We start from the raw sequence: 56026 nt of genomic DNA on the forward strand, positions 1-56026 counted from the left end.
CCCGCCGGTGCCGGCGCGAGACCGCAATCGAAGCGGCGTCGACTACATGGCTGGTGACCCAAACCGACTCTGAGCTCCCTCAGACCGCTATCCAACTCTCATCATGGAATCTTTTTGAAGTCCTCCATCGCATATTCGTTCTGGGCATGGTGACGTGGGCGTGCCGTCAATTTGACATAGCCCAGCTTTTTCAATTCTCGCCCTACGGTCGTTTCCGTCAGAGAAACCCCAAATTCGTCATGAAGCCACCGCGCCAGGTCGATCAGCCGCCAACGCACAACTCCATGGATCGCTGGTATCGGTCCACTTTCAACGACCTCCGCGAGCGCTTGGCGCTGGGTATCATTCAGCAAGGGCGGCTTGCCTGGGGCCTTGCCGTCAAGGAGASCCGCTGGACCTCGGGCGTTGAACCGCACCACCCAATCCCGCACGATCTGCAGGGTCACTCCGCCGATGCGCGCGGCATCGCTGCGGTTCGCGCCATCATAGATTTCCGCCAAAGCTAGCAGTCGGCGTCCCTGGTTCGCGCTCTTTGTCGTCCGCGCCAGTCGCCTCAAGCCCGCTGCATCAAAGTCGTCTCGCAATCCAATCGCTGCACCCATGACAATGCCCTCCAACCCGAAGACATAGATTCATAGTTTCGCCGCTTTGGGAATCCCCCACGTGAGTCAGCATCACGGACGGATGGTATTACTTCGCGCGCACATGGGCGAAGCAAGCAGCTTTCGCCGCACATTCAATTCGCTATCGATGCTGAATATCGCCTCGCGCGTTTGCGCTTGGGAGATTTTCGGGCGTCCGTCCCCCGGACGGCCGCAATTTCCGAAAATCTTGGTCGGGACGAGAGGATTCGAACCTCCGACCCCCACACCCCCAGTGTGATGCGCTACCAGGCTGCGCTACGTCCCGACCGGAGGAGCGCCTTTAGAAGGCGTTGCGGCAAGTTGCAAGGGATTCGATGCAGGCTTTTGCGCCCATGTGCGATTCCCTAATCATATTGCCTCCGCCATCGCATCTGTGGTAGCCGCCCGGCCTTGATCCGCCGGTGCCCCATGCGTCGCGCGGCCGACAGACATATAGGCGAAAGTCCCACCCATGTTCATATCGACAGCCTTTGCCCAGACCGCCGGCGGTGAAGCCTCCGGTGCCGGAATCCTGGTGCAGATGGCACCGCTGGTCCTGATCTTCGTCGTTTTCTATTTCCTGCTGATCCGTCCGCAGCAAAAGAAGATGAAAGAGCATAAGGCCAAGATCGACGCAGTGAAGAAGGGCGACCAGGTCGTCACCGGCGGCGGTTTGATCGGCAAGGTCGTGCGCGTCGATGACATCTATGCCGATGTCGAACTGGCACCGGGCATGAAGGTCAAGGCGGTCAAGTCGACCCTGACCGACGTGATCGACCCGACGACTGCCAAGCCCGCGAACGACTGACCCCAACGATGCTCAATTTCTCGCGTGCGGCGGTGATCGCGATCATCCTGCCCCTGTTGATCGGCGTGCTGTGCGCGGTGCCGAGCTTCCTGCCCGACGCCACCGTGGCCCGGCTGCCCGGTTTCATGCAGACGCGGGTCAACCTTGGCCTCGACCTGTCGGGCGGCAGCCATTTGCTGCTCGAAGCCTCGACGCAGGATGTCGCCAGGCAGCGGCTCGTCAATATGGAGGAGCAGGTTCGGACCGAATTGCGCCGGGGTGACCCGCGCATCGCGATCGGCGATATCTCCAGCCGCGACGGGAAGCTGAGCTTCATGGTGCGCGATCCTGCCCAAGTGGATGCCGCCGTCGAGCGTATCCGCCCGCTGACGCAGGGCGCGGGACTGACCGGCCAGCGCGATTTCGACGTGGCGGTTGTGAACAGCCAGACCGTGACGATCACCCCGACCAATGCGGGCATCGACAATGCCGTCAAGAGTACGATGGAAGTCGCGACCGAGGTGATCCGCAAGCGCATCGACGAAATGGGCACGCGCGAACCGACGATCCAGCAGCAGGGCAGCAATCGCATCGTCGTGCAGGTGCCGGGGCTGCAAGACCCCAAGGCGCTCAAGGATCTGCTGGGCCAGACCGCCAAGCTGGAATTCAAGCTGGTCGATACGACCGCCAATCCGTCCGAAGTGGCGCAGGGCCGTGCCCCGGTGGGCAGCGAAGTATTGCCTTATCTCGATAATCCGTCGGGCGTGCCGTTGATCGCGGTCAAGCGTCAGGTGATGGTGTCGGGCGACGAATTGACCGACGCGACGCAGGGCTATGACCAGAATAACCAGGCGATCGTCAACATCCGCTTCAACAGTTCGGGCGGCCGCAAATTCGGGCAGGTGACGTCGCAGAATGTCAATCGTCCGTTCGCGATCATCCTCGACGGCAAGGTGCTGTCAGCACCCAATATCAACGAACCGATCCTGGGCGGCAGCGCGCAGATCAGTGGCAATTTCACGGTCGAGAGCGCCAACCAGTTGGCGATCGCGTTGCGCTCGGGCAAGCTGCCGGTCACTTTCGCAGTAGTTGAGGAACGCACGGTCGGACCGGGCTTGGGGGCGGATTCGATTCGCGCCGGCCTGATCGCGTCGATCATCGCGGTGGTCGCGGTCGCGATCTTCATGTTCTTAAGCTATGGCCGCTTTGGCATGTATGCCAATCTGGCCGTCGCCATCAACGTCGCGGTTATCCTGGGCGTGATGGGCATATTGGGCGCGACGCTGACGCTGCCGGGCATTGCCGGTTTCGTGCTGACGATCGGCACTGCGGTCGACGCCAACGTGCTGATCTATGAACGGATTCGCGAAGAGCGGCGGCGCGGGCGCAATGTCGTTCAGGCGATCGAACATGGCTATAAGGAAGCCAGCCGCACCATTTTCGAGGCGAACGTGACCCATGCCATTGCGGGCGGGATCATGCTGGCGCTGGGGTCGGGGCCAGTCAAGGGCTTCGCCATCGTGCTGCTGATCGGCATCGCGACCAGCGTGTTCACCGCTGTTACCTTCACCCGCGTGATCGTCGCCAACTGGGTGCGCCGCACCCGGCCGACGGACATCCATATTTAAGAGGGGCGGGAGGACACACCCATGAAACTTCTAAAGCTCGTCCCCGACAATACGAACATTGGCTTCGTCGCTATACGGAAGTGGGCGTTTGCGCTCACTGCCCTGCTGACGGTGCTCGCCGTCGGCGCTACGGCCTATAAAGGCCTCAATATGGGCGTCGATTTCGTCGGCGGCCTCATGATCGAAGCGAAATTCCCGCAAAATGTCGAAACCGACAAGGTGCGCACGACCATCGCCTCGCTCGATGTCGGTGAAAGCTCGCTGCAGCAGTTCGGTGATCCCAAGACGGTGCAGATCCGCCTGCCATTGCCCGCGCAGGGCGGGGCCGGAGCGGCCAATGCGGTCGTGGAAAAGACCCGCAATGCGATGACCGCGCAATTCCCCGGCGTCACCTTCTCCCGCTACGACACGGTGTCGGGCAAGGTGTCGGGCGAGCTGATCCAGAATGGCATCCTGGCAGTCGTGCTCGCGATCCTGGGCATCGCGGTGTTCAGCTGGTTCCGCTATGAATGGCAGTTCGGCGTGTCGACCTTCGTCGCAATCGTCCACGACGTTCTCATGACGCTCGGCTTCTTTGCGGTGACGCAGTTGGAGTTTGACCTCAATATCGTGGCCGCCGTGCTGACGATCGTGGGTTATTCGATCAACGACAAGATGGTGATCGACGACCGTATCCGCGAGAATATGCGCAAATATCGCAAGATGGACATGAAGGCGCTGATCGACCTGTCCGTCAATGAAACGCTGCCGCGCACGGTGATGACGTCGGTGACGATCATGTTGGCGCTCGGTGCGTTGCTGCTGTTCGGCGGCCATGTGCTGCGCGGCTTCACTGCGGCGATGATGCTGGGCATCATCGTTGGCACCTATTCGTCGGTCTATGTGTCGTCCTCGCTGCTGATCTCGCTGGGCCTTTCCCCGATGTCGTCGGAAAAGAAGGCCGCCAAGGCGAACCTCGCGTCGCAGGCCGAGCGGGTCGGGCCGCGCGATGATGGGGCCAAGCCCTGAGCGAGGAACGGCGTACCGGCATGGAATCGCGCCGCGACGATAGCGGGCAGGGGCCGATCGTCACCGGTTTTGCCGGGCGCGGTTTCCGGGTGCGCGACGATCTGTTTCCCAACGGCCTGTTGCTCAGCCCCGTGCGGGCGATGGCCTGGGACGATGCACCGACAGTCGACGCGCTGACGCTGGCGGCACTGGGCGACCTGCTGGACGGCGATCCGCGTCCTGAATTTCTGTTACTGGGCACAGGGGCCGGACTGCGCCAGCCACCGCGGGCCTTTGTGCGCGATCTGGAGGCCAAGGGGATCGGCCTGGAGGCGATGGACAGCCGGGCCGCCGCGCGTGCCTGGGGTGTATTACGGGCCGAGGAACGGTCGATCGTCGCGGCGCTGCTGCCGCTCTGAACGGCGGGTTGAGGGATACAAAAAGGGCCGCCCGGTGGGGCGGCCCTTTTTGTTGGCGGATGGAGCGGATCAGAAGTGGATCTTCACGCCCGCACGATAGCTTTGATAGCTGATGTCCTTGCGCCAGACCGTCGTATCGGCGGTCAGGTTGAGGTCGACAGAGCCAGCCCGGATGGTCAGGCCACCGCCGATCTCACCCCAATTCTTGTCGGAGCCACCCAAGGCGAAGGGCGCGAGGCTGCCCGTACCCCCGACCAGATTGGCGAGGAAGAAAGCCGGTTGGTCGTTGAACTCATGGACATAATTGGCGGTGAGATAGGGTTTGAACCCGCCCGTATTCGCCTTGACCGTCGCGCCCAGGCGACCCTGCGCGCTGCGGATCGCGTGGCGCTTGATCACCAGCGCGGCGTCGCCGCCATATTCCGCGAGGTTGCCCGAGCTGATATAGGCCCCGCGCAGCGCCGCGCGAGGAACGATGCTGAACGCATCGCTGCCCAATGCCTTGCTGAGGCCGAGTTCGCTCGACAGCGCCAGTTCCTGGTCGCTGCCATAGAGGGTGTAGGGGGTAATGCCGACCGCGAAGGACCGGCGCGAACGGGTTGCCATGGTGCCCGCGCTGCCGACCGCATCCAGCTTGATGCCGCCAAGATCGAACGCGCCATAGACGGTGCCCTGATAGAGGCGTGCCCGGCTCCAATCATTGGCCCCAGTATTGCCCTTCAACTCGCTGAAAGAGGCAGACAGGCCGATGACGCCGGTGTCGCCGAACGCCTTTTCGATGCCAGCGGCCATATACCAGCCGTCGAACTGGTCGCGGCCAAGCGGCGTGGCGGTCCGCATCGGCGCGCTGTCGCCGTCGATATAGCCACCCGCCAGGAAGGCGCTGACGTCATCGGGCAATACGCCTTCGCGCGTCATCATATCGTTGCTGCCGCCCTGCGCCATGCCCAGGTCGATATTGTTGAGGCTGGCGGCGGCCAGTTGCAGCGGCTGGCCGGTCATGGTCAGCGTGCCGCCCATCGCCCCGCCATCGAGCTTCGTCAGGCGGTCGCGATAGAAGCGCGCCATATTGTCGTTCAGCACTTCGGACATCGACGTCTTGAGCGTCTCGGTGCGCGGCGCCATCGCTTCGAAGTTCGCCTGGACCCCGGCCACGCTCAGCAAATCCGCCTCGCCATAGAGATTGGCATAGGTGGCGGAGCGCGACCGGTTCTGGTCGAGCAGCTGGGCAAAGCTGGTCTGGTTCGGCGCAGCGCGATTGACGACATCGGCATAAAGACCCGCATCGATCCGCACGCTGACGCTGTTGGGGCCATAGAATAGAACCGGCTTCAACACGGCCGACAGATTGGTCGGCGCGGCAAAGCTGCCATCCACGCCGCCCTCTGCTGTCAGGAAGGTATAGCTGTTGCCGGCGCGGATCCGGGCACCGGTCGCGGCACCAAAGGCCACGCGGCCGCCCAATGCGGCGATGCCGTTGAGGGGGTCGCCGACCGCGAGCGGCGCTAGGTCGCCATCGGCTTCCACGAACTGCGTCGCCCGAACCGCCAGCACGTCCGATACGCCATTGGCACCCAGATCGATCTGCAATGTGCTGCCCGACGAGAGCAGCGCATTGCCTTCGATGCCGAGCGTTCCGATCGTACCGACCCCGCCGGGCGCGATCGTGCCCAGCACGTTGGTGAAATAGGGTGCGCGCACTATTCCCTTGCCCGACAACAGGCCGGTCATGAGGAAATAGTCGCCCGGCGTCTCGACCGTGCCATCGACATTCATCACACCGGACAGATGGGCAATGTCCATCAGGCTGGTCAGCGATCCGCTGGCGGTGACGTCAAGCGCGGCACCCGTGCCTGCGATCGTGAAACGATCGACGGTGGCGACCGTGTTGAGCGTGGTCTTGCCCGCTGCGCTGAGCGTCACGTCATAATAGCGGCCGATCACCCCCTGAGCGGCAAGCGGGTCGATATTGTTCGGCACGAAGCTCGTCGCGCCGGGCAAGCCGTTCGCCAAGGTGGGCGTGGGTAGAGCCGCAACACTGACATCTTCCGCCTGCGCCTCCTGCACCGCGCCGGTGGGCAGGGTGACATTCTCAGCATTGGGGCTGCGTTCGGCGATCTCCACCTTGCCCTTATTGTTGCTGACCACGGTAGAGCCGGTGGTGGTGCCAGCCGCGTCCGCAACAACGGGTTCGCCATCGATGATCAGCGTGTCGGTGCCGACATCATAGCATAGATCGTCCGGCCCATCATTGGGCTGGTAGCAGATCTGACCGAATTTCTGCGTGCTGTCCTGCCCGAACGCGCCGGCGCCCGGCGTCGTGGGCACGCCGTTCACCAGCGCGCCATTGCTGTCGATCACGCGATAATTGGGGTCGAGCGCGGTCACCCAATGGTCAGGATCGCTCCACAGGCCGTCCCCTGCCTTCGCGGTGGCATAGCGATAGGGGTTGTTCTGGGCGATCCAGTCCCAGAACAGATAGAGCGGCTGGTAGAAGGACGAGCCTCCATAGGAGCTTTGCGGCTGTTCGAGGAAATAGCGGCTGCCGCCGGAAAGAACGCCGATGATCGTCTTTTCGTTGAAGGCCTGATCCAGGATCAGCGGGCCGCCCGAATCGCCGCCTGCGGTGCTGCCTTCATTGGGCAGCGCATCATCCTTGAACAGGTTGAAGTCGAACGGATTTTCCCGGGTCGGATCATCGAAATCGGTGTGATAGAGATTTTGGGTATAGCCGCCCGGTGCGCCAAACAGGAACGCATCGATATCATCGAGCGAGCCGAGCAACCCAAGGAAGTTTTCCGCCGTCTTGCGACGGAAGTCGATGCCTGCACTGGACCCGGTCGTCCCGCTGCCGGTGCGACCATAGCCCGTGATCGTCACATGATAGCCGGTGCCCGACGTCTCGCTGATCGCCGAAGGCGCGGACAAGGCGGAAAAGAGCATCGTCCAGGTCGGCACGTCCGACGCAGGCGTGTCGAGCGTCGCCATCGCCACGTCGCCATAGAGGAAGCTCAACGCCGGCGGATCCAGCGAGTCGGGATGATAGGCGATATTGTTGACGTTATAGACGCTCAACGCCGTGTTGGTCTGGAAGCCATTGCTCAGCCAGTCGATCAGGCCCGGACGGGCGTTGTTCTGGAAGGCGAAGGCGACCGGCACACCGTCATTGACGGTGCTATAGTCAGGGGTGTCGAGGTCGTTGACGCAGTGGGCGGCAAAGATGACGGTGCGCGGATTGACCAGTGTACCGGTGCACACGAAGCCGTCGGCCCGATACATGATGCCGACGCCGTTGACGTCGCTACCATCGACGATATCCGACGGGCTTTTGCTGTCGTTCGGTACGACGGCGTGGGCCAGTGGCGCAAAGCCCAGAGCGGCCACAGCTGCCGACGCCAAAAGGCCGGTACGACCGGCGCGCGCAAGTAAGCGCGCACCATTCTTGCGAATGTGCATGACGATAACTCCCCAAAGACCTGATCTCAAGCTATGTCAGCAACAGGACGAACACAATGTAGCAAATTTGAAACTTCTCCTCTGTTTCAAAAAGGTCACATGTTGATCCCTGCCCCGGGAGATTCTGTTGTAGAATGACGCAAATCTGGGTCTTGGGCGCTACGCTACTCGGCCGCCCGTGTACGCTACTTCATGACAATGGCCGTTAACTTTAACATGGCTCAGTTTTTCGTCGGTCGAGGGCGTCCCTTGCGCAACCGCGCCGATCCGCTTAAGCATAGCATCAAGTTCCGGCTTCCCCATGAAGCTGGCGAAAAACAGAAGTGAGTTTCGGCATGGTGCAGCAGAGCCGCCCATCGCCGCAGAGTTCCGGTCCGACCGGTGGTTTTTCGGGCAAGCGTGTCCGATCCGGTCAGGGCAATGGGAGCAAGGCTGCGGCCATTCCTCCCCCGTCACCATCGCGGGGTTCTGCGCCCCATGGCGTGCGTGAGCGGCGATCCTATGCCGCGATCGACCTTGGCACCAATAATTGCCGCTTGCTCATCGCCAAGCCATCGGCCGACGGCTTCATCGTCGTCGATGCCTTTTCGCGCATCGTGCGACTGGGCGAAGGGCTGGCATCGACCGGGCGGATCAGCGACGCCGCGATCGATCGCGCCATTGCCGCGCTGTCCGTCTGCGCCGACAAGTTGCGCCGCCGTCATGTGACGCTGGCCCGATCGGTCGCGACCGAAGCCTGTCGCCGCGCGTCCAATGGCACGGACTTCATCCAGCGCGTCTATCGCGAAACCGGCATCGCCCTCGACATCATCAGCGCGCAGGAAGAGGCGAGGCTGGCGGTGTTGGGTTGCCATGCGCTGTTGGAACCCGGCAACGGTCCGGCCTTGATCTTCGACATTGGTGGAGGATCGACCGAACTGGTACTAGTCGATTCAAATGGATCGGCAGGCGCCCCCCGTATCGTCGACTGGGTGAGCGCGCCTTGGGGCGTGGTGTCACTGACCGAAAGCGAAGCCTTCGACCATGGCGATCGGGACGAGCGTCTGGCTGCCTATGGCCGGATGCGCGCGCGGGTGAGCGAGGCCTTTGCCCCACTGGCCCGCCGCCTGCCGCAGGAACTGGACGACATCCGCCTGCTTGGTACGTCGGGCACGGTGACGACGCTCGCCAGCCTGCACCTCAACCTGCCGCGCTATGATCGCCAGGCGATCGACGGGCTGATTGTGCCATGCCAATCCATGCGGGCGATTTCCGAACGGCTCTCCACCATGGCGCTCGCCGAGCGGCAGAAGCTTCCCTGCATCGGCACCGAACGCGCTGATCTGGTGGTGGCAGCTGCGCCATATTGGAAGCGATCCTCGACATCTGGCCTGCCGAGCGGTTGGGCGTGGCCGATCGGGGGATTCGCGAAGGCATATTGCGCGGGCTGATGGACCGCGACGGGAGAGTGATGTGAGGGGCGCGGGCGCAGGGAAGGTGCGGGTCAAGACCGCCAAGGGGCGCACGGCGCAATCGGTGCGTTGGCTCGAACGGCATCTGAACGACCCTTATGTCCGCAAGGCGAAAGCGGAAGGCTGGCGCAGCCGCGCCGCGTTCAAGCTGATCGAACTGGATGAAAAATTCCATTTCGTGAAGGGATCGCGCGCGGTTGTCGATCTCGGCGTGGCACCAGGTGGCTGGTCGCAGGTGGTGCGCAAGCTGGCACCCAAAGCCGCCGTCGTCGGCATCGACCTGCTGCCGGTCGACGCGATCGAGGGCGTGACCCTGTTCGAAATGGACTTCATGGACGACAAGGCGCCTGACGTGCTGCGTGAGGCGCTGGGCGATGCGCCGGACCTCATCATTTCCGACATGGCGGCCAATACGGTCGGCCATGCCCAGACTGACCATCTGCGCACGATGGGGCTGGTCGAAGCGGCGGCCTGGTTCGCGGTCGAAAATCTGCGCAAGGGCGGGACATTCGTCGCCAAGGTGTTCGCCGGGGGCACCGATGGGGAGTTGCTAGTGCTGCTCAAGAAGAATTTTACGACGATCAAACATGCCAAGCCGCCTGCCAGCCGCAAGGGCAGCGTGGAATGGTATGTCGTGGCGCAGGGGTTCAAGGGGCGGCCCGATGAACCAGCGCGTGACCGGGCGGGCGATCCTGTAGAAGAATAGCCGCCGACAGGCTGGCGGGCGCGGAATAGGAATTGGGGGTCACTTGGTCGCAACGGTATCGACGGTCGCCTATCTGGGGCTGGAGGCGCGGGCCGTCGAGGTGCAGTGCCAACTGGTGCCAGGTCTCCCCAATTTCATCGTCGTAGGATTGCCCGACAAGGCGGTGGCCGAAAGCCGCGAGCGGGTGCGCAATGCGATTGCCGCCATCGGCCTGTCGCTGCCGCCCAAGCGGATTACCGTCAACCTGTCGCCCGCCGACCTGCCCAAGGAAGGATCGCATTTCGACCTGCCGATCGCGCTCGCCTTGCTCGGCGCGATGGGGGTGATCGATGCCGAAACGCTGTCGGGCTATGTCGTGGTCGGCGAACTGGGTCTGGACGGGCGCACCGCGCCGTCGCCCGGTGTGTTGCTGGCGGCGCTGCATGCGGGTGGGCAGGATATGGGGCTGGTCTGCCCGGTTGCGCAGGGGGCGGAAGCCGCCTGGGCGGGGCAGGTCGAGGTGATCGCCGCGCCCGACCTTTTGAGCCTGCTCAATCATTTCAAGGGGACATCGGCGCTCTCGCCGCCCCAACCCGGCGCGGTCGAGCCACCGGTGCGGACCTTGGACCTGAAACAGGTAAAGGGTCAGGAAGTCGCCAAGCGTGCGATCGAGATCGCGGCGGCGGGCGGGCATAATCTGCTGATGGTCGGGCCACCGGGCGCGGGTAAATCGCTGATGGCCGGGTGTCTTCCCGGAATATTGCCTGAGCTTACCCCGTCCGAGGCGCTGGAAACCTCGATGGTGGCGAGCGTGGCCGGGACGCTGGATGGCGGGCGGATCAGCCGGGCGCGGCCCTTCCGCCATCCCCATCATAGCGCATCGATGGCAGCGTTGGTGGGTGGCGGGCTCAAGGCGCGGCCGGGCGAGGTCAGCATGGCGCATCTGGGGGTCTTGTTCCTCGACGAATTGCCGGAATTTCAACGGGCGGTGCTCGATTCGCTGCGCCAGCCGCTGGAGACGGGCGAAGTGACGGTTGCGCGGGCGAATGCGCATGTGACTTTCCCGGCGCGGGTGCAGTTGATCGCGGCGATGAATCCGTGCCGGTGCGGGCATCTGGGTGATCCTGCGCTGGCCTGCTCACGCGCGCCGCGCTGCGCTGCCGACTATCAGGCCAAAGTGTCTGGCCCGCTGCTCGATCGTATCGACTTGCATGTCGAGGTGCAGGCAGTGAGCGCCGCCGATCTGGTCCTGCCACCGCCCGCCGAGGGATCGGACGAGGTCGCCGCGCGTGTCGCGGCGGCGCGCGACGTGCAGACGGCGCGCTATGCCGGGACGAAGGTGCGGACCAATGCCGAAGTGGATGGCGACGCGCTGGAGGCCTTTGCCGGCCCCGATGAAGCGGGACGGCAACTGCTGGCGCAGGCGGCCGCTGCAATGAAGCTGTCCGCGCGCGGCTATACGCGGGTGCTGAGAGTAGCCCGGACCATTGCGGACCTCGCCGGGTCGGAGCGGGTCGGACGGGTGCATGTCGCCGAAGCGCTCAGCTACCGGCGACGCGCACCGGTGAACTGAGGCGGATCACGCCGTCGGCATAACCGGTAACGCAAGGGCTGTTGAATCTAGCCGCCTTCGTTCGCGATCAGCTTGAGTTCGGCGGCAGGCGCATTGTCCTTATGCGCGAAATGTCCGTCGATCCGGCTACCTGCCTCGATCGTGATGCGTTCATAGCGAACATCGCCGGTGATCCGCGCGCTGCGCTCGACCACCAATTCTTCGGCCTTGATCGACCCATCCACCAACCCGGCGAGGCGCGCGCTTTGCGCGGTCACATGGCCGATGATCAGGCTGTCGGCGCCCTGGACAAGGGCGGCGCAACTGATGTCGCCCTCCACTACGCCATCGACATGCAGGTCGGCCGACGCGTTGATGTTGCCGCTGATCGTGACGTCGCCGCCGATCAGCGAGAAGGGCGTATTCTTAGCCCCGGTTGCCGACATCGGCGAAACGGGCCTTGGCGATTTGCTGGACTTGGAGAACATCCTGGGCAGCCTCCAGAAAACGGCGGGGGTTGATGGGCCGGTCGTTCTGCCGGACCTCGAAATGAAGATGGGTGCCGGTCGAACGACCGGTCGATCCCATGCCGCCGATCGTATCGCCGCGCGCCACCGCCTGCCCGACCTTGGCAGCAAAGCGTGACAGATGGGCGTAACGGGTCATCAGCCCGTTGCCATGCTCGACCTCGACGACATTACCATAGCCCTGCCGCTGGCCGACATAGCTGACCTTGCCGCGGGCAGCGGCGACGATCGGCTGGCCATGGCGGCCGGGGAAATCCATGCCTGCGTGGAAAGCGGCGTGGCCGTTGAACGGGTCGCGGCGATAGCCGTAGGAACTGGTTTCCATCGGTGCGAGCGTCGGCTTGCCCGAAGGGATCGACAGCAGGCTGCGTTCCAGAAACTCCATCCGCGCCAGCGCATCGGCCAGATGTTCCAGCTCTCCGGTCATCGCGCCCTTGCTGCCCTCCCAGGGGACGAAGGGGCCACCCTGCGCGCGGGCGGCGCTGCGGGCAAGATGGTCGGGGTTGAGTCCGAAGCTGCGGATGGCGGCGGCGGCCTTGTCAGCGCGACGCTCGACAGCCGCAGTCAACAGCAGGGCGAAACGGCGCTGACGCTGTTCGAGACGGACCAGGGAAGCGGCTTCGGGTGCCATGCTGATCTTGGCGGACGTTGTTGCGGCTTTACCGGACTTGTCGGCTTTGGTTGGTACGACAAGGTCCGAACGCGCGTCGCCTTCCGCACCGAAATGGGTTTTGTAGAGCGTGTCCATGAAGTCCTGTCGGGCTTCAAGATCCTGGGCCAAATCATCGACCGACTGGCGATAGCCCTTCACCTTGTCGGCGGCGGTGGCGATCGATTGGCCCTTGACGGCCAGAGCGGCGCGCTCTTGCGCCACCGACGCGCTATCGGCGATCATCGCCAAGGTTACGCCGCCCCAGCCAACCAGGGTCATCGTGAGGAGGCTAAGTGTCGCCAACTGCGCGCGGCGCGAGATGCGCAGGAACCGGACCTGGCCGCCCGATCGCAGGAAAATCTCGCGCTCCGGGCATAAGGCGGCAAGCCGTGCCCAGAGAGCGGAAGCCCTCGATTTTTGATGATGCGACAATGGCGACCCCGTGACTCTTTTCGAGTCGGGCCGATAGCAAAGCCATGGCGATCACGCGAATCCACCGTTACGCAGACGTGATGAGTCGAGCGATGCGCGGGACAAAATGATCGCAGCGGCATTTTGTTCCCCGCCAAATGTGTTTTTCTTGACGGCGCTCAGCAGTGGTTGGCGTGAACCCCCGATGCCAGCAACTGTGTGACCACAGATGCAGGCATGGCCGCCCCGAACTGATAGCCTTGGCCGTAATGGCATCCGCCCGCGCGCAGATAATCGACCTGGCGGCTGTTCTCCACACCCTCTGCAACCGTACGTATGCCGAGGCTGAAGGCCAGGTTCAGGACGGTGCGGACGATGGCGGCATCATCCGGGTCGGTTTCCAGGTCGCGCACGAAACTCTGGTCGATCTTGATGATGTCGATCGGAAATTGCTTCAGGTGCGACAGCGACGCATAGCCCGTGCCGAAATCGTCGAGCGCGATCGTGACACCGGCCTCGCTCAATCGGTTCAGCGCGCGTCCGACCCGTTCGGCGTTGCGACCCAAGAAAACCGATTCGGTCACTTCCAGTTCCACGGTCGATGGTGGCAATCCCGCCCTCGCCAGCCGTTCCAGTAACCGATCGGCAAACGCATCGTCATTAAGGTCGGCGCCCGAACCGTTGAAGGCGATGACCCCGGCGGACAGTCCCGCATCGCGCCAACGCACGCAATCGGCGATGATGCGGTCGATCATGAGCATCGTAATGTGCGGCCCCAGTTCGGGATGCTCGAAGGCTGACGCGATTTCACCGGGCATGATCACCTTGCCGTCGTCGGTCGGGCAGCGGAACAGCGCTTCGAACCCGACGATCGCGCCGGTGTCGAGCGCGATCTTGGGCTGATACCATGGGCAGGGCTGTTCATGCGTTAAGATATGCCGTGCCCGATCGAGCATCGCCGCTTCGCGCTCCCAGCTTTCGAGCAATTCGGGGCCGAACAATGTTGCGCGCCCCCGCCCGCTATTTTTCGCATCATAAAGGGCGATGTCAGCATGTTTGATCAAGGCGGTGACGTCGTCGCCATGGTCGGGGAAGAGCGCGATGCCGATGCTGACCCGACATTCGACCGGACGACCCCCATAAGTGAGCGGGGCGTTCAGATGCTGGGCAACGCGCTGGAGGATCGGTTGCAGTGAATCGGCATCCGGCAGGCGGGTGAGCAGCACAGCAAATTCATCGCCGCCCATGCGCGCGACCAGATCGCCCGGACGCAGCGCCTGCCGCAGGCGGTTGGCCACGGCGCAGAGCAGGGCATCCCCTGCATCATGGCCAGCCGTGTCATTGACGCGCTTGAACTCATCAAGATCGATCAGCAGTACCGCCAACTGCGCCCCTTTCTTGGACGCGGCCGTCGCATGCGTTACCGCTGCCAGGAAATGCGCGCGGTTCGCCAGACCCGTCAACGCGTCCGACATGGCCAGACGTTCCAGATTCTGCTCGCTTTCCTTGCGTTCGGTAATGTCCACCACGCTGGTCATGAAACAAGCTTCGCCATCGATGACGATCGGACGCGAAGACAGCAGCGCGTTGCGGATCGCCCCATCGCCGCGGCGCAGGCGACATTCGAAATTGTCGATCGCCTCCCCCTGTTGCAGCCGGTTGAACAGTTCATCCCGCAAGGGCAAGTCGACATAGGTTTGTTCGACATTGGCCAGCGATACGGTGCCGCCCGCCGAATAGGCATCCAGCGCGGCGCGATTGATACGCACGATGCTGCCATCGTAGCGCGTTACCAACAGCGGGAGCGGCACGGCCATGAACATATGTTCCAGCGTGTCCCGGCTGGTCGCGAGGGCAGCCTGGGCGTCCCGTGCCGCCAATCCCGCGGTCCACTCTTTCCGCTGGAGCCGATTGCTTCGTGCGATCGCGATCCACATGCCGAAATGAAGCATCACCATCGCCAGGATCATGCCCGGCATGGTGGCTGAAAGCGGTGCCGGCGCCAGATAGCCGATCAGCAGCGCGACGCCACAGGCCAGCCCGCCGCCGACATTGCCGCGAAAGCTGGTCGGTACGACGAGATAGAAGACCAATGGCAGCATCACCAGGACGAATACCGCGATGTCGCTGCGCGAACTGACCAGGAAAGCGACGCTGATCGCCGTAACCGCCTGCCAGGCAAAGGCGATGCGTTCGACCGCCCGAAAGCTGGTCATGCGATGGCTCACCGCCAGGCAGGCAAGCGACCAGAGGATGACGACGACGCGGGCAGGCACCGCAACCCAGAAATGGTCGGTTCCTGCAAAGCGCCAGTCGCTCATCAGGAACAAGGTGTTGAGGACTGCTGAGAGGGCAAACAGGATCTGCGCATGTCCGCGTGATTCGCGCAGGCGGCCTTCTTGAAAGATGCGTTCGCGATGAGGATCGCAAAATTCGCCGGTATAGGGGGAGAGGTCCGTCACATTTCGTCCATGAAAGCACCATATTGGTGACTAGCGCTAAAAATAGCGCGGACAGGGTTATCAAAACCCTAACCAGTTCCTGGTGATGCTTTGAAAATCAGGGCTCTACCAGTGTCGCCGTCGCGAGGCTTGACCCTTTGTCCGGGCCCAGCTATAGGCCCGGCTGCCCAGCGACCTGTCGCGTCGAGACTCGTCTTTTCTCGCCATTGCTGGGTGCTATTAGAGCTGAACATTGCCGGGTGCTCTTGCGGCTCCAGGGGGTTTTATGCCCACCGGGGCCTTTGCTGTTTGGATGACGTCTGTTTTCCAAGCGGCTCGCAACACGGGGATGCCACGGTAAAGTAACTGAAAAAGGTGAAGGGCTTCATGCCAACAATCAACCAGCTGGTCCGCAAGGGCCGCGAACCGCAGAAGGCCAAGTCCAAGGTCCCTGCCATGGATGCGAACCCGCAAAAGCGTGGCGTTTGCACCCGCGTCTATACGACGACTCCGAAAAAGCCGAACTCGGCGCTCCGCAAGGTGGCGAAGGTGCGTCTGGTCAACCAGCGCGAAGTCATCACCTATATTCCTGGTGAAGGCCATAACCTTCAGGAACATAGCGTTGTGCTGATCCGTGGCGGTCGTGTCCGCGATCTTCCCGGCGTGCGCTATCACGTTCTTCGCGGCGTTCTGGATACCCAGGGCGTCAAGGATCGTAAGCAGAGCCGTTCGAAGTACGGCGCGAAGCGTCCGAAGTAAGGGGAGACCAAGAATATGTCACGTCGTCGTCGCCCCGAAAAGCGCATCATCCTGCCCGATCCCAAATATGGCGATATCGTGCTGTCCAAGTTCATGAATTCCATCATGCAGGACGGTAAGAAAGCTGTTGCTGAGTCCATCGTCTATGGCGCTCTCGAAACTGTCGAGACCCGCGCCAAGAAGGACCCGATTGGCATGTTCCATGACGCGCTGAACAACATCAAGCCGGGCATCGAAGTTCGCAGCCGCCGCGTTGGCGGTGCGACCTATCAGGTTCCCGTCGAAGTGCGTCCCGAGCGCTCGCAGGCGTTGGCCATCCGTTGGCTGATCACCGCCGCGCGCAACCGCAGCGAAACCACGATGGCCGCGCGCCTGTCGGGTGAACTGATGGACGCCGCCAACAATCGCGGCAATGCCGTCAAGAAGCGCGAAGATACGCACCGGATGGCCGAAGCCAACCGTGCCTTCTCGCACTATCGCTGGTAACATACCGCTACTGGTAAAAGGCAAGCGGGCGTTTCCAATGTCCGCTTCGCTGTCCGGTTTCAAAAATTGGTCCGTTCGTCAGGGGTCTCTACCCATGGCGGACGGATTGGTTTAGGGGCCACCCAAGAACTCGAATCCCCAACCGCCGGTGCGCCGGCAACGGAGAAGCATCATGGCCCGCAGCCATCCGCTCGAACGCTATCGTAATTTTGGTATCATGGCGCATATTGACGCCGGCAAGACCACGACGACCGAGCGTATCCTTTACTACACCGGCAAGTCCTACAAGATCGGCGAAGTCCATGACGGCGCCGCGACGATGGACTGGATGGAACAGGAGCAGGAGCGTGGTATCACCATCACGTCGGCTGCGACCACCTGCATCTGGAACGACCACCGTCTGAACATCATCGACACCCCAGGCCACGTCGACTTCACCATCGAAGTCGAGCGTTCGCTGCGCGTACTCGATGGCGCGGTCGCCGCGTTCGACGGCGTTGCGGGCGTTGAGCCGCAGTCGGAAACGGTGTGGCGTCAGGCGGACAAGTATAAGGTTCCGCGGATGTGCTTCATCAACAAGCTCGACCGCACCGGTGCCAATTTCTATTATTGCGTGCAGACGATCATCGATCGCCTGGGTGCCATCCCCGCCGTTCTCTATCTCCCCATCGGTGCGGAGAGCGAGTTCAAGGGCCTGGTCGATCTGGTCGAAAACCGTGCGATCATCTGGAAGGATGAGAATCTCGGCGCTGAATTCTCCTATGAGGAAATTCCCGACGATCTCGCCGACAAGGCTGCCGAATATCGCGAAAAGCTGATCGAACTGGCCGTCGAGCAGGACGACGAGGCGATGGAAGCCTATCTCGAAGGCAATCTGCCCGACGTTGCGACGCTCAAGAAGCTGATCCGCAAGGGCACGCTGGCCCAGGCGTTCGTGCCCGTGCTGTGTGGTTCGGCGTTCAAGAACAAGGGCGTCCAGCCCCTGCTCGACGCGGTTGTCGACTATCTGCCTTCGCCGCTCGACATTGAGGACGTGCAGGGCATCAACCCCGACAACGACCAGCCCGACAGCCGTGCGACCGCAGATGATGCGCCGTTTGCTGGCCTGGCGTTCAAGATCATGAACGATCCGTTCGTCGGCTCGCTGACCTTCCTGCGCGTTTATTCGGGCACCCTGACCAAGGGCACCTATCTGAACTCGGTCAAGGACAAGAAGGAAAAGATCGGCCGCATGCTGCTGATGCATGCCAACAGCCGTGAAGATATCGATGCAGCCTATGCGGGCGACATCGTCGCGCTGGCCGGCATGAAGGAAACCACCACCGGGGATACGCTGTGCGCCGAGCGCCAGCCGATCATCCTGGAGCGGATGGAATTCCCTGAGCCGGTCATCGAATTGTCGGTGGAACCCAAGACCAAGGCCGACCAGGAAAAGATGGGCGTCGCGCTCAACCGTCTGGCCGCTGAGGATCCGTCCTTCCGCGTTTCGACCGATCACGAATCGGGCCAGACCATCATCAAGGGCATGGGCGAGCTTCACCTCGAAATCCTGGTCGACCGCATGAAGCGCGAGTTCAAGGTCGAGGCGAATGTTGGTGCGCCGCAGGTGGCCTATCGCGAATATCTCAAGAAGGCGGTCGACGTCGACTATACCCATAAGAAGCAGTCGGGCGGCACCGGCCAGTTCGGCCGCATCAAGGTGAAGGTCACGCCCGGCGAGCGCGGTGCGGGCATCATCTTCAAGGACGAGATCAAGGGCGGTAATATTCCCAAGGAATATATCCCCGCGATCGAAAAGGGCATGCGCGAAACGGCGGCCACCGGGTCGCTCATCGGCTTCCCGATCATCGATTTCGAGATCAACCTGTATGACGGCGCCTATCATGACGTCGACTCCTCGGCGCTGGCGTTCGAAATCACCGGTCGCGCGGCGATGCGTGAAGTCGCGCAGAAGTCGGGCATCACCCTGCTCGAACCGATCATGAAGGTCGAAGTGGTCAGCCCTGAGGAATATCTGGGCGACGTGATCGGCGACATGAACAGCCGTCGTGGCCAGATCCAGGGCACCGACACTCGTGGTAATGCACAGGTCGTCGAAGCGATGGTCCCGCTGGCCAACATGTTCGGCTATGTGAACTCGCTGCGTTCGTTCACCCAGGGGCGTGCGAACTATTCGATGACCTTCTCGCACTATGATGAAGTGCCGCAGAATGTTGCGGACGAAGTCAAGGCGAAGATGGCCTGATGAATTTCCCCAGCCGAGCCGTGCAAGCGGCTCGGTTAGGGGCTGGTAATCTGCAAATTTGCTGCTATGGACGCGCCTTCGCGAGGCGCGGCCGAGCGGTCAGACCCAAGCTGATTTTGATTAGAAGGTAGGATAAAATGGCTAAGGCTAAGTTTGAGCGGAATAAGCCGCACTGCAACATCGGCACCATCGGTCACGTCGACCATGGCAAGACCTCGCTGACCGCAGCGATCACCAAGGTGCTGGCCGAAACCGGCGGCGCCACGTTCACCAGCTACGACAACATCGACAAGGCGCCCGAAGAGCGCGAGCGCGGCATCACCATTTCGACCGCGCACGTCGAATATGAAACCGAAGCGCGCCACTATGCGCACGTCGATTGCCCCGGTCACGCTGACTATGTGAAGAACATGATCACCGGTGCGGCGCAGATGGACGGCGCGATCCTGGTTGTGTCGGCCACCGACGGCCCGATGCCGCAGACCCGCGAGCACATCCTGCTCGCCAAGCAGGTCGCGTTCCTCAGCTCGTCGTGTTCATGAACAAGGTCGATCTCGTTGACGACGCCGAAATTCTGGAACTGGTCGAGCTGGAAATCCGCGAGCTGCTGAGCAGCTATGATTTCGACGGCGACAACATCCCCGTCATCCCCGGTTCGGCTGTTGCCGCGCTGCAGGACAAGACCCCGGAAATCGGCCATGACGCCGTGCTCAAGCTGATGGCAGCCGTCGACACCTGGATCCCGCAGCCTGAGCGTCCGATCGACAAGCCTTTCCTGATGCCGATCGAAGACGTGTTCTCGATCTCGGGTCGCGGCACCGTCGTCACCGGCCGTGTCGAAACCGGCATCGTCAAGGTTGGCGAAGAAGTCGAAATCGTCGGCATCCGCGACACCCGCAAGACCACGGTCACGGGCGTCGAAATGTTCCGCAAGCTGCTCGACGAAGGTCGTGCGGGCGACAACATCGGCGCGCTGGTTCGTGGCGTCGGTCGTGAAGACGTCGAGCGTGGCCAGGTTCTGGCCAAGCCCGGTTCGGTTATGCCGCACACCGAGTTCGACGCTGAAGTGTACGTGCTGTCGAAGGAAGAGGGTGGTCGTCACACGCCGTTCTTCGCCAACTATCGCCCGCAGTTCTACTTCCGCACCACGGACGTTACCGGCGAAGTCATCCTGCCTGAGGGCACGGAAATGGTTATGCCTGGCGACAATGTGAAGCTCGGCGTCAAGCTGATCGCGCCCATCGCGATGGACCCAGGTCTGCGCTTTGCCATCCGTGAAGGCGGTCGTACCGTCGGCGCAGGGGTTGTCGGCACGATCTCGAAGTAATATAGGCACCGCAGCGGCGCGAATCGCCTGATTCGCGCCGCTCGGATTTTTACCGCCTCGGATCGTCTTTCTCCGGCTCTTGCGAGCTAGAAGGACAGATTAAGAGGCGGTTGTTTTTTTGGCTCTTTCGCATCGGTACAGGAATATGGACAGCAACATCCGCATTCGCCTTAAGGCGTTCGATCATCGCGTGCTTGATCAGGCGACCGGCGACATCGCCGACACCGCGCGCCGCACTGGCGCTCTCATCCGCGGTCCCATTCCCCTTCCGACGCGCATCGAAAAGTTCACGGTCAACCGTGGTCCGCACATCGACAAGAAGTCGCGCGAGCAGTTTGAGGTTCGCACCTACAAGCGTATGCTTGACATTGTGCAGCCGACGCCGCAGACGGTCGACGCGCTGATGAAGCTGGACCTGGCTGCCGGCGTGAACGTAGAAATCAAGCTGGCCTGAGGTTAGCAAGTCCCTGCCTTCTGTAACAAGTTGGCAGGGTATCGGGTATTCCGGGAAACCGGAAGCTCACACGACACAAGGGATACCGCACGGCGCCGGGCAACTGGCAAGTCTGTGGTTCTGGTCCCCCGTCGCTGGTCCCGAGAGGGGTTGGCATCCAACCCGGACGGGGTGATCTGCATATTTGGGTTGGCCGCTAGGGAATGATCCCGAGCGGTTTTTTTTCGTTGGATACGCCCGCCGGCGTCAGTTTCTTTCAAGGCTTAGGCGGGCCTCTATTGGGAGTATGGATCATGCGCACTGGCGTGATCGCTAAGAAAGTCGGGATGACCCGCCTGTTCCAAGAGGACGGGCGTCACGTGCCGGTTACGGTTCTGGCCCTTGAAGGCAACCAGGTCGTGGCTCGCAAGGATGTGGACAGCGACGGCTATGTGGCCGTGCAGCTGGGTGCCGGCGTAGCGAAGGTTAAGAATGTCGCCAAGCCGCAGCGCGGTCACTTCGCCAAGGCGGAAGTGGAGCCGAAGGCGCGTCTGGTAGAATTCCGCGTCGCCGAGGATGCGCTCCTCGATGTCGGCGTTGAAATCGCCGCAGATCATTTCATCGACGGCCAGCTCGTCGATGTGTCGGGTCACACCCAGGGTAAGGGCTTTGCCGGCGCTATGAAGCGTTGGGGCTTCGGCGGTATGCGCGCCACCCACGGTGTGTCGATCAGTCACCGTGCCCATGGTTCGACGGGTAACCGTCAGGATCCAGGCCGCGTCTTCAAGAACAAGAAGATGGCCGGTCATATGGGTGATCGTGAACGCACGCAGCAGAACCTCGAAATCGTCCGCACGGACGTCGAGCGCGGTCTGCTGTTCGTCAAGGGCAGCGTGCCCGGTGCCAAGGGCACCTGGCTGACCGTCAAGGATGCCGTCAAGGTGCCTCGTCCGGCCGACGTTCCCTATCCCGCCAGCCTGAAAAAGGCTGACAACAGCAACGACAGCGCTCCCGCTGATACCCCGGCTGAAGAAGTCGCGGCAGTGGAAGCGACCGAAGGCCAGGAGGGCTAAACCATGAAGGTCAAGGTACAGACCCTCGACGCAGCGGAAGCTGGCGATCTGGAGCTGAACGATGCCGTATTCGGTGTCGAGCCCCGCGCCGACATCCTGCACCGCGTCGTCACCTGGCAGCTCGAAAAGCGTCGCGGTACGGCCCGTGGCACGCGCGAGCGTAGCGATGTTGCCCGCACGGGTAAGAAGTTCGGTCGCCAAAAGGGCGGCGGTACGGCTCGTCACGGCGATCGCCGCGCGCCGGTGTTCATCGGTGGTGGTAAAGCCCACGGTGCCCGCGTTCGTGACTTCAATCCCTCGCTGAACAAGAAGGTTCGCGCGCTGGGCCTGAAGATGGCGCTCTCGTCGAAGGTGAAGGACGGCTCGCTGTTCATCATCGACAGCCTCGACGTTGCCGAAGGCAAGACCAAGGCGCTGGTCGCCAATCTTGCCAAGCTGAACCTGACCAAGGTGCTGTTCATCGACGGCGACGCGGTCAACATCAGCTTCGCCAAGGCGTCGGCCAACATCATCGGCGTGGACTTGCTGCCGGCCGTCGGCGCCAATGTCTACGACATCCTGAAAGCCGACTCGCTGGTGCTCACCCGCGCCGCCGTCGAAAAGCTGGAGGCCCGTTTCAATGGCTAAAAAGCAAGCCGCAACGGTCGACAACCGTCATTATGACGTGGTTGTCGCCCCGCACATCACTGAGAAGTCGACCCTTCTCAGCGAATTCAACGCTGTGGTCTTCAAGGTGGCGGGCGATGCCTCCAAGCCTGAGATCAAGGCCGCTGTCGAAGCGATCTGGGGTGTCGACGTCAAGAGCGTGAATACGCTCGTGACGAAGGGCAAGACCAAGAAGTGGAAGGGCAAGCCCTACACCCGCTCCGACGTCAAGAAGGCGATCGTCCGCCTGGCCGAAGGCCAGTCGATCGACATCACCGAGGGAGTGCGCTAACCATGGCGCTGAAGCATTATAACCCGACGAGCCCCGCCCAGCGCGGACTGATTCTCGTCGACAAGTCCAGCCTGCACAAGGGCAAGCCCGTCAAGGCGCTGACCGAAGGCAAGCGCAAGACCGGTGGCCGTAACAACAAGGGTCATGTGACCTCGCGCGGTATCGGCGGCGGTCACAAGCAGCGCTATCGTATCATCGATTTCAAGCGTCGCTTGTGGGATGTCGAAGGTACGGTCGAGCGTCTGGAATATGACCCCAACCGCACCGCGTTCATCGCGCTGGTCAACTATCCCGACGGTACGCAGGCCTATATTATCGCGCCGCAGCGTCTGGCTCCTGGTGACAAGGTCATCGCGGGTAAGAAGACCGACGTGAAGCCGGGCAACGCGATGGAACTGGGGCAGATGCCGGTCGGCACGATCATCCACAATATCGAGATGAAGCCGGGCAAAGGCGCACAGCTCTGCCGCTCGGCGGGTACCTATGCCCAGCTCGTTGGCCGTGATCGCGGCATGGTGATGATCCGCTTGTCTTCGGGTGAGCAGCGTTACATCCGTTCGGATTGCATGGGCACCATCGGCGCCGTCAGCAACCCCGACAACGGCAACACCAACCTCGCCAAGGCAGGCCGTAACCGTTGGAAGGGCATCCGCCCGCTGACGCGCGGTGTCGCCAAGAACCCGGTCGATCACCCTCATGGTGGTGGTGAAGGCCGGACCTCGGGCGGCCGTCATCCGGTTACGCCTTGGGGCAAGCCGACCAAGGGTGCCCGCACCCGTCATAACAAGTCGACCGACAAGATGATCATCCGGTCGCGTCACGCCAAGAAGAAGAGGTAATCCGCGATGGCTCGTTCCGTCTGGAAAGGTCCGTTCGTGGACCTCAGCCTTCTGAAGAAGGCAGAAACCGCGCAGGAAGCCGGTGGCCGTGCGCCGATCAAGACTTGGTCGCGTCGTTCCACCATCCTGCCCCAGTTCGTTGGCCTGACGTTCAGCGTCTATAACGGCCGCAAGCATGTTCCGGTGTCCGTGAACGAGGATATGGTGGGTCATAAGCTGGGCGAATTCGCTCCGACCCGCTTCTTCCCCGGCCACGCTGCCGACAAGAAGGGCAAGCGCTAATGAGCAAGGAAAAGGCTCCCCGTCGCGTCGCCGACAATGAGGCTCTGGCCGTCGGCACGCAGATCCGTGGTTCGGCCCAGAAGCTGAACCTGGTAGCGACGCTCATCCGCGGCCACAAGGTCGAGGACGCGCTGAACATCCTCGCTTTCTCCAAGAAGGCGATGGCGGTTGACGTGCGCAAGGTGCTGGCTTCGGCCATCGCCAACGCGGAAAACAACCACAATCTGGACGTCGACGCCCTGGTCGTGGCCGAAGCATCGGTAGGCAAAGCGTTTACGCTGAAGCGCTTCCATGCCCGTGGCCGTGGCAAGTCGACCCGGATCCTCAAGCCCTACAGCCGCGTGCGCATTGTCGTGCGTGAAGCTGGCGAAGAAGCGGAGGCGTAAGCACATGGGTCACAAGAGTAATCCGATCGGTCTGCGTCTTCAGATCAACCGCACCTGGGACAGCCGCTGGTACGCCGAAGGCGCGGACTATGGCCGCCTGCTGCTGGAAGATCTCAAGATTCGCCAGTTCATCATGAAGTCGCTGCCGCAGGCCGCGATTTCGAAGGTCGTCATCGAACGCCCTGCCAAGCTGTGCCGCGTGTCGGTCTATGCTGCCCGTCCCGGTGTCATCATCGGCAAGAAGGGCGCGGACATCGAAAAGCTGCGCAAGAAGCTGAGCGCGCTGACGACGTCCGACGTGTCGCTGAACATCGTCGAAATCCGCAAGCCGGAAGTCGATTCCAAGCTTGTTGCGCAGGGTATCGCTGACCAGCTCGAACGCCGCGTGGCTTTCCGCCGTGCGATGAAGCGGGCTGTGCAGTCGGCGCTGCGTCTGGGTGCCGAAGGCATCAAGATCACCTGCGGCGGCCGTCTGGGCGGCGCGGAGATCGCGCGCGTCGAATGGTATCGCGAAGGCCGCGTTCCGTTGCACACGCTGCGCGCGAACGTCGACTATGCCGAAGCCACGGCGCACACCGCCTATGGCGTGTGCGGCATCAAGGTCTGGATCTTCAAGGGCGAGATTCTCGGCCATGATCCGATGGCCACCGACCGGCTCATGCTGGAGGCTCAGACCTCCGGTGTGCGTCCGGCGCGCTGAACATAAGGTAGGTATAGCGTCATGCTGCAACCGAAGAAAATGAAGTTCCGCAAGACCTTCAAGGGCCGGATCAAGGGCGATGCCAAGGGCGGTTCCGCTCTGAACTTCGGTTCCTATGGTCTCAAGGCCATGGAGCCTGAGCGGATCACCGCGCGCCAGATCGAAGCGGCTCGCCGCGCGATCACGCGTCACATCCGCCGTCAGGGTCGTTTGTGGATCCGTGTGTTCCCCGACGTGCCTGTGTCGAAAAAGCCGGCCGAAGTCCGTCAGGGCAAGGGCAAGGGTTCGGTCGAATATTGGGCCGCCCGCGTCAAGCCGGGTCGCATCCTGTTCGAACTGGACGGTGTGCCCGGTCCGCTCGCAGCAGAGGCCTTCTCGCGCGCCGCGATGAAGCTGCCCATCAAGACCAAGGTCGTTGCCCGCCTCGGCGACACCTCGCACCTGGAGGGTTAAGCCATGGCGAACGTTGCTGACCTTAAGACCAAGACGGACGACGAACTGTCGACCGAACTCAACAACCTGAAGCGCGAGCAGTTCAATCTGCGTTTCCAGGCGGCCACCAACCAGCTGGAAAAGCCCAGCCGCGTCAAGGAAGTCCGCCGGTCGATCGCGCAGATCAAAACTTTGCAGACCGAGCGTAACAGCTCGGCTGCGACCGCGAAGTAAAGGAAACACACGATGCCCAAGCGCGTGCTGACGGGAACGGTGGTTTCCGACAAGACCGACAAGACGGTGGTGGTTCGTGTAGAGCGCAAGGTTAAGCATGCGCTCTACGGCAAGATCATCCGCCGTTCGAAAAAATATCACGCCCATGACGAGGGCAATATCTACAAGGAAGGCGAGACGGTCCGCATTGAGGAAACCGCCCCGATTTCCAAGCTCAAGACCTGGAAGGTCATCGAGCGCGTGGACACCCACAAGTCGCCGGAGGTTGCCGCTTAAAGGCGGAAACCCGGACTTTTAGGGTAGGCTCACTGATTCTTTGGGTCTTATTGCGACGTGGGGCTGGCCTTTTCGATCAGAAGGGGTTACAGGCCCGCGCTTCGCGTAGGACCCGACAGAGTCTTGGCACGAAATTCGGAACCGCTGGGCCAGACCTTTCTGGAGCGTCCCGGTAGGCCAAATAAGAAGGAACCGGATCCATGATCCAGATGCAATCCAATCTTGACGTCGCTGACAACAGCGGCGCCAAGCGCGTCCAGTGCATCAAGGTGCTGGGCGGCTCGAAGCGTCGCTTCGCGAGCGTAGGCGACATCATCGTCGTCTCGATCAAGGAAGCAGCGCCTCGCGGCAAGGTGAAGAAGGGTGACGTGCATCGTGCCGTCATCGTGCGTACCGCCAAGGACGTGCGTCGCGCTGATGGCAGCGTGATTCGCTTCGACGGCAACGCCGCTGTGCTCATCAACAAGAACGAGGAGCCAATCGGCACCCGTATCTTTGGCCCGGTCGTTCGCGAACTGCGCGCCAAGAAGCACATGAAGATCATCTCGCTCGCTCCTGAGGTGCTGTAATGAGCGCTGCCAAGATCAAGAAGGGCGACAAGATCGTCGTCCTGGCTGGCAAGGACAAGGGCCGTACCGGCGCTGTCCTGCAAGTGATGCCCAAGGCCGACAAGGTTCTTGTCGAAGGCATCAACGTGCATGCGAAGCATCGCAAGCCCGGCCAGTCGAACCCGCAGGGTGGCATCGAGCGCAAGCCCGCGCCGCTCCACATTTCGAACGTGGCGGTCGCCGACAAGGATGGCAAGCCGACCCGCGTTCGTTTCGAGGATCGCGACGGCAAGAAGGTCCGTGTCGCCGTCAAGTCCGGTGAGGTGCTGTAATGGCCGATAAGTACATCCCGCGCTCCAAAGCGCTGTATGACGCCGAGATCGCCAAGGCGATGACCGAGAAATTCGGTTACAAGAACGTCATGGAAGTCCCCAAGATCGACAAGATCACGCTCAACATGGGCGTGGGCGAAGCGACCCAGGACAAGAAGAAGGTCACGCAGGCCGCCGAGGAAATGGAACTGATCGCTGGCCAGAAGCCGGTTATCACCAAGGCGAAGAAGTCGATCGCGCAGTTCAAGCTGCGTGAAGGCATGCCCATCGGTGCCAAGGTCACGCTGCGCCGCGAGCGCATGTATGAATTCCTGGACCGCATGATCAACGTGGCCCTGCCCCGCGTCCGCGATTTTCGTGGTCTCAATCCGAAGAGCTTCGATGGCCGTGGCAATTATGCCTTCGGTATCAAGGAGCAGATCATCTTCCCAGAGATCAGCTATGACCGTGTCGATAAGGTGCGCGGCATGGACATCATCGTGACCACCACGGCGAAGACGGACGATGAAGCGCGCGAATTGCTGCGCCTCTTCGGCTTCCCCTTCCCGCTCGAAGAGAAGCAGGCGGCCTGAATAAGGTCCCGCTTCTCTCCCAACGCTAAAGCTAAGGAAGAGAACTTAAGTCATGGCGAAACTGAGTTCGATCAACAAGAATGAGCGTCGCAAGAAGCTGGTTAAGAAATATGCCGGCCGTTATGCAAAGCTCAAGGCGATCGCGAATGACAACGCGGCCGATGACAGCGATCGTCTGATCGCTCGTCTGAAGATGGCGGAAATTCCCCGCAACGGTAACCCGACCCGCGTGCGTAACCGCTGCGAACTGACGGGGCGCCCTCGCGCTTATTACCGCAAATTCCGGCTCTGCCGTATTCAGCTGCGCGATCTGGCCAATAAGGGCCTGATCCCCGGCGTCACCAAGTCGAGCTGGTAAGGATATCATCTCATGGCATTGACCGATCCCCTGGGTGATATGCTCACCCGCATCCGCAACGGGCAGCAGGCGAAGAAGGACAGCGTTATGTCCCCGGCGTCCAAGCTGCGCGCCCGCGTCCTCGACGTCCTCCAGCGCGAAGGCTATATTCGCGGCTATTCCGAGGAAGACCTCGGCAAGCACCCTGGCCTGCGCATCGAGCTGAAATATTTCGAAGGGCAGCCTGCTATCAAGCATGTCGCCCGCGTGTCCAAGCCTGGCCGCCGCGTCTATTCGGGTTCGAAAGAACTGCCGGTGATCCGCAACGGTCTTGGTATCACGATCGTCTCGACGCCCAAGGGTGTTCTGTCCGACGCGGAAGCGCGCGACCAGAATGTCGGCGGCGAAGTGCTGGCGGAGGTGTTCTAATGAGCCGCATCGGTAAAAAGCCGGTCGCGATCCCCAATGGGGTGACGGCGACCATCGAGGGCGGGCAGCTCTCGGTCAAGGGGCCCAAGGGCACCCTGGCCATGCCGCTGCGCGACGAGATCAGCTATACGCTGGAAGGCGAAGGCATTCTCGTTCAGCCAGCCAACAAGACCAAAGCCGCACGGGCATTCTGGGGCATGCAGCGCACGCTGATCCAGAATCTGGTCACCGGCGTGACGGAAGGCTTCACCAAGAAGCTGCTCATCACCGGCGTTGGCTACCGCGCGAATTCGCAGGGCAAGAACCTGAAGCTGCAGCTTGGCTACAGCCATGACGTCGATTTTGCGATCCCCGAAGGGATCGAGATCAAGACCCCGGATAACACCACGGTCGAGATCAGCGGCATGGACAAGCAGCAGGTCGGCCAGGTTGCCGCCGAAATCCGTCGCTGGCGTAAGCCTGAGCCTTATAAGGGCAAGGGCATCAAATATGCCGGCGAGTTCATCTTCCGCAAGGAAGGGAAGAAGAAGTAAGATGGCAAAGCTTTCCCTCTTCGCGCGGCGTCGTCGCCGTGTTCGCACCGCTCTTAAGGCTGTTTCGGGCACCCGCCCGCGCCTGAGCATCCACCGTTCGGGTCGTCACATCTACGCCCAGATCATCGATGACGCTGCCGGTACGACCGTTGCTGCTGCATCGACCCTGGACAAGGACGTGCGCGGCAAGACCGGCGCTACCTCGCAAGCCGCTGCCGATGTCGGCAAGCGCGTCGCCGCTGCGGCGACCGCTGCCGGTGTCACCCGCGTCGTGTTCGACCGTGGTGGCTTCCTGTTCCATGGCCGCGTGAAAGCGCTGGCCGATGCCGCCCGTGAGGGCGGGCTGGAGTTCTGATCATGGCTGACGAAAACACCACCGGCGAAGGCAATCAGCCCGTAGCCGTCCTGGCTCCTGAAGCGACGCCTCAGGAAGTCACCGAAAATCGTGGTCCCGGCCGTGGTCGTGGCAACCGTGGCGGCGGTGACCGCAACCGCAGCGATCGCGGCGGCGGCCGTGGTCGTCGTGACGATCGTCGCGGCGGTAACCGGGACGAAGATCAGGGCGAAGAACTGATCGAGAAGCTGGTCCACATCAACCGCGTCAGCAAGACCGTCAAGGGCGGTAAGCGCTTCGGCTTTGCGGCGCTGGTCGTTGTCGGCGACGGCAAGGGCCGGGCCGGTTTCGGTCATGGCAAGGCGCGCGAAGTGCCCGAGGCCATCAGCAAGGCGACCGCCGCTGCCAAGAAGGCAATGGTTCGCGTTCCGCTGAAGGAAGGCCGTACGCTGCATCATGATGGTCTCGGCCATTTCGGTGCTGGCAAGGTGACGCTGCGTTCGGCGCCTGCCGGTACGGGTATCATCGCGGGTGGTCCGATGCGCGCCGTGTTCGAAAGCCTCGGCGTTGCAGACGTCGTGACCAAGTCGAACGGCACGTCGAACCCTTATAACATGATCCGGGCGACCTTCGCGGCGCTGGGCGAACAGACGAGCCCCAAGTCGGTGGCGCAGCGTCGCGGCAAGAAGGTCGCCGACCTTCTGCATCGCGGTGGAGCCTCGGTCGAGGTCGCGCAGGCCGACGCCGAAGCGATTGTGGAGTAACCGACATGGCAACAATCAAGATCAAGCAGATCGGTTCGCCGATACGTCGCCCCGCCGACCAGAAGAAGATTCTGATCGGTCTGGGCCTTGGCAAGATGCATCGCGTGGTGGAACTGGAAGACACGGCGGAAGTCCGCGGTGCCATCAAGAAGCTGCCCCATATGGTGCAAGTGGTCGAAGGCTAAGCCCTTCGATCCGACGAAATGATGCGAAAGAGGGGGAAACCCCTCTTTCGTTTTTTTGACGGTCGGGCTATTGGCCCGGCCTTTTCAGGTTCCCACTGGGGACAGCGCGAACAAAGCGAAAGCGAGTGCACGATATGAAACTCAATGACATCCGTGACAATGATGGCGCCCGCAAGGGCCGTATGCGCGTTGGACGCGGCATCGGTTCGGGCAAGGGCAAGACCGCAGGGCGCGGTCAAAAGGGCGCCAAGGCACGTTCGGGCGTTGCCATCAACGGCTTCGAGGGTGGCCAGATGCCGCTCCACATGCGTCTGCCAAAGCGCGGCTTCAACAACATCTTCGCCAGCGATTTCGCGATCGTGAACCTGGGTGCGGTGCAGAAGGCGATCGACGCCGGCAAGCTGGACGCCAATGCGACCATCGACCATGCCGCGCTCAAGGCCGCAGCTCTTGCCCGTGGTGGCAAGGATGGCGTCCGCCTGCTCGCCAAGGGTGAACTGACCGCCAAGGTCAGCTTCCTGGTGTCCGGTGCGTCCAAGGGCGCGCTGGAAGCGGTCGAAAAGGCCGGTGGTAAGGTCGAAGTGATCGAAGTCGTGGCGGCCGCCGACAAGGCGAAGGCCAAGAAGGGCACCGCCCTTGCCGCCGCCAAGGCTGCCCGGAAAGCGTAAACCACGCTCCCAGACTTGCAAGCATGGCCCCGCTGCCCGATATGGGTTGGCGGGGTCATGCGTATCGGGGGAATGTCTTTGTCGCTTGGCGTGGCAACTCCCCGTTCGACACGTTGAACCGGTCCCGCTAAGGGATGAGCGATTCCGCATCGGGGCTTGATGCCCCGGCAAGAGTGATTTGAAGGGCAGCCACCATGGCATCGAGAGCCGACCAGCTCGCATCCAATCTGAGCCTGGCAAAATTCAGCCAGGCCACCGACCTCAAAAAGCGCCTGTGGTTTACCCTCGGCGCGTTGATCGTCTTCCGGTTCCTCAGCTTCGTGCCGATGCCGGGCATCGATCCGACGGCGCTGGCCGGCGCGGTGCAGAATACGCGCGGCGGCGTGCTCGACATCTTCAACACCTTTTCCGGCGGCGCGCTGGAGCGTGCCAGCCTGATCGCGCTGGGCATCATGCCCTACATCACCGCGTCGATCGTGGTGCAGCTTGCCTCTTCGCTGTCGCCGCAATTGGCGGCGATCAAGAAGGAAGGGGAGAGCGGGCGCAAGCGGCTGAACCAATATACGCGCTATGGCACGGTTTTCCTGGCGGCGGTGCAGGGGTATTTTGCGGCCGTGGGCTATGAAACCCAGGGCGCGGCTGTGGTCGACCCCGGCATGGTGTTCCGGGTTTCGGCGGTCGTATCGCTGATCGGCGGCACCATGTTCCTGATGTGGCTGGGCGAGCAGATCACCTCGCGCGGTATCGGCAACGGTGTATCGCTCATCATCATGGCGGGCATCGTCGCCCAGCTGCCGGTGACGTTGAGCAACCTGTTCAAGTCCGGCAGCGAAGGCACGATTTCGGGCCTGCTGATCTTCTTGGTCATGGTCATGGCGATTGGCCTGATCCTGCTGATCTGCTTCATGGAGCGGGCGCAGCGCCGGGTGCTGATCCAATATCCCAAGCGGCAAACGCGCCAGGGTTTGATGCAGGCCGATCGCAGCCATTTGCCGCTTAAGGTGAACACCGCAGGCGTCATTCCGCCGATCTTCGCATCGTCGCTGCTGCTGATGCCGCTGACGATCTCGCAGTTCGCGGGACAGACGGTCGCGGGCGAAAGCCGCTGGGGCGATTTCGTCCTGACGCTCAATCAATATCTGTCACATGGTAGCCCCGTCTATATGGGCCTTTATGGCCTCGGCATCGTCTTCTTCTGCTTCTTCTACACCGCCGTGGTGTTCAACCCGGAAGAGACGGCCGACAACCTCAAGCGCAATGGCGGCTTCATTCCCGGCATACGTCCCGGCAAGAATACTGAAAATTACCTGGACTATGTGCTGACGCGCATCACGGTGATCGGCGCGGCCTATCTGGCCTTTATCTGTCTGGTGCCGGAATTCGCTATCGCCCGGGCGGGCATTCCCTTCTACCTTGGTGGGACTAGCCTGCTGATCGTCGTCAATGTTACGGTCGACACGGTGACTCAGATCCAGAGCCATTTGCTGGCCCATCAATATGGGGATCTGATCAAGAAGGCGAAGCTCAAGGGCCGCCTGCGCTAAACGCGGCCCGGACACTGGGCGCACAACAGGGGAGAATGCGCGCGATGAACATCATTCTGCTTGGCCCTCCGGCGCCGGCAAGGGGACACAGGCCAGTCGTCTGGTCGAGGATCGCGGCATGGTGCAATTGTCCACCGGCGACATGCTGCGCGCTGCGGTAAAAGCGGGTACGCCCGTCGGGCTTCAGGCCAAGGCACTGATGGAAGCGGGCGCTCTGGTGCCCGACGATGTCGTGTCCGGCATTATCGGCGAAGCGCTCGACGCGCTTGCGCCCGATACCGGGGTGATCTTCGACGGTTACCCACGCACCGAGGCGCAGGCCCATTCGCTCGACGCCCTGCTGGAAGGGCGGGGGCGCTCGCTCGATCACGTGATCGAACTGGACGTCAACGAGGATGCGCTGGTCGAACGCATCACCGGTCGGTTCACCTGTGCCAATTGCGGCGCTGGCTATCATGATGTCTTCATGCTGCCCAAGGTCGAGGGCGAGTGTGACAAGTGCAAGAGCCACGAGTTCAAGCGCCGCCCGGACGACAATGAAGCCACGGTGCGCACGCGCATGGCCGAATATCGCGCCAAGACTGCACCGATCCTGCCTATCTATGAAGCCCGCGGCATCGTTTCGCGGGTCGATGGCATGGCTGATATGGGCAATGTAACCGGCGTGATTGCGGCCATCCTGGATCGGAACCCCGCTTAAGAGGGCTGCTCCCCGCGCATCAGCGAGGGGCGGCGAAAGACGCAAATGCTAATTACGCTGGAGGGGTGGGTGTGGCGATGGCCATGCCTGCCCCGACTTTCGTTACGGCAGTGGACGGGCAGGGTTTTCCGTTGTGCGGTTGCGCGACCTGTGGGTGCTGCGCGGCGCATAATGGGCGTGAAAAAGGGTGTCGCCGGATGGCCCGGCGACACCCTTTCCCCCAATCTTTACGCTGTTTACTGCGCAACCGGCGCGGCTGCTGCAGCATTTTCAGGCAAGCCACCCATCTGCGTCACCATCTTGGTATAAGCGTCCAGATAAGCGAGCACGATCACCTGGCCAATATCGGTATTCTGATAGCCGCCGCCGCCGACTGCGGCCAGACCGCCCATCCAGCCCAAACCGCCGCCGCCGCCAAAGCTGAGGTCCGATTTGCGGAAATAGCCTTCGGCCATCACTTCCTCCTCTGTCGTGCGGGCGTTGACCACTGACAGCATGACGTTGGCCTCGCTCTTCTTCACCGAGATGCCACCCAATAGCGCGCCGCCAATGCGCCCGCCCAACATGCCGCCCAACATACCGCCCAGCGCGTTGCCACCACTATTCTTGTTGGTGGTGACGATGTCAGGCTGGATGAAATAATCCGCTGCCTTCACCTGGCCCCGGCCCAGATTCGATCCCGCCTGCAATTCGCCCGAATCCGCCATGGCCCGTTCCATGTTACGGCTGGCCATCGATCGACCCCGATTGACGAGGCCGAAACAGCCCGACTGCTGGACGAACAATTTGATGATCGCTTCGGGGCTGCCGAGGCTCAATTCGCGCCACCACTGGTTATCTGGCTCAACGATCGCAGCGGTGCCGAGCCGCTTGGTGCAGCGGGGTATTTCCATCTGTTTCTTGGCTTGTGCCTGGCGGCCGGATGACCCCTTGTCTTTCGCCATGGCCTGCGGCACCGCCAGCGTAAGACAGACTGTCGCAGCGGTCAGCATTTTCAATACACGCATTATCAGAACCCCGTTTGTTGCTTGCTTTGAAATTGTTCACGCGACCCTGATATTTTGGCGCAACCCTACCACAGCCGCTTTTGCCTTCCAAGCATGGTGGCGCGGGCGTAACGATCTTCGACATCCATCACACTGCCCTTCGTGATCCTACTGACAGGGCGTTCAATCGCTGCTATCGGGCGGCGATGACCGAGCTTTCGCATATCCGTAACTTTTCCATCATCGCCCATATCGATCATGGCAAATCGACTCTGGCCGATCGCCTGATCCAACGCACCGGTGGCCTCACCGACCGCGAGATGAGTGCGCAAGTCCTTGATAATATGGATATCGAGAAAGAGCGCGGCATTACGATCAAGGCGCAGACGGTGCGCCTGGATTATGTTGCCAAGGACGGTCAGACCTATGAACTGAATTTGATGGACACGCCGGGGCACGTCGATTTCGCCTATGAAGTCTCGCGCTCCCTTGCGGCATGCGAAGGCGCGTTGCTGGTCGTGGACGCGGCGCAGGGCGTGGAAGCGCAGACGCTGGCCAATGTCTATCAGTCGATCGAGCATGATCATGAGATCGTGCCGGTCCTCAACAAGATAGACCTGCCCGCTGCCGAGCCTGAAAAGGTACGCAAGGAAATCGAGGATGTCATCGGCATCGACGCATCGGAAGCGGTGCTGGCGAGCGCCAAGTCGGGCATCGGCATCGACGAAATCCTCGAAGCGATCGTCAAGAAGATCCCGCCGCCCAAGGGCGACCGCAATGCCCCGCTCGAAGCCATGCTGGTCGATAGCTGGTATGATCCCTATCTCGCGTCGTCATCCTCGTCCGCGTCATCAATGGGGTGATCAAGAAGGGCCAGGCGATCAAATTCATGATCGGCGGCACGGAGCATCTGATCGACCGGGTCGGCTGCATGCGTCCCAAGATCGAGACGTTACCGGAATTGGCGGCGGGTGAGATCGGCTTCATCACCGCGCAGATCAAGGACATCACGGAAACGCGCGTCGGCGACACGATCACGACGGTAAAGAATGGCGCGACCAAACCGCTGCCGGGCTTCAAGGAAGTCCAGCCGGTGGTGTTCTGCGGCTTGTTCCCCGTCGATGCCAATGACTTCGACAAGCTGCGCGAATCGATCAGTAAGCTGCGGCTCAACGATGCCTCGTTCAGTTTCGAAATGGAGAGCAGCGCGGCGCTGGGCTTCGGCTTCCGCTGCGGTTTCCTTGGCCTGCTCCATCTGGAGATTATCCAGGAGCGGCTGACACGCGAATATGATCTGGACCTCATCACCACCGCGCCGTCGGTGGTGTATAAGATCCAGCTGACCTATGGCGCGGGCGAGATCGAACTGCACAATCCTGCCGACATGCCCGACCCGACCAAGATCGACGAGATTGAGGAGCCCTGGATCGAGGCTATCATCTATTGCCCCGACGAATATCTAGGGTCCATCCTGAAACTGTGTCAGGATCGGCGCGGCATTCAGAAAAACCTGACCTATGTCGGCGGCCGCGCGCAGGTGACCTACGAACTGCCGCTCAACGAAGTGGTGTTCGATTTCTACGATCGCCTGAAATCCATCAGCCGGGGCTATGCCAGCTTCGACTATCACCAGATCGGCTATCGGACGGGTGATCTGGTCAAGATGAGCATCATGGTCAATGCCGAACCCGTCGATGCGCTCAGCATGATCGTCCATCGCGGCACCGCCGAATCGCGCGGGCGCGGCATGTGCGAGCGGTTGAAAGACCTGATCCCCCGCCATTTGTTCAAGATCCCGATCCAGGCGGCGATCGGCGGCAAGGTGATCGCCCGCGAGACGATCGCGGCGATGCGCAAGGACGTGACCGCCAAATGCTATGGCGGCGACATCAGCCGCAAGAAGAAGCTGCTCGACAAGCAGAAGGAAGGTAAGAAGCGGATGCGCGAATATGGCTCGGTCCAGATTCCGCAGGAAGCCTTCATCGCTGCGCTACGCATGGGCGACGAGAATTGAGCGGGTCCGACGAAGATTATGTCTTCGACGAGGCGTCGGGCGAGTGGGTGCCTGCGTCGCAACTGAACGAGGCAGGCGATGCCGCCGACATGGTCGAAGTGCGCGACGCGGTGGGCAATCTGCTCGCCGATGGTGACCAGGTGACGCTGATCAAGGATTTGGTGGTCAAGGGCGCGGGACAGACGTTGAAGCGGGGTACGCTGATCAAATCGATCCGCCTGACCGGCGACGCGCAGGAAATCGATTGCCGCCATGACGGGATCAAGGGTCTGGTGCTGCGCGCGGAGTTCGTAAAGAAGCGATGAGCAGCGCGGCTGCCCGTCCCGCGTCGCTGGCGCAGATGGTGCCGATCGCGGGGCAGGTAGGGCGCATCGAGCGGGCAGCGGCGTTTCTGGCCAATGGCATGTCGCTCCGCCTGTGCCCGGACGCCGCAAGAGAGCGGCGGCGCGCCATGCCCGCCAAGCTGATCGGCAATGGCTTGCGCGAACTCGATCTGTTTCTGACCGACTTGATCGCCGAAGCGCATCGGATCGATCGGCTGGGTGCGGGGGCAGGGGATGATCCGGGTGTGCGGCCGGGCCATCGTATGTCCAGCGCAGCCGAAGCCTGGCACCGGGCCGGGCCGCAATTAGGATTGAATGGCGAAGACCGAACGCTGCTCCGCGCAATGCGTGCGGCGCAGAACCGCCTCTGTTTCGGCCGGTTGCGCCGGCCCGATAGTGAAGCGACGATGCAGCGGGCCTGCGCGGACTATGCGCGGTTGGCGGGAGATGTGTTGGCGGCCGTGCAGGCGCGCCGGTCAGGCGACGGCAGCGTAGCGATCACCGCCCGGTAGCGTCACGCTGGGCAAGCTCTTGAAGCCGGGCCGGGCCAGCAGATAGCCCTGAATATAGCGAATCCCTATCGCGCGCAGCGCTTCATATTCGCCGACCGTCTCAATGCCCTCGGCAATGACGACGATGTTCAGCGATTGGGCGATGCGCAGCACGCCTTCCACGATCATCCGGCGCGGCAGACTGGTATCGAGGCCGCGGATCAGGTCCATGTCGAGCTTGATGTAATCGGTCTGGAATTTGGCCAGCAGCCCAAGTCCGGCATGGCCCGCCCCGAAATCGTCGATCGCCGTGCCGAACCCCATTTTACGATAGGAGTCGATGATGGTGCCGACATGGTCCGAATCGACCATTTCCTCATTCTCGGTAAATTCGAAGATCAGGCGGTCGGTGGGGAAGCCCGTCTTTTGAGCGGTCTTCAACGTCAGTTGGATGCAGGCGACGGGCGAATAGACGGCATTGGGCAGGAAATTGATCGACAGGCGGGCATCGGTATCCAGAATACCCGCGGCGACAGCCCCCTCGATCGCCGCTACGCGGCATTGCTGGTCGAACGCATAGCGATTCTCTGGCGTGACGCGCCCCAGAACTTCGCCCGCACCCTCGCCATTGACGCCACGAACGAGCGCTTCGAACGCGAAGGGGCGTCCGGTCTGGATATCGACAATGGGTTGGAACGCCATTGCGATGTCGAATTGATGGGCTTGCGACTGGCAACCCTGGCACCCTGTTTGCACCGAACGTCCTCCTACAGCGTGAAGGCGTAAAGCTAGATATGCTAACAGCCTGTAAAGCCTGAGGGTAAAGGCGCGGGTTTTGCGACGGATCGAGCGCGCGCAGCCGGTCGCTAGCCCCAAGTGATGGCAACTTGACGCCTATGAGGCGGCGTGGTCAAACCACGCCGGTCCACGCGCGGGAGGCGGCATGAGCGATACTTGGCTGTACGACGAAAACCCCGCCATGTTCCGGGCGCACCCGCTATTGTTCACTGTATTGCTGCTTTCAGTAGTCGGTATCCTGGCAATCGCTGTGTGGTGGGTCATGCACAAGGGCGAGCGGCTGGCGCTGTCCGAACGGGAAGTGCTGCTGGAGCGCGGCCTGCTGTCCAAACAGCGGACTGAAGTGGCGCTGGGCAGCATCCGCAGCGTCCGTATCACGCAAAGCCTGGGCCAACGCCTCTTCGATGTGGGGCATGTCGAGATGTTCAGCGCGGGTGACGTAGCGGAAATTGCCATCAAGAACATGCCGCGTCCCGGCAGAATCCGGGCGCTGGCGGCGGCGCGCAACGTCGACCTTTTGCCGCAACGATAGACGTGATTGAACGACGCGCTTGACTTGGGCGCAAATATTCCAACGATAGCAACCACAAGGGAGCCGCATCAGAGCATCCCCGCAGGCAGGATGGACGCCAGAAGGGACCGCCGGTCGCATCATGCGGCACGGCGCTCAAAAAGGGGTGCTCTGCATGGTAGGCCTGCGCGTGATGCATTCATTGCCGGATTTGACGGCCGAGCAGCGCGCGGACATTCGTCAGGCGTGTGGTTTTGCCTGTGTGCGCTGCGGCGTTACCCTCTATCGGTATTTGGGAATGCCCGACGGGCCGGGCGCGACCTTGTTATGCCCGACCTGTCATGGCTTGGTCGAGGAAGGGCGATTGACGCCGACCCAGGTCCAGAGTTTCCATGCCAATCCTGTGGTGCGCCAGCGGCATTTCGCGCGCGATCGGCTGCCATTTTCGCCCGAACTGCCCCATCTCATCGTCGGCGGATCACGGGTGCTGCGCGATACGCCTATTCCGATCACGGTGGCGGGTGAACCGATCCTGGTCTTTGCCCCGCCCCGCCGGATCAATGGCGCGACTCGGATCAGCGTGCGGCTGGGCGGACCGGATGGCGAGCCCATTCAGGTGATCGACGGTAATGAATGGCTGCCGACCGATGGTAGCTGGCACTTCCTGCTGCGCGGGGACCGCTATTCGATGATGGCGGCGCGGGGCGATGGTCTGGCCGTGCTGCGTATCGTGGCCCGCAACCGCATTGCGGTGGAGCATTTGCGCACGACGATAAAGGGACGACGGCTGGAAGTGACTCCCGACTGGCTGGAGATTGACGGCAAGCGCTATATCGATCGGATCGGCAGCGGGACGCTTATCGGGCTGGAACTCTAGGCCGCCTTTTTTGACAGCGAGGGCGGATGAGGCCAAGGCTGCATGATGCAGTTTACCCATTTCGACATCGACCTGTTCCTGCGCAACCATTGGCAGAAGGCACCCCTGCTGATCCGCAATCCATGGAAGGATTGGCGCAATCCGCTGGAGCCGGACGAACTGGCCGGGCTGGCGTGCGAGGAGGGGGTTGAATCGCGCCTCATCATGGCCGCCGACGATCGGCTGGCAATGGAGAGCGGGCCGCTCCCCGAAACCCGTTTTGGCGATCTGGGGCGCGACCCCTGGACCTTGCTGGTGCAGGCAGTGGACCAGCATGTGCCCGACGTCGCGGCGCTGATCGCGCCCTTCCGCTTCGTGCCAGACTGGCGGATCGACGATGTGATGGTCAGCTATGCCAGCCACGGCGGCGGCGTGGGCGCGCATTTCGACCAATATGACGTGTTCCTGGTGCAGGGATTGGGGCGCAGGCGATGGCGGGTCGGCAGCGCTGTGATAGCGCGACGTCGCTCTTGCCGCACGACGACTTGCGCCTGATCGCCGATTTTCAGGCGACCGATGAATGGGTGCTGGAACCGGGCGATATTCTCTATGTCCCGCCCTGCTTCGCGCATGACGGCGTCGCGGTGGGCGATGATTGCATGACCTATTCCATCGGCTTCCGCGCGCTTCCCGCGCCGAACTGGTCGAACATTGGAGCGAACATCTGGTCGACGCGATGCCCGACGAGGATCGCTATGCGGACCCCGATCTGGCGCGGCAGGATCATCCCGGCGAAATCGCAGCCTCGGCGATCGACCGGCTGCATGGACTGGTACTGGAAGCCCTGAGCGACCGGACGGCCTTTGCCCGTTGGTTCGGCACCTATAGCAGCCAGCCCAAATATGCCGACACCGATTGGCAACCCGAAGAACCCGCTGACGTCAACATGGCCCGCGCGCTGATCGCGGCGCAGGTGCCGCTGTGCCGCAATCCCGCGAGCCGCTTCGCCTTCATAACGCAGGCGGACGACGCGGTGACCCTGTTCGTGGATGGGCAGAGTTTCGATTGCGTTGGCGATGGCGCGGTGTTGGCGCGGGCCTTGTGCGGCCGGGGTGATCTGATGGTCGATCCCGCACTGGCCGGGTCCGATACGGCGCTGACGCTGATCGCCGCGCTGATTGATCAGGGCAGCGTTGCCTTTGACGAGGGGGAGTGACGACGATGACGCTGATCCTGTTCAACAAACCCTTTAATGTCCTGTGCCAGTTCACCCCGGAGCCGAACGGCCCGGAGCGTCCGACGCTCAAAGATTATATCGATGTGCCGGGAGTCTATCCGGCCGGTCGGCTGGACACCGATAGCGAAGGATTGCTGCTGCTGACCGACGACGGGCGGTTGCAGGCGCGGATAGCCGACCCGCGCTTCAAGATGCCGAAGACCTATCTGGCGCAGGTGGAGGGCGAACCGGACGAGGCGGCGCTCGACACGCTGCGGCGCGGGGTGACGCTCAAGGACGGGCGGACCTTGCCCGCCGAGGTCGAGCGGATCGACGACCCAGCGCTGTGGCCGCGCGACCCGCCGGTGCGGTTCCGCAAGACGGTCAAAGATTGCTGGATCAGCCTGACCATCCGCGAGGGCAAGAACCGCCAGGTGCGCCGCATGACTGCGGCGGTGGGACATCCCACGCTCAGACTGGTGCGCTGGCGGATCGGGGACTGGACGCTTGAGGGCGTGGAACCAGGAACATGGCGGGACGCGGGCTGAAGCCAGCCCGCAAAGCCCTCACCCGCACCGTGCCGAGGTGATCAGCATCGCTTCGTCATAGCTGACCGTCAGGCGATCCGGGCGGAAGTCCATCGTCATCGCCATGCCGGGGCCACCCCAGCGCAAAGTCTTTGCGCCCGATGCCCGGAGCAGGGCGGTGCCGGTTTCGGCGCTGGCCTTCTGGCCCGTGAAGCGGGCGAGACTGTCATGGTTGCAGGAACCGTCCGCCGTGACGGGCGGGGTGGTCGCGCAAGCGGCGAGGGCAAGCGCGCTCGCAACGGACAGGATGTGGCGCATGATGTTTCTCTCCTAACGCATAATATCCGTTCGCCCTGAGCTTGTCGAAGGGCCACACTTCCTAAGAAGGACAGGGCTTCGACAGGCTCAGCCCGAACGGAGGTAGGGAATTATTCCGTCCGCGTCATCTTCAAGCGCCCGCCCTTGACCGCAAAAGCCAACCGCCCCTCGACCAGATCCACCGCATCGCGGCCAAATTGTTCGTAGCGCCAGCCTTCCAGGATCGACAGGCCGTCGCGCACGCCGGCCGCCAGCGCTTCGATATCGTCCGACCGTGCCAGCAGGCGGGAGGCGACATTGATATCGCGCGACCGGATCTTGAGCAGCAGCTTGAGCAAATCCGCAACCAGCGCGCCATCCTTGCCCAGGCCCGGACGACGCGGTTCGCGGTCGGGCATCTCGTCCTTGCCGAGCGGCTGGTGCTTGGCGATCGCGCTCATCAGCCGTGCGCCGATATCATTGGTGCGCCAGGTGGCGGAAAGGCCGCGCACCTTGCCCAGATCCTCCTGCGTGCGGGGCGGGTGGCTGGCGATATCGGCCAGCGTCTCATCCTTGACGATGCGACCGCGCGGCAAATTCTTGTCCTGCGCCTCGATCTCGCGCCAGGCAGCCAGCGCCTTCAACCGGCCCAGCACATCGGCCTTCTTGCTGGCGATGCGAACGCGCTTCCACGCGTCTTCGGGCAGGTTTTCATAGTTGGACGGATCGCTGATCCGCTCCATTTCCTGGTCCAGCCAGTCGCCACGCCCGGTCTTGCGCAATTCTTCCAGCATCTTGGGGAAGATCTGGATCAGGTAGGTGACGTCGCCGATCGCATAGTCGATCTGCCGTTTGTCGAGCGGACGGCGCGCCCAGTCGGTAAAGCGCGCGCCCTTGTCGAGTTGCACGCCCATCCACGCTTCGACCAGATTGCCATACCCAATCTGTTCGCCAAGGCCCAAGGCCATCGCCGCAATCTGGGTATCGAACATGGGGTGGGGGGTCTTGCCGGTCAGGTTGTGGACAATTTCTATGTCCTGCCCGCCTGCATGAAAGATCTTCAGCACATCCTCATTCTCGCACATCAGGTCGAGCAGGGGTTTGAGGTCGATGCCCGGTGCCATCGGGTCGATCGCGGCCGCCTCATGCGGGTCGGCAACCTGTACCAGGCAGAGTTCGGGCCAATAGCTGTTTTCGCGCATGAATTCGGTATCGACCGCGATGTAGGGGGATTTTGCGATACGGGCACAAAAATCGGCCAGGGTCTTGCTGTCGGTAATCAGCGGATGAATTTGCATATAGTCTTCGATCTTATTATGGGCAGGCCCGCTCCCTGGCGGGCTCGTCGCTAGTCGACGTTCCAGCCCATAACCCGGCTGCAACACTTTGTCATTTCCGTAAAACGAAGCTGAAAGAACCCAAACGCCATGCACGCCTATCGCACCCACACTTGCGGCGCCCTTCGTGAAGCCGATGTCGGCGCGACCGTCCGCCTGTCCGGCTGGGTCCATCGCAAGCGCGATCATGGCGGCGTATTGTTCGTCGATCTGCGCGATCATTATGGCATCAGCCAGGTGGTGGCGAAGGCGGACAGCGAAGCGTTGCGCGTGCTGGAAGGCCTACGGCTCGAATCGGTCGTCACGATCGATGGCACGGTCGTCGCGCGCGGCCCTGAAGCCACCAACCCGAAGATGGAAACCGGCGCGATCGAAATCGTCGCCGATAGCGTGACCGTGTTGTCCACCGCTGCCGAACTGCCGCTGCCGGTGGCGGGCGAGCAGGATTATCCCGAAGATATCCGCCTGCGCTACCGCTTCCTCGACCTGCGGCGCGAAACGCTGCACGGCAATATCGTCAAGCGGACGAAGATCATTTCCGACATGCGTCGTCGCATGGAGGACGCAGGCTTCACCGAATATTCGACGCCGATCCTGACCGCGTCCAGCCCCGAAGGCGCGCGCGACTTCCTGGTGCCGAGCCGCATTCATGCCGGCAAATTCTACGCCCTGCCGCAAGCGCCGCAGCAATATAAGCAGCTGTTGATGGTCGCGGGCTTCGACCGCTATTTCCAGATCGCCCCCTGCTTCCGCGACGAAGACCCGCGCGCCGACCGGCTGCCGGGCGAATTCTACCAGCTCGATCTCGAAATGAGCTTCGTCACGCAGGAAGAAGTATGGGACACGATGGAGCCGGTCATCGCCCAGATCTTCGAGAAGTTCGCCGACGGCAAGCCGGTGACGCCCGCAGGCAGCTTCCGCCGTATTCCCCATGCCGAGGCGCTGCTGAAATATGGCAGCGACAAGCCCGACCTGCGCAACCCGATCGAAATCACCGACGTGACCGAGCATTTCGTCGGTTCGGGCTTCGGCATCTTCGCCTCTCTGGTCGAGAGCGGCAGCGTCATTCGCGTGATCCCGGCACCGGGCGCGGGCGCGGGCAGCCGCAAATTCTTCGACGAAATGAATAATTGGGCGCGGGGCGAGGGCTATTCGGGCCTTGGCTATATCAACATCAAGGATGGCGTCCCCGGTGGCCCGATCGCCAAAAACCACGGCGAGGAAGCGACTGCCAAGCTGATCGCGGCGCTCGGCCTTGGCGCCAATGACGGCGTGTTCTTCGCGGCCGGCAAGGAATCGCAGGCGGCCAAACTCGCCGGTCTGGCGCGCACCCGCGTGGGCGAGACGCTGGACCTCATCGACAAGGACCGGTTCGACCTGTGCTGGATCGTCGATTTCCCCTTCTACGAATATGATGAGGACACAAAGTCGGTCGATTTCGCGCACAACCCCTTCTCCATGCCGCAGGGTGGCCTCGACGCGCTCAACAATCAGGATCCGCTGACGATCAACGCCTATCAGTACGACATGGTGTGCAACGGGTTCGAAATCGCATCGGGGTCGATCCGCAACCAGTCGCCGGAGCTGATGGTCAAGGCGTTCGAACTGGTCGGCCTCTCCAAGGACGACGTGGAAGAGCGTTTCGGCGGCCTCTATCGCGCCTTCCAATATGGCGCGCCACCGCATGGCGGCATGGCCGCTGGCGTCGATCGCATCGTGATGCTGCTGTGCGGCGCGCAGAATCTACGTGAAATCACGCTGTTCCCGATGAACCAGCGCGCCGAAGATCTGTTGATGGGCGCACCGTCCGCCGCTGAGTTCAAGCAGTTGCGTGAACTCCATGTCCGTGTGGTGGAGCCGCAAGCCAAGGGCTGACCCGGCTTTGTCATGCTCTGTGTCTAGGTGCGCTGCATGAAGACCCGCACGACCATGATCCGCCGCCCGCTGCTCCCCCTCTGCGCGATCGGCCTATTGCTGGGCCTGCTCAACTGGGTGATGCAGGAGCCGGTTCCGGGTGACGCGCTGCTGACGCGCGGCTTGCAGGCGCTGTTCGGGCATCAGCCCGGCTGGGCCAATATCATCACCAAGAGCGCGACCGAGCCATGGATGTGGGCGATGACGCTGGCGGTCGCCATCCTGCTCCACATCCTGCACGGCGCGCGCATGGCGCTCGCCGCGCCGATCAGCTTTGCCCTGGCGATCGCGGCCGACGGCCTGCTGCGCTTCTACCTCCATTCGCCCCGTCCGCTGGCCGCGTTAGTTGCAGTTGCCAAGCCTAGTCCTTCCTCCGGCCTGCCCTCGACCTATGGCTTGGTCACCGGCGCGACGATCGGCCTGCTGGCGATCGTCGCGCTGGCGGATCGGCGCGGCGTGGTGCGGGCGATCGGCTGGATCGCCATCGGCTGGATGGTCGCAGGCTGGGCGGCGCGGGTGACGATGGGCGGGCATTGGACCAGCCAGTTGCTGGCCAGCTATGCGCTGTCGGCGATCATGGCGCTCGGCGTCATCAGGCTGCTGCGCCGGGGTTGAGCCTCGACAGCTTGCCCATGCAGCGTCATGATGGCCGCATGACCATTACCCTGACCGACTATGAATCCGCGCCGAAATTCGATGGCGACTATGATGCGACGCTCGCCGCCTTGCAGGAGCGGCTCGCCAAGATCCAGGTCGCGCACATCCTGCACAAACGGCGCAGCGTGATCCTGCTGGAGGGCTGGGACGCGGCGGGCAAGGGCGGGATCATCAAGCGGCTATCGGCCGACTGGGATCCGCGCTTCTATCAGGTCCATCCCATTGCCGCGCCCAACGAAGTCGAGCGCGATCATCATTTCCTCTGGCGCTTCTGGACCCGGTTACCCGCCAGCGGCAATATCGCGATCTTCGACCGTAGCTGGTATGGCCGGGTGCTGGTCGAACGGGTTGAGGGCTTCGCCAAGAAGGCCGACTGGAAGCGCGGCTATGACGAGATCAATGCGTTCGAAAAGCAGCAGACCGATGCGGGCATGAACATCGTCAAATTGTTCGTCCACATCACCCAGGAAACACAGGATGAACAACTGGCGCAGCGGCTCGATACGCCATGGAAGCGGTGGAAGACCGGCGCGGACGACTACCGGAACCGCGCACGGCGGGACGACTATCTCGACGCGATGCACGCGATGTTCAAGAAGACCGATACCAAACATGCCCCGTGGCACGTCATCGACAATAATCATCGCAAGACCGGACGGATCGCGGCATTGACCTATGTCGCTGAGCGGCTGGAGCAACTCGTGCCGATGGACTTTCCGGCGCGGATCCGGCGGTCGTGACGCTGGCGGAACAAGCCTTTGGCTATCGCCCGGCATAATCATGGTAAAAGGCTGCAAATACAAGGGTTTGTAACATTATTGTCATAATTCCCTAACCCCCTGTTTACCATTGGCGGTTAACACGCGCACATGCTTGCCGTTCGCTTCCCTTTGTCTGATACCAGTCCTATCATAAGGCTGGGCCGTCCGCTCAGCGAGGCCGTGGATTGTTTTCAGGACGATTCCGGTCTGCGGCTGCTGCCGGTGCTGGACGATGTCGATCGGCCGGTGGGTGCGATTTACGAACGCGACATGCGGCGCATCCTGTTCAATCCCTTCGGTCATGCGCTGCTGCGCAATCCCAGTTTCGGCGGACGACTGGACGATCATGTCCGACCCTGCGCCACGGTCGAACGCAGCGCCGACGTGGAGCGCATGGTCGATCTTTATGCCGCGCAGGGCAGCGGGTGCGAAGGGCTGATCCTGGTCGAGGGCGGGCGCTATGCCGGCGTGCTGGGCGGGCCGTTGCTGCTGCGTCTGACGGCAGAGCGCGATGCCCGGATTGCACTGGCGCGCACCGAACGGGTCGAGCGAATATCACGGGAAAGTGCGGGCTTTCGCGAGGATATCGGTGCTTTGATTGCCGATATGGTGGCCATGGCCGAACAATTGTCGGTACTGGCCGCGCAGGTCTCCGATCGGGCGACCGGCGACCGCGCCGATTCGGCGGCGATGGCGGTGGCGGCGGTGCAGACCGCCGATCGGCTCGCCGCGCTGCAAAGCGGGGGCGTCGAACTGGGTCAGTTGTTCGCCGCCATGGAGGCTGAAGCGCGCGATGCGGGGGCCGCCATGCGCGAGGCAGCGGTGCGCAGCCGCTCCGGCCTGGTGCAGAGCACGGCATTGCGAGATGAAGCCGACGGCATTGGCGAGGTGGTCGCATTGATTGACGCGATTGCCGGCGCCACCGCGATGTTGGCGCTTAATGCGGGCATAGAGGCGGCGCGCGCGGGCGAGGCGGGGCAGGGCTTTGCCGTGGTCGCGCGCGAAGTGAAATCGCTGGCGACGCAAACGCGTGCGGCAGCGGCAGGCATTGGCGAGCGGATAGACCATATCCGTGCGGCAGTGGGAGAGGTTGCGGCGGGCCACGCCACTATCGACGATGCCATGACTCGCGCCAGCGGATTGTCCACCGCCTTGTTCGACGCAATGGCGCGGCAGGGCGTATTCAGCCGGACGATCGCCGACAGCGTGGCCGAAGCGGGATCGTCCAGCGATCATATACGGGCTGGTGCCCAGGCGATCAGCGACAATGCATTGGCGACAGCGCAGGGCGCACAGGAAATGCGTGCGGTGGCCCGCCGGCTGGCGGACGAAGCGCACCGGTTGGAGGCGCGGGCGGGCGGTTTCATCGCGGAAATCCGTGCGGCGTGACGCGCTGAACGGGGGCACCGCATAAAGCCTCTGGCGCGGGGCAAAAATCGCGATAGGCTGTGGCTCCATAAAAAAGGAGAGGAAGCCATGCTCGTCATGTTCGTGGGTACGGACCGCACTGAAACGGCCGTCAATGCGTCACAGGTCACCTTTGTCTCGTCGGTCAATGACGGCACCCGCATCCGCTTCGGCGAAGGCCGTAGCGTGACGGTGACAGAACCGATCGCCGAAGTGCTGGAAAGCCTCAACAGATCGCTGCGCCCGCACGAATAGGGGGCATCCGCATATCGGCCGGGGGATGAACGTCGTCACCCCGGATAGCGGATCGCCATCACTTCATATTCCTTCTCGCCCGAGGGCAGCACGACGCGGCGCAGGTCGCCTATGGCGGCACCGCGTAGGGCGCGGGCAATGGGGGAGGACCAGCCGATGCGGCCTGCATCGACGTCGGTTTCGTCATTGCCGACCAACGTGATGGTGCGGTGCGCGTCATCCTCGTCGGCGATGGTGACGGTCGCGCCGAAATAGACGCGGCTCTGGTCGGGCTGCTGCCGGGCATCGACGACCTTGGCGTCCTTCATCTTCTTCGACAGGCGCTTTAACTGCCCGTCAATCTCACGCATCCGCTTGCGGCCATACAGATAGTCGCCATTTTCGGACCGGTCGCCATTGCCCGCCGCCCAACTCACCACCTCGACCACCGCCGGACGCTCGACGCCCAGCAGATGGTCATATTCGGCACGTAATTTCGCAAAGCCTTCAGGCGAGATATAGTTGGGATAGGGGATGGTCATGCCGCCATCCTAGCCTCGCCCATCGTCCTCGTCATCCCGGATCAATTCGGGATGACGAGTGACAAGACGGGATGTCAGCCCGGCGTCTGTTTGCCCAGATAGCGGCTCAATACCGCGCTGGTCCCCCGGAATCGTGCCCGCTCCGGGTTCATCGCTTCATAGACCACCGCATTTTCCAGCACCCGTTGCACATAGTTGCGGGTCTCGAAAATGGGGATCTGCTCGATCCAGCGGAGCATGTCGGCACCGGGCAGGCGCGGATCGCCATTGGCGCGGATCCATTTGTTCACATTGCCCGGCCCGGCATTATAGGCTGCCACGGCCAGCGGATAGGCACCGCCATAATAGCTGAGCATCCGCTGAAAATAGCCCGATCCCAGCATGATATTATAGCTGGGGTCGTTGAGTGAGGCGGGGTTGTAGCCCATGCCCATCTTGCCGGCCTGTTCGCGCGCCGTGCCGGGCATCAACTGCATCAGGCCGCGGCGCCCGCATGGCTGACGATCTGCTTGTCGAACTGGCTTTCCTGCCGGGCGATCGCATGGATCATGGTCCAGCTATGCTGCGCCTGCGCTGGTACGGGCACACGCGGGAAAGCGGTGGCCCCATAGCCGGTCAGGCCGCTCGATACGGCGCGACGCCCGACCATGACGCTCATGTCGGGGCGACCGATATTCTGTGCGAGTTGCCCGGCCAGAATATGATCGACGTCAGTGTCGGCGCTGTTGGCGATGGCGCGGGCGAAGACACCCTGGTCCTGCCAATAGCCCATCTGTCCCAGCGCCTTGACCGCGCGAACGACCGAGCGGGAGTCGAAAGCGGCGCGGTCGGCGGCGGATATCTGCACCGGCCGTTCGGCGGCTGGCGGAGGCGGGATCGGACGGCCCAGCCGTTCAAGCGACAATTGCCCGTAAAACTGATCGGGATAGATGCCTGCCTGGCCGAAATAGCTGTTGGCAGTGGCAGCGTCGCCTGCCTGCAGCGCGGCGCGCCCGGCCCAATAATAGCCTTTCGACTTGGTCTGGGGCGACTTGGCGGCGTCGGCATAGCGGCGGAACATCGTCATCGCGTCGGCGGGGCGATTGAGATTGTAGAAGGCCGTCGTGCCCGCCAGCCAGGCCAGGCTGGTATAGTCGTCGCGCACGCCCAGCGGCTGATCGCTCACATCAATGCCGGGCGGCACTGCGTCGTCGATCTTGCTGGCGATGCCATAGGCAAAGCTCCACTGGCTGTCATTGGCCGCCGCGCGCGCCTGACCCAACAGCACTTCATAGAATTTCTCGGCATCGGTCGGACGGTAGGTGAGGGACGTGCGGTTCGCCAGATATTGGCGCGCCGCAACCCAGTTGCCGGTGTCGCGCAGCCATGCGGCCTTATCGGCGACAAACCCAGCATCACTGGCGCCAACCGCTTCGGCCGCCTGCATGAGCATGGCCGCGTCGCTGCTCTTGCGGCGAAAAGCGATGCGCACCTGATAGACCGGACGGCGGGCGGGGCTGACATAGGCCAATATCCGCTCCGCGCCGCTGACATCATTGCCCCAGAGCAACTTGTCGGCGCGCAGATCATGGTCGGCTGCGGTCAGGCCAGTGCCGAACAGGGACAGCAGCCGCGCTTCGTCGGCGGCGCTGAGCGATCCACCGATCCAGGCATTGCGCGCCGCGATCCGCGCCTCGTCCATCCGGCCGACCTGCATCAGCGCGGTGGCATTGCGGGCGTGGCCGATCGCCGTGCGCGCCGGGAAGCGCGCGAAGAAGGCGGTCACCTGCCGCGGATCATAGCTGTCGGGATTGATCCCGGTTTCAGCGAGCCGCCGCATCCGGTCCTCGCCCGGCCAGCCGGGATTGGTGGTGATGAAACTGGCATAGGTGGAAAAGCCCAGGCCATCGCTCTGCTGGAGCGCGCGCCACTGGCTGATCGTTGCGGTGATGGCCCCGTCGCTCGGCTGACCGACGCGGCCGGCGACCTGGTTCCAGGGGCTGGGGCCGCTGTCGGCCTTGGGGAGCGGCTGGACCACCGCGCCGGGTGGGAATGGGGACGGCGCAGAGGGCTGTCCCTCGGTCTGGGCGCTGGCACCGGCGGTGAACAGCAAAAGGGCAATAAGGGGCATGCGAATCAGGGTACTTTCGACAGGAGGGGACGTCGACATGCTGGACATAATCGCAATTGCATCCTTATCAGGCCCTGAATGACGCGCTATAGCGCGCCGCTTGCCTGATCATGCCCCGGCCGCCCGGAGAATTGAAGGAGTTAAATCATGTTTTCCGGCTCAATTCCGGCTCTGGTGACCCCGTTTCGCGATGGACGGGTGGATGAGGGGGCGTTTCGGGCGCTGGTCGACTGGCAGATTGCGGAAGGATCGAGCGCGCTCGTACCCTGCGGCACCACCGGCGAAAGTGCAACCATGACGGTCGAAGAGCATAATCGCGTCATCGCGATCTGCGTCGATCAGGCGGCCGGGCGCGTGCCGGTGATCGCGGGCTGCGGCTCCAACGACACGCGCATCGCACTCGACCATATGTATGCCGCGCAGGGGGCGGGGGCCGATGCCGCGCTGGTGGTCGCGCCCTACTATAACAAGCCCAATCAGGATGGCGTCTATCAGCATTTCGCCTATCTCGCCGAACGCTGCGCGCTGCCGATCGTGCTGTATAATGTCCCCAGCCGCACCATCACCGACATCGGTGTGCCGGTGATCCATCGTTTGTCCGAAGAATTTCAGACGATCGTGGGGATCAAGGATGCCACCGGCAATCTGGGGCGGGTGACCGCGCAGCGGCTCGCCTGCCGCCCGGATTTCTGCCAATTGTCGGGTAATGACGAAACCGCGCTGGGCTTCAACGCCATGGGCGGCAAGGGGTGCATCTCGGTGACCGCCAATGTCGCGCCGCGCCTGTGCGCCGATTTCCAGGCGGCTTGCGCCGCGCATGATTGGGATGGTGCCTTGGCGTTGCAGGATCGTCTCTATCCCTTGCATGATGCTCTGTTCAGCGATTCTTCACCTGGCCCGGTCAAATATGCGCTTACACGTATTCGGCCCGACATGCCTGGCGACGTCCGCCTGCCGATCACCTGGCCGTCGGAATCGAGCCGGTCGGCGGTCGATCGCGCGCTGGAGATTGCGGGACTGGTTTAAGGATTTGGTTATTGCCCGTGCATACCCCATCTTCCGTTCGTCCTGAGTAGGCATTGAGCTTGTCGAAATGCCGTATCGAAGGACTGAGTGGCGTGCCAATGCTTCGATACGGAGCTTCGCCTTCGCTCAGCCCCTACTCAGCACGAACGGCAGTTTAGATATTTGGTGTTAGATTAATTTATGGCCCGCCCGCGTCCCGTCACGTTCGACAAGAAGAAGATCGTCGCCGAAAACCGGCGCGCACGGTTCGATTATTTTATCGAGGATGTGTTCGAAGCGGGCATCGCCCTGCAGGGCACCGAGGTGAAGGCGCTGCGCGGTGGCGAAGGGTCGATCGCGGAAAGCTATGCCGAGGTGAAGGGCAATCAGGTGTTCCTCGTCAACAGCAACATCCCCGAATATAGCCATGGCAACCGCGAAAACCACGAACCCAAGCGCCCCCGCAAGCTGCTGCTGCACGAGCGTGAGATTCACAAGATGCACAGCGCCGTGTCCCGCCAGGGCATGACGCTGGTGCCATTGATGGTCTATTTCAACAGCCAGGGCCGCGCCAAGATCGAACTGGCGCTGGCCAAGGGCAAGAAGGACCATGACAAGCGCGACACCATCAAGGAACGCGACTGGAAGCGCGATCAGCAGCGCATCATGCGGGACAGGGGCTGATGGACAATCGCTTCAGCCGCTGGTGGCATGCCAATGCCCCGACCCGCGAGTCGCTGGAGCATAACAAGTTTCTGGCCCCGGTCGCGCACCGGGTGCTGGAACCCTCGCTATGGCGCTTCACCCGCCGTTCGGTGCCGCGCGGGGTAGCACTCGGCCTGCTGGTCGGAATCTTCCTGCTGATCCCCGGCATCCAGATTGCCGGGGCAGCGCTGCTGGCGCTGCCGTTTCGCGCCAATATCCCGGTTGCGGCCGCCATGACCTTCCTGTCCAATCCGGCGACGACGCCGCTCATCCTGTGGCTGTCGGTCTATATCGGCAATTGGATGCTGGGGCGCAGCGCCGATGCTTCGGGCTTCATGACGCTGGTCGATGACCATGCGACGATTGGTCAATGGACCGCCTGGCTGGTGTCGGAGGCTGCGCCTGCGATGCTGCTGGGGCTGGCGATCATTTCCGTTGTCGCCGCGATCGTCGGCTATGTCGTGGCCGACCGGTTCTGGCGTCATCGCATGGGGCGCAAATGGCAGGCGCGCAAATTGAGGATTGGCAAGGTCCACGAAAGCAGCGCAAAGGAAGAAATCGCGCCGGTTTGAACCAGCGCGGCACGGGGCCAAGTGTGGCGCAGGGGGAAGGCCGACCATGGCCGCAAGACTGAACAAGGATGGAGAAGCGTGGCTGACGCAGCCATCCTCGCGTCTCGCGCTGCCGCTGTTGCTGCTGGCGGCCTCCCTCTCGGCCGCGCTGGTTTTCTATGCGATCGGGCATGCCGCGCTGGCGGCCGGGTTCGCTGCGACCCTGCTCGTCATCGCCGCGCTGATGGCCTGGGCGCGCCGCCTCTATCCGGCGCATGTGGTGGCTGGCGAAGCAACGCCTGACTGGACCGTGGCGCGCGCGGCGGCCGACGCTTCCAGCATGGCGATCGCCGTCACGGATCGCGCGGGCCGGTTGGTGTGCGCCAGCGACTTGTTCGGGCAATGGTTCCCCGGCTACCCCACCCCGCCCGGCGTCACCGGCGAAGCGGCGTTAACCGAAAGCCTGTCGCTCGCTGCGCGCGCTGCCTGGCGCGATGGCGATGCCCGAGTCGAGGGAGTGGCGACGCAGGGCGCGCTCCGGCTCGACATTGACATTGCCCGCACCGGCCGTGCGGAGGATTATCTGCTCTGGCGCTTCACCCCGGTCCGCCAGCCAAGCGCGCTGGACGATGTCCATCGCCTGCTGTCCGGCGAAGCGGGCCGCCAATTGGGTGAAGCGGGCGTGATGGCGGTCATGATCGGCGGCGAAGGGCGCATTCGCGCTGCCAATGGTGCCTTCCTGCTTCGCGCGGCAGGGCGCATCGACGCCAATATCATCGGCCGCGATTTTGCCACGCACATGCGGGTCGATGACAAGGCGCGGCTGTTTCTGGCGCGCGAGGAACAGGGCGGGCTGCCGCTCCGTCTGCTGCAGGTGCCGTTGAAGCGCGCGATCCAGGCCAATGGCGCGCAGGGTTCAGCGCAGGACGGCCCGATGCTGCTGCTGCTGATCGACGAACCGGCCGGCGGCGGCGGCACCTCGGCGCTGTCCTATATCGAAACGCTGTTGTCGCTGCTGCCGTTCGGCCTCGCCATGGCGGATCGCGACGGACGGGTGCTGTTCGTCAATAATGCCTTTGCGCGGGTGGTGGGCCTAAAGCCCGGCGAAACGCCCAGCTATCCCGGCGATCTGGTGGTGCGGGAAGATCAGGCGGCGGTCGCCGATGCGGTGCGGCGCTTTGCCGTCGGCCCGCAAATGTCGGGCGACATCGCGGTGCGGATGCGCGACCAGCCCGACGAACCGGTGGCGCTCAGCCTGGCGGGCGTGCGCGGCTTGGGCGAAGCGGCGGTGCTGCTCAGCCTCAAGGACAATAGCGAGGAGAGCAAGCTCAAGCGGCAGGTGGCGCAGGCGACCAAGATGCAGGCGATCGGCCAGTTGGCGGGCGGCGTCGCGCATGATTTCAACAATATCCTGACCGCCATCATCGGCCATTGCGACCTGATGCTGATGCGCCATGCGCCGGGCGACAGCGATTATGACGACCTTCAGCAGATCAAGTCGAACAGCAACCGGGCGGCGGGCCTGACCCGGCAATTGCTCGCCTTCTCGCGCCAGCAGACGTTACGGCCGCAAATCCTGCAATTGCCCGATATCGTCGCCGACGTGTCCAACCTGCTCAAACGCCTGCTCGGCGAAAATGTGAAGCTGGAGGTCAATCACGGCCGTAATCTTGGCGCCGTCCGCGCCGATCCCGGCCAGATGGAGCAGGTGATCGTCAACCTGGCCGTCAACGCGCGTGATGCCATGCCCGAAGGCGGCACGCTCAACATCCAGACCTATGCCGTGCCCGCGATCAAGGTGCGCGAGATGCGCCAGCAGATCCTGCCTGCGGGCGACTATAGCGCGCTGCGCGTGTCGGATACGGGCCTTGGCATCCCGCCCGATATCTTGGCCAAGATTTTCGAGCCCTTCTTTACCACCAAGGAACTGGGCAAGGGCACAGGCCTCGGCCTCTCCACCGTCTATGGCATCGTCAAACAATCGGGCGGCTATATCTTCGCCGAATCTGACCTCGGACGTGGGGCGAGCTTCGTCATTTATCTGCCGGTCTATGCCGGGGCCGATGCGCAGATCGTTGCGCCGGTGAAAGCGCCGGTCAAGCGTACCGAGACATGGGGCACTGGCACGATCCTGTTGGTGGAGGATGAGGATATGGTGCGCGCCGTCGCCGAGCGCGCGCTGACACGGCAGGGCTATACCGTGCTGACTGCCAATGATGGGGAACAGGGGCTCGAAGTGCTCGCGACGTCCGATCAGATCGACCTGCTTATTTCGGACGTAGTGATGCCCAATATGGACGGCCCGTCGATGGTCGCGCGCGCACGGCATGCCCGACCTGACCTGCCGGTACTGTTCATGTCGGGCTATGCCGAGGAGCAGTTGCGCAAATCGATCGATATCCCCAACGTGGCCTTCCTGCCCAAGCCCTTCTCGGTCAGCCAGTTGGCGGAAGCCGCCCGCGATGCGATGGGGGGCAATCCGCCAACCGATTGAGCTTGCGTCGATTGAGGCAATTATGCTGGGCAAGCTGTCAACGATACGGTAGCGGACGAGTATCGAAAACAGGGGACGGCCACGCATGACTGAAGGCAAGAGCATTTTGATCGTCGAGGATGAAGCGATGATCGGGATGATGCTGGAAGATTATCTCGACGCATTAGGGTATCGGTTGCATGCAGTGGCCGCCAGCGTTGACGAAGCCTGCGCCCATGCGCGCGAAGGCGGATTCGATGCGGCCCTGGTCGATTGCAATCTCCATGGCGAAAAAAGCTGGCCGGTCGCTGACCTGTTGGCGCAGCAGGCTATACCTTTCGTCTTCGCGACGGGCGGGATGGCTGACGACCTGCCGCCGACCCATGCGGATCGGCCAACGCTCGCCAAGCCCTTCACCATCGGCGCGGTCGAGCGCGCTTTGGGCAAGATTCTGAGCGGGGAATAGGAAATTTCCGTTCTCCACTTGTTCTTATAGAACAAACCAGATACATCATGGCCAAGACGCCGACCGAGTCGGCGGCTCCGCTTGACAGGAGATTGGCTGATGACCGCAATGCTATCCCTCATCGATTCCAAGAAGAACGGGACTATGGACAGACAGAAAGCATTGGACGCGGCGCTGGCGCAGATCGACCGCGCCTTCGGCAAGGGCAGCGCGATGAAGCTGGGGTCGCGCGAGAAGCTGGAGATCGAGGCGATCTCGACTGGCTCGCTTGGTCTCGACATTGCGCTTGGCATTGGCGGTCTGCCCAAGGGGCGGATCATCGAGATTTACGGGCCGGAAAGTTCGGGCAAGACCACGCTGGCGCTGCACGCCATCGCCGAAGCCCAGAAGATCGGCGGAACGGCGGCGTTTGTCGACGCCGAACATGCCCTTGATCCAGGCTATGCCAAGAAGCTCGGCGTCAACATCGATGAACTGATCGTGTCGCAGCCCGACACGGGTGAGCAGGCGCTCGAAATCGTCGATACGCTGGTGCGCTCCAACGCTATCGACATTCTGGTGATCGATTCGGTCGCGGCGCTGGTGCCGCGTGCAGAGATCGAGGGTGAGATGGGCGACAGCCATGTCGGCCTGCAGGCGCGGCTGATGAGCCAGGCGCTGCGCAAGCTGACCGGCTCGATCTCGCGCTCCAAATGCATGGTCATCTTCATCAACCAGGTGCGGATGAAGATCGGCGTGATGTACGGCAACCCGGAAACCACGACCGGCGGCAATGCGCTCAAATTCTATGCCTCGGTCCGTCTCGACATTCGTCGCACTGGCCAGATCAAGGATCGCGACGATATCGTCGGCAACGCAACGCGCGTGAAAG

At 62.5% G+C, this 56026-nt stretch carries 56 protein-coding genes, 1 tRNA gene and 7 pseudogenes (1 of these 64 cut by a window edge); 52 read left to right on the plus strand and 12 right to left on the minus strand.

Annotated features, from left to right (window positions below; translation table 11 throughout):
• Window positions 1-101: 101 nt before the first annotated feature.
• Entirely contained in the window at window positions 102-602 is a 501-nt protein-coding gene (locus BF95_RS14420) for a helix-turn-helix domain-containing protein (RefSeq protein WP_051520034.1), read from the minus strand.
• A gap of 230 nt (window positions 603-832) precedes the next feature.
• Window positions 833-909 (minus strand) — tRNA-Pro (locus tag BF95_RS14425).
• A gap of 186 nt (window positions 910-1095) precedes the next feature.
• On the opposite strand from BF95_RS14425, the gene yajC reads away from it, so the two are divergent.
• Genes yajC through BF95_RS14445 form a run of 4 tightly spaced genes read left to right on the plus strand, consistent with a single transcriptional unit; the run spans window position 1096 to window position 4444 of the window.
• On the plus strand, window positions 1096-1431 hold the full coding sequence (yajC, locus tag BF95_RS14430) for a preprotein translocase subunit YajC (protein WP_043152120.1): 336 nt from the start codon (window positions 1096-1098) through the stop codon (window positions 1429-1431).
• A gap of 8 nt (window positions 1432-1439) precedes the next feature.
• The gene (secD, locus tag BF95_RS14435; RefSeq protein WP_043152121.1) at window positions 1440-3038 is read left to right on the plus strand and encodes a protein translocase subunit SecD; all 1599 of its coding nucleotides are present in this window, start codon (window positions 1440-1442) and stop codon (window positions 3036-3038) included.
• A 21-nt stretch (window positions 3039-3059) separates the two neighbouring features.
• Window positions 3060-4046: a protein translocase subunit SecF gene (secF, locus tag BF95_RS14440; RefSeq protein WP_043152122.1), complete on the plus strand. Its 987-nt coding sequence runs from the start codon at window positions 3060-3062 to the stop codon at window positions 4044-4046.
• Window positions 4047-4066: 20 nt separating this feature from the next.
• Entirely contained in the window at window positions 4067-4444 is a 378-nt protein-coding gene (locus BF95_RS14445; protein WP_081764171.1) for an Mth938-like domain-containing protein, read from the plus strand.
• A gap of 69 nt (window positions 4445-4513) precedes the next feature.
• Here the strand turns inward: BF95_RS14445 and BF95_RS14450 are convergent, their stop codons facing one another.
• Entirely contained in the window at window positions 4514-7900 is a 3387-nt protein-coding gene (locus BF95_RS14450; RefSeq protein WP_043152124.1) for an autotransporter domain-containing protein, read from the minus strand.
• A 335-nt stretch (window positions 7901-8235) separates the two neighbouring features.
• Here BF95_RS14450 and BF95_RS14455 point away from each other — a divergent pair.
• From BF95_RS14455 to BF95_RS14465, 3 genes and pseudogenes are all read left to right on the plus strand, one after another.
• Window positions 8236-9356: pseudogene (locus tag BF95_RS14455) on the plus strand (Ppx/GppA phosphatase family protein).
• Window positions 9353-10057 (plus strand): RlmE family RNA methyltransferase, encoded by a 705-nt coding sequence (locus BF95_RS14460; protein WP_043152125.1) that lies wholly within the window; start codon window positions 9353-9355, stop codon window positions 10055-10057. The pseudogene BF95_RS14455 and the gene BF95_RS14460 overlap by 4 nt, the downstream one beginning before the upstream one ends.
• Before the next feature lie 43 nt (window positions 10058-10100).
• A complete protein-coding gene (locus BF95_RS14465) occupies window positions 10101-11609 on the plus strand; it encodes a YifB family Mg chelatase-like AAA ATPase (RefSeq protein ID WP_043152127.1) in 1509 nt (502 codons plus the stop codon).
• 47 nt (window positions 11610-11656) lie between these two features.
• On the opposite strand, the gene BF95_RS14470 is transcribed toward BF95_RS14465, so the two are convergent.
• The 3 genes from BF95_RS14470 to BF95_RS14480 form a co-directional block, all read right to left on the minus strand.
• Complete coding sequence (locus BF95_RS14470; RefSeq protein ID WP_043152128.1) at window positions 11657-12034, minus strand: bactofilin family protein; 378 nt, start codon at window positions 12032-12034, stop codon at window positions 11657-11659.
• Window positions 12015-13046 (minus strand): M23 family metallopeptidase, encoded by a 1032-nt coding sequence (locus BF95_RS14475; RefSeq protein WP_152542738.1) that lies wholly within the window; start codon window positions 13044-13046, stop codon window positions 12015-12017. Before BF95_RS14475 ends, BF95_RS14470 begins: the two co-directional genes overlap by 20 nt.
• A gap of 311 nt (window positions 13047-13357) precedes the next feature.
• A complete protein-coding gene (locus tag BF95_RS14480) occupies window positions 13358-15640 on the minus strand; it encodes a putative bifunctional diguanylate cyclase/phosphodiesterase (RefSeq protein ID WP_043152130.1) in 2283 nt (760 codons plus the stop codon).
• Window positions 15641-16006: 366 nt separating this feature from the next.
• Here BF95_RS14480 and rpsL point away from each other — a divergent pair, with 366 nt between their 5' ends.
• The 27 genes and pseudogenes from rpsL (at window position 16007) to BF95_RS14615 (ending at window position 32974) form a co-directional block, all read left to right on the plus strand.
• A complete protein-coding gene (gene rpsL / locus BF95_RS14485; protein ID WP_026002556.1) occupies window positions 16007-16378 on the plus strand; it encodes a 30S ribosomal protein S12 in 372 nt (123 codons plus the stop codon).
• Between the two features lie 15 nt (window positions 16379-16393).
• Entirely contained in the window at window positions 16394-16864 is a 471-nt protein-coding gene (rpsG, locus tag BF95_RS14490; protein ID WP_037472408.1) for a 30S ribosomal protein S7, read from the plus strand.
• A gap of 172 nt (window positions 16865-17036) precedes the next feature.
• Window positions 17037-19109 carry an elongation factor G gene (fusA, locus tag BF95_RS14495; protein ID WP_043152131.1) on the plus strand — a complete coding sequence of 691 codons (2073 nt, stop codon included), beginning with the start codon at window positions 17037-17039 and terminating at the stop codon, window positions 19107-19109.
• A gap of 137 nt (window positions 19110-19246) precedes the next feature.
• Window positions 19247-20436 (plus strand): annotated as a pseudogene (tuf, locus tag BF95_RS14500) (elongation factor Tu).
• A gap of 145 nt (window positions 20437-20581) precedes the next feature.
• Complete coding sequence (rpsJ, locus tag BF95_RS14505) at window positions 20582-20890, plus strand: 30S ribosomal protein S10 (RefSeq protein ID WP_007686587.1); 309 nt, start codon at window positions 20582-20584, stop codon at window positions 20888-20890.
• Between the two features lie 293 nt (window positions 20891-21183).
• The gene (gene rplC, locus BF95_RS14510) at window positions 21184-21942 is read left to right on the plus strand and encodes a 50S ribosomal protein L3 (RefSeq protein ID WP_043152162.1); all 759 of its coding nucleotides are present in this window, start codon (window positions 21184-21186) and stop codon (window positions 21940-21942) included.
• A 3-nt stretch (window positions 21943-21945) separates the two neighbouring features.
• Window positions 21946-22569: a 50S ribosomal protein L4 gene (rplD, locus tag BF95_RS14515; protein WP_037472402.1), complete on the plus strand. Its 624-nt coding sequence runs from the start codon at window positions 21946-21948 to the stop codon at window positions 22567-22569.
• Window positions 22562-22879, plus strand: coding sequence for a 50S ribosomal protein L23 (locus BF95_RS14520; protein WP_037472401.1), 318 nt, complete (start codon window positions 22562-22564; stop codon window positions 22877-22879). Before rplD ends, BF95_RS14520 begins: the two co-directional genes overlap by 8 nt.
• 2 nt (window positions 22880-22881) lie before the next feature.
• A complete protein-coding gene (gene rplB, locus BF95_RS14525; protein WP_037472400.1) occupies window positions 22882-23718 on the plus strand; it encodes a 50S ribosomal protein L2 in 837 nt (278 codons plus the stop codon).
• Window positions 23719-23724: 6 nt separating this feature from the next.
• Window positions 23725-24000, plus strand: a complete 276-nt coding sequence (rpsS, locus tag BF95_RS14530; RefSeq protein ID WP_037472398.1) for a 30S ribosomal protein S19 — start codon at window positions 23725-23727, stop codon at window positions 23998-24000.
• Complete coding sequence (gene rplV, locus BF95_RS14535) at window positions 24000-24386, plus strand: 50S ribosomal protein L22 (RefSeq protein ID WP_043152133.1); 387 nt, start codon at window positions 24000-24002, stop codon at window positions 24384-24386. Before rpsS ends, rplV begins: the two co-directional genes overlap by 1 nt.
• 4 nt (window positions 24387-24390) lie before the next feature.
• Complete coding sequence (gene rpsC / locus BF95_RS14540) at window positions 24391-25086, plus strand: 30S ribosomal protein S3 (protein WP_037472395.1); 696 nt, start codon at window positions 24391-24393, stop codon at window positions 25084-25086.
• Window positions 25087-25107: 21 nt separating this feature from the next.
• A complete protein-coding gene (rplP, locus tag BF95_RS14545) occupies window positions 25108-25539 on the plus strand; it encodes a 50S ribosomal protein L16 (RefSeq protein ID WP_037472393.1) in 432 nt (143 codons plus the stop codon).
• Window positions 25540-25542: 3 nt separating this feature from the next.
• The gene (rpmC, locus tag BF95_RS14550) at window positions 25543-25752 is read left to right on the plus strand and encodes a 50S ribosomal protein L29 (RefSeq protein ID WP_037472392.1); all 210 of its coding nucleotides are present in this window, start codon (window positions 25543-25545) and stop codon (window positions 25750-25752) included.
• A 12-nt stretch (window positions 25753-25764) separates the two neighbouring features.
• The gene (gene rpsQ / locus BF95_RS14555) at window positions 25765-26028 is read left to right on the plus strand and encodes a 30S ribosomal protein S17 (RefSeq protein ID WP_043152134.1); all 264 of its coding nucleotides are present in this window, start codon (window positions 25765-25767) and stop codon (window positions 26026-26028) included.
• Between the two features lie 200 nt (window positions 26029-26228).
• Entirely contained in the window at window positions 26229-26597 is a 369-nt protein-coding gene (rplN, locus tag BF95_RS14560; protein ID WP_007686569.1) for a 50S ribosomal protein L14, read from the plus strand.
• Complete coding sequence (gene rplX / locus BF95_RS14565) at window positions 26597-26908, plus strand: 50S ribosomal protein L24 (RefSeq protein WP_043152135.1); 312 nt, start codon at window positions 26597-26599, stop codon at window positions 26906-26908. Before rplN ends, rplX begins: the two co-directional genes overlap by 1 nt.
• Window positions 26908-27480: a 50S ribosomal protein L5 gene (gene rplE / locus BF95_RS14570; protein ID WP_037472389.1), complete on the plus strand. Its 573-nt coding sequence runs from the start codon at window positions 26908-26910 to the stop codon at window positions 27478-27480. The genes rplX and rplE overlap by 1 nt, the downstream gene beginning before the upstream one ends.
• Window positions 27481-27532: 52 nt before the next feature.
• Window positions 27533-27838 (plus strand): 30S ribosomal protein S14, encoded by a 306-nt coding sequence (gene rpsN, locus BF95_RS14575; RefSeq protein WP_037472388.1) that lies wholly within the window; start codon window positions 27533-27535, stop codon window positions 27836-27838.
• 12 nt (window positions 27839-27850) lie between these two features.
• Window positions 27851-28246, plus strand: a complete 396-nt coding sequence (gene rpsH, locus BF95_RS14580) for a 30S ribosomal protein S8 (protein ID WP_037472387.1) — start codon at window positions 27851-27853, stop codon at window positions 28244-28246.
• Window positions 28246-28779, plus strand: coding sequence for a 50S ribosomal protein L6 (gene rplF / locus BF95_RS14585; protein WP_043152136.1), 534 nt, complete (start codon window positions 28246-28248; stop codon window positions 28777-28779). Before rpsH ends, rplF begins: the two co-directional genes overlap by 1 nt.
• 1 nt (window position 28780) lies before the next feature.
• Entirely contained in the window at window positions 28781-29134 is a 354-nt protein-coding gene (gene rplR, locus BF95_RS14590; protein ID WP_037472385.1) for a 50S ribosomal protein L18, read from the plus strand.
• A gap of 2 nt (window positions 29135-29136) precedes the next feature.
• On the plus strand, window positions 29137-29877 hold the full coding sequence (gene rpsE, locus BF95_RS14595) for a 30S ribosomal protein S5 (protein ID WP_043152137.1): 741 nt from the start codon (window positions 29137-29139) through the stop codon (window positions 29875-29877).
• Window positions 29878-29882: 5 nt separating this feature from the next.
• Window positions 29883-30062 (plus strand): 50S ribosomal protein L30, encoded by a 180-nt coding sequence (rpmD, locus tag BF95_RS14600; protein ID WP_037472383.1) that lies wholly within the window; start codon window positions 29883-29885, stop codon window positions 30060-30062.
• A 134-nt stretch (window positions 30063-30196) separates the two neighbouring features.
• A complete protein-coding gene (rplO, locus tag BF95_RS14605) occupies window positions 30197-30730 on the plus strand; it encodes a 50S ribosomal protein L15 (protein WP_043152163.1) in 534 nt (177 codons plus the stop codon).
• Between the two features lie 194 nt (window positions 30731-30924).
• The gene (gene secY, locus BF95_RS14610; RefSeq protein WP_043152138.1) at window positions 30925-32274 is read left to right on the plus strand and encodes a preprotein translocase subunit SecY; all 1350 of its coding nucleotides are present in this window, start codon (window positions 30925-30927) and stop codon (window positions 32272-32274) included.
• Between the two features lie 44 nt (window positions 32275-32318).
• Window positions 32319-32974 (plus strand): annotated as a pseudogene (locus BF95_RS14615) (adenylate kinase).
• Window positions 32975-33210: 236 nt separating this feature from the next.
• On the opposite strand, the gene BF95_RS14620 reads toward BF95_RS14615, so the two are convergent.
• Window positions 33211-33981 carry a CsgG/HfaB family protein gene (locus BF95_RS14620; protein ID WP_043152139.1) on the minus strand — a complete coding sequence of 257 codons (771 nt, stop codon included), beginning with the start codon at window positions 33979-33981 and terminating at the stop codon, window positions 33211-33213.
• A gap of 185 nt (window positions 33982-34166) precedes the next feature.
• Between BF95_RS14620 and lepA the strand changes: the two are divergent.
• The 3 genes and pseudogenes from lepA to BF95_RS14635 all read left to right on the plus strand — a co-directional run bounded on the left by lepA (window position 34167) and on the right by BF95_RS14635 (window position 36809).
• Window positions 34167-35974, plus strand: a pseudogene (gene lepA, locus BF95_RS14625) (translation elongation factor 4).
• On the plus strand, window positions 35971-36279 hold the full coding sequence (locus BF95_RS14630; RefSeq protein WP_043152140.1) for an alkylphosphonate utilization protein: 309 nt from the start codon (window positions 35971-35973) through the stop codon (window positions 36277-36279). Before lepA ends, BF95_RS14630 begins: the two are co-directional and overlap by 4 nt.
• Entirely contained in the window at window positions 36276-36809 is a 534-nt protein-coding gene (locus BF95_RS14635) for a hypothetical protein (RefSeq protein ID WP_235209762.1), read from the plus strand. Before BF95_RS14630 ends, BF95_RS14635 begins: the two co-directional genes overlap by 4 nt.
• Here BF95_RS14635 and BF95_RS14640 read toward each other — a convergent pair.
• Window positions 36774-37544 (minus strand): EAL domain-containing protein, encoded by a 771-nt coding sequence (locus BF95_RS14640; RefSeq protein ID WP_081764172.1) that lies wholly within the window; start codon window positions 37542-37544, stop codon window positions 36774-36776. The two genes, BF95_RS14635 and BF95_RS14640, sit on opposite strands and share 36 nt — an antisense overlap.
• Before the next feature lie 187 nt (window positions 37545-37731).
• Between BF95_RS14640 and BF95_RS14645 the strand changes: the two genes are divergently transcribed.
• From BF95_RS14645 to BF95_RS14660, 4 genes and pseudogenes are all read left to right on the plus strand, one after another.
• Window positions 37732-38118, plus strand: coding sequence for a PH domain-containing protein (locus BF95_RS14645; RefSeq protein WP_043152142.1), 387 nt, complete (start codon window positions 37732-37734; stop codon window positions 38116-38118).
• Window positions 38119-38290: 172 nt separating this feature from the next.
• Window positions 38291-38974, plus strand: coding sequence for a hypothetical protein (locus tag BF95_RS14650; protein ID WP_200866974.1), 684 nt, complete (start codon window positions 38291-38293; stop codon window positions 38972-38974).
• A gap of 45 nt (window positions 38975-39019) precedes the next feature.
• Window positions 39020-40169 (plus strand): annotated as a pseudogene (locus BF95_RS14655) (JmjC domain-containing protein).
• A gap of 5 nt (window positions 40170-40174) precedes the next feature.
• Complete coding sequence (locus BF95_RS14660) at window positions 40175-40717, plus strand: pseudouridine synthase (protein ID WP_043152165.1); 543 nt, start codon at window positions 40175-40177, stop codon at window positions 40715-40717.
• Window positions 40718-40735: 18 nt separating this feature from the next.
• Here BF95_RS14660 and BF95_RS14665 read toward each other — a convergent pair whose 3' ends face one another.
• Together BF95_RS14665 and rnd are read right to left on the minus strand one after the other, a co-directional pair.
• Window positions 40736-41014 carry an I78 family peptidase inhibitor gene (locus BF95_RS14665; protein ID WP_043152144.1) on the minus strand — a complete coding sequence of 93 codons (279 nt, stop codon included), beginning with the start codon at window positions 41012-41014 and terminating at the stop codon, window positions 40736-40738.
• 110 nt (window positions 41015-41124) lie between these two features.
• On the minus strand, window positions 41125-42291 hold the full coding sequence (rnd, locus tag BF95_RS14670; RefSeq protein ID WP_043152145.1) for a ribonuclease D: 1167 nt from the start codon (window positions 42289-42291) through the stop codon (window positions 41125-41127).
• 129 nt (window positions 42292-42420) lie between these two features.
• Here rnd and aspS point away from each other — a divergent pair, with 129 nt between their 5' ends.
• The 5 genes and pseudogenes from aspS to BF95_RS14695 all read left to right on the plus strand — a co-directional run bounded on the left by aspS (window position 42421) and on the right by BF95_RS14695 (window position 47324).
• A complete protein-coding gene (aspS, locus tag BF95_RS14675) occupies window positions 42421-44205 on the plus strand; it encodes an aspartate--tRNA ligase (RefSeq protein ID WP_043152147.1) in 1785 nt (594 codons plus the stop codon).
• Window positions 44206-44241: 36 nt separating this feature from the next.
• On the plus strand, window positions 44242-44859 hold the full coding sequence (locus BF95_RS14680) for a phosphatase PAP2 family protein (RefSeq protein WP_043152148.1): 618 nt from the start codon (window positions 44242-44244) through the stop codon (window positions 44857-44859).
• Window positions 44860-44897: 38 nt separating this feature from the next.
• Window positions 44898-45679: pseudogene (locus BF95_RS14685) on the plus strand (polyphosphate kinase 2 family protein).
• A gap of 91 nt (window positions 45680-45770) precedes the next feature.
• Window positions 45771-47051, plus strand: a complete 1281-nt coding sequence (locus tag BF95_RS14690) for a methyl-accepting chemotaxis protein (RefSeq protein WP_043152150.1) — start codon at window positions 45771-45773, stop codon at window positions 47049-47051.
• An 87-nt stretch (window positions 47052-47138) separates the two neighbouring features.
• Window positions 47139-47324, plus strand: coding sequence for a hypothetical protein (locus BF95_RS14695; protein WP_043152151.1), 186 nt, complete (start codon window positions 47139-47141; stop codon window positions 47322-47324).
• 35 nt (window positions 47325-47359) lie between these two features.
• On the opposite strand, the gene greB is transcribed toward BF95_RS14695, so the two are convergent.
• Both greB and BF95_RS14705 read right to left on the minus strand, forming a co-directional pair.
• Window positions 47360-47845: a transcription elongation factor GreB gene (gene greB, locus BF95_RS14700; protein WP_043152152.1), complete on the minus strand. Its 486-nt coding sequence runs from the start codon at window positions 47843-47845 to the stop codon at window positions 47360-47362.
• A 74-nt stretch (window positions 47846-47919) separates the two neighbouring features.
• Window positions 47920-50003: pseudogene (locus tag BF95_RS14705) on the minus strand (transglycosylase SLT domain-containing protein).
• 99 nt (window positions 50004-50102) lie between these two features.
• On the opposite strand from BF95_RS14705, the gene dapA reads away from it, so the two are divergent.
• From dapA to recA, 6 genes are all read left to right on the plus strand, one after another.
• Complete coding sequence (gene dapA / locus BF95_RS14710) at window positions 50103-50981, plus strand: 4-hydroxy-tetrahydrodipicolinate synthase (protein ID WP_043152153.1); 879 nt, start codon at window positions 50103-50105, stop codon at window positions 50979-50981.
• 180 nt (window positions 50982-51161) lie between these two features.
• The gene (gene smpB / locus BF95_RS14715; protein WP_043152154.1) at window positions 51162-51644 is read left to right on the plus strand and encodes an SsrA-binding protein SmpB; all 483 of its coding nucleotides are present in this window, start codon (window positions 51162-51164) and stop codon (window positions 51642-51644) included.
• A complete protein-coding gene (locus BF95_RS14720) occupies window positions 51644-52237 on the plus strand; it encodes a DUF2062 domain-containing protein (protein WP_043152155.1) in 594 nt (197 codons plus the stop codon). Before smpB ends, BF95_RS14720 begins: the two co-directional genes overlap by 1 nt.
• A gap of 46 nt (window positions 52238-52283) precedes the next feature.
• Complete coding sequence (locus BF95_RS14725; RefSeq protein ID WP_051520036.1) at window positions 52284-54710, plus strand: response regulator; 2427 nt, start codon at window positions 52284-52286, stop codon at window positions 54708-54710.
• Window positions 54711-54795: 85 nt separating this feature from the next.
• Window positions 54796-55155 carry a response regulator gene (locus BF95_RS14730; RefSeq protein WP_043152156.1) on the plus strand — a complete coding sequence of 120 codons (360 nt, stop codon included), beginning with the start codon at window positions 54796-54798 and terminating at the stop codon, window positions 55153-55155.
• A gap of 99 nt (window positions 55156-55254) precedes the next feature.
• Window positions 55255-56026, plus strand: the 5' portion of a protein-coding gene (gene recA, locus BF95_RS14735) for a recombinase RecA (RefSeq protein WP_043152158.1). The gene runs 302 nt beyond the window's last position; the window shows 772 of its 1074 coding nt (coding positions 1-772); the start codon lies at window positions 55255-55257; the stop codon falls past the right edge of the window.

It is taken from the genome of Sphingobium sp. Ant17 (genome assembly GCF_000588875.1).
In the GTDB taxonomy this organism is placed as follows: Bacteria; Pseudomonadota; Alphaproteobacteria; order Sphingomonadales; family Sphingomonadaceae; genus Sphingobium.

Excerpts from the sequence above, each read along its gene's own strand:
- fusA (WP_043152131.1), top strand. The coding sequence starts at position 17,037 with ATGGCCCGCAGCCATCCGCTCGAACGCTATCGTAATTTTGGTATCATG.
- rpsQ (WP_043152134.1), top strand. The coding sequence starts at position 25,765 with ATGCCCAAGCGCGTGCTGACGGGAACGGTGGTTTCCGACAAGACCGAC.
- rnd (WP_043152145.1), bottom strand. The coding sequence starts at position 42,291 with ATGCAAATTCATCCGCTGATTACCGACAGCAAGACCCTGGCCGATTTT.
- greB (WP_043152152.1), bottom strand. The coding sequence starts at position 47,845 with ATGACCATCCCCTATCCCAACTATATCTCGCCTGAAGGCTTTGCGAAA.
- BF95_RS14730 (WP_043152156.1), top strand. The coding sequence starts at position 54,796 with ATGACTGAAGGCAAGAGCATTTTGATCGTCGAGGATGAAGCGATGATC.
- rplN (WP_007686569.1), top strand. The coding sequence starts at position 26,229 with ATGATCCAGATGCAATCCAATCTTGACGTCGCTGACAACAGCGGCGCC.
- rpsS (WP_037472398.1), top strand. The coding sequence starts at position 23,725 with ATGGCTCGTTCCGTCTGGAAAGGTCCGTTCGTGGACCTCAGCCTTCTG.
- rplB (WP_037472400.1), top strand. The coding sequence starts at position 22,882 with ATGGCGCTGAAGCATTATAACCCGACGAGCCCCGCCCAGCGCGGACTG.
- rpsL (WP_026002556.1), top strand. The coding sequence starts at position 16,007 with ATGCCAACAATCAACCAGCTGGTCCGCAAGGGCCGCGAACCGCAGAAG.
- BF95_RS14470 (WP_043152128.1), bottom strand. The coding sequence starts at position 12,034 with ATGTCGGCAACCGGGGCTAAGAATACGCCCTTCTCGCTGATCGGCGGC.
- rpsN (WP_037472388.1), top strand. The coding sequence starts at position 27,533 with ATGGCGAAACTGAGTTCGATCAACAAGAATGAGCGTCGCAAGAAGCTG.
- rplC (WP_043152162.1), top strand. The coding sequence starts at position 21,184 with ATGCGCACTGGCGTGATCGCTAAGAAAGTCGGGATGACCCGCCTGTTC.
- BF95_RS14645 (WP_043152142.1), top strand. The coding sequence starts at position 37,732 with ATGAGCGATACTTGGCTGTACGACGAAAACCCCGCCATGTTCCGGGCG.
- rplO (WP_043152163.1), top strand. The coding sequence starts at position 30,197 with ATGAAACTCAATGACATCCGTGACAATGATGGCGCCCGCAAGGGCCGT.
- BF95_RS14475 (WP_152542738.1), bottom strand. The coding sequence starts at position 13,046 with ATGACCCTGGTTGGCTGGGGCGGCGTAACCTTGGCGATGATCGCCGAT.
- rpsC (WP_037472395.1), top strand. The coding sequence starts at position 24,391 with ATGGGTCACAAGAGTAATCCGATCGGTCTGCGTCTTCAGATCAACCGC.
- BF95_RS14720 (WP_043152155.1), top strand. The coding sequence starts at position 51,644 with ATGGACAATCGCTTCAGCCGCTGGTGGCATGCCAATGCCCCGACCCGC.
- BF95_RS14725 (WP_051520036.1), top strand. The coding sequence starts at position 52,284 with ATGGCCGCAAGACTGAACAAGGATGGAGAAGCGTGGCTGACGCAGCCA.
- smpB (WP_043152154.1), top strand. The coding sequence starts at position 51,162 with ATGGCCCGCCCGCGTCCCGTCACGTTCGACAAGAAGAAGATCGTCGCC.
- BF95_RS14650 (WP_200866974.1), top strand. The coding sequence starts at position 38,291 with ATGCATTCATTGCCGGATTTGACGGCCGAGCAGCGCGCGGACATTCGT.
- rpmD (WP_037472383.1), top strand. The coding sequence starts at position 29,883 with ATGGCAACAATCAAGATCAAGCAGATCGGTTCGCCGATACGTCGCCCC.
- BF95_RS14665 (WP_043152144.1), bottom strand. The coding sequence starts at position 41,014 with ATGCGCCACATCCTGTCCGTTGCGAGCGCGCTTGCCCTCGCCGCTTGC.
- rpsJ (WP_007686587.1), top strand. The coding sequence starts at position 20,582 with ATGGACAGCAACATCCGCATTCGCCTTAAGGCGTTCGATCATCGCGTG.
- dapA (WP_043152153.1), top strand. The coding sequence starts at position 50,103 with ATGTTTTCCGGCTCAATTCCGGCTCTGGTGACCCCGTTTCGCGATGGA.
- rplV (WP_043152133.1), top strand. The coding sequence starts at position 24,000 with ATGAGCAAGGAAAAGGCTCCCCGTCGCGTCGCCGACAATGAGGCTCTG.
- secD (WP_043152121.1), top strand. The coding sequence starts at position 1,440 with ATGCTCAATTTCTCGCGTGCGGCGGTGATCGCGATCATCCTGCCCCTG.
- BF95_RS14450 (WP_043152124.1), bottom strand. The coding sequence starts at position 7,900 with ATGCACATTCGCAAGAATGGTGCGCGCTTACTTGCGCGCGCCGGTCGT.
- rpmC (WP_037472392.1), top strand. The coding sequence starts at position 25,543 with ATGGCGAACGTTGCTGACCTTAAGACCAAGACGGACGACGAACTGTCG.
- BF95_RS14635 (WP_235209762.1), top strand. The coding sequence starts at position 36,276 with ATGAGCAGCGCGGCTGCCCGTCCCGCGTCGCTGGCGCAGATGGTGCCG.
- rpsH (WP_037472387.1), top strand. The coding sequence starts at position 27,851 with ATGGCATTGACCGATCCCCTGGGTGATATGCTCACCCGCATCCGCAAC.
- BF95_RS14520 (WP_037472401.1), top strand. The coding sequence starts at position 22,562 with ATGGCTAAAAAGCAAGCCGCAACGGTCGACAACCGTCATTATGACGTG.
- rpsE (WP_043152137.1), top strand. The coding sequence starts at position 29,137 with ATGGCTGACGAAAACACCACCGGCGAAGGCAATCAGCCCGTAGCCGTC.
- BF95_RS14680 (WP_043152148.1), top strand. The coding sequence starts at position 44,242 with ATGAAGACCCGCACGACCATGATCCGCCGCCCGCTGCTCCCCCTCTGC.
- rplR (WP_037472385.1), top strand. The coding sequence starts at position 28,781 with ATGGCAAAGCTTTCCCTCTTCGCGCGGCGTCGTCGCCGTGTTCGCACC.
- BF95_RS14660 (WP_043152165.1), top strand. The coding sequence starts at position 40,175 with ATGACGCTGATCCTGTTCAACAAACCCTTTAATGTCCTGTGCCAGTTC.
- rplE (WP_037472389.1), top strand. The coding sequence starts at position 26,908 with ATGGCCGATAAGTACATCCCGCGCTCCAAAGCGCTGTATGACGCCGAG.
- rplD (WP_037472402.1), top strand. The coding sequence starts at position 21,946 with ATGAAGGTCAAGGTACAGACCCTCGACGCAGCGGAAGCTGGCGATCTG.
- secF (WP_043152122.1), top strand. The coding sequence starts at position 3,060 with ATGAAACTTCTAAAGCTCGTCCCCGACAATACGAACATTGGCTTCGTC.
- aspS (WP_043152147.1), top strand. The coding sequence starts at position 42,421 with ATGCACGCCTATCGCACCCACACTTGCGGCGCCCTTCGTGAAGCCGAT.
- secY (WP_043152138.1), top strand. The coding sequence starts at position 30,925 with ATGGCATCGAGAGCCGACCAGCTCGCATCCAATCTGAGCCTGGCAAAA.
- rpsG (WP_037472408.1), top strand. The coding sequence starts at position 16,394 with ATGTCACGTCGTCGTCGCCCCGAAAAGCGCATCATCCTGCCCGATCCC.
- BF95_RS14690 (WP_043152150.1), top strand. The coding sequence starts at position 45,771 with ATGCTTGCCGTTCGCTTCCCTTTGTCTGATACCAGTCCTATCATAAGG.
- BF95_RS14620 (WP_043152139.1), bottom strand. The coding sequence starts at position 33,981 with ATGCGTGTATTGAAAATGCTGACCGCTGCGACAGTCTGTCTTACGCTG.
- rplX (WP_043152135.1), top strand. The coding sequence starts at position 26,597 with ATGAGCGCTGCCAAGATCAAGAAGGGCGACAAGATCGTCGTCCTGGCT.
- rplP (WP_037472393.1), top strand. The coding sequence starts at position 25,108 with ATGCTGCAACCGAAGAAAATGAAGTTCCGCAAGACCTTCAAGGGCCGG.
- rplF (WP_043152136.1), top strand. The coding sequence starts at position 28,246 with ATGAGCCGCATCGGTAAAAAGCCGGTCGCGATCCCCAATGGGGTGACG.
- yajC (WP_043152120.1), top strand. The coding sequence starts at position 1,096 with ATGTTCATATCGACAGCCTTTGCCCAGACCGCCGGCGGTGAAGCCTCC.
- BF95_RS14695 (WP_043152151.1), top strand. The coding sequence starts at position 47,139 with ATGCTCGTCATGTTCGTGGGTACGGACCGCACTGAAACGGCCGTCAAT.
- BF95_RS14445 (WP_081764171.1), top strand. The coding sequence starts at position 4,067 with ATGGAATCGCGCCGCGACGATAGCGGGCAGGGGCCGATCGTCACCGGT.